The 48,185-nt window shown below is 40.0% G+C and carries 63 protein-coding genes, 1 tRNA gene and 1 pseudogene; 56 read left to right on the top strand and 9 right to left on the bottom strand.

Annotation, left to right across the window (positions count from 1 at the left end):
* Positions 1-243 (bottom strand): annotated as a pseudogene (locus BKK47_RS03075) (hypothetical protein); the annotation flags it as partial.
* A 211-nt stretch (positions 244-454) separates the two neighbouring features.
* Positions 455-1,147 (bottom strand): LexA family transcriptional regulator, encoded by a 693-nt coding sequence (locus tag BKK47_RS03070; protein ID WP_158074743.1) that lies wholly within the window; start codon positions 1,145-1,147, stop codon positions 455-457.
* A 124-nt stretch (positions 1,148-1,271) separates the two neighbouring features.
* Here BKK47_RS03070 and BKK47_RS03065 point away from each other — a divergent pair, with 124 nt between their 5' ends.
* The 7 genes from BKK47_RS03065 to BKK47_RS03035 all read left to right on the top strand — a co-directional run bounded on the left by BKK47_RS03065 (position 1,272) and on the right by BKK47_RS03035 (position 5,263).
* Positions 1,272-1,472 (top strand): YdaS family helix-turn-helix protein, encoded by a 201-nt coding sequence (locus BKK47_RS03065; protein ID WP_077493452.1) that lies wholly within the window; start codon positions 1,272-1,274, stop codon positions 1,470-1,472.
* Positions 1,473-1,521: 49 nt separating this feature from the next.
* The gene (locus tag BKK47_RS03060; protein ID WP_077493451.1) at positions 1,522-1,986 is read left to right on the top strand and encodes a phage regulatory CII family protein; all 465 of its coding nucleotides are present in this window, start codon (positions 1,522-1,524) and stop codon (positions 1,984-1,986) included.
* A gap of 81 nt (positions 1,987-2,067) precedes the next feature.
* A complete protein-coding gene (locus tag BKK47_RS03055; protein WP_077493450.1) occupies positions 2,068-2,247 on the top strand; it encodes a hypothetical protein in 180 nt (59 codons plus the stop codon).
* Between the two features lie 16 nt (positions 2,248-2,263).
* On the top strand, positions 2,264-2,512 hold the full coding sequence (locus tag BKK47_RS03050) for a helix-turn-helix domain-containing protein (RefSeq protein ID WP_077493449.1): 249 nt from the start codon (positions 2,264-2,266) through the stop codon (positions 2,510-2,512).
* A gap of 89 nt (positions 2,513-2,601) precedes the next feature.
* Complete coding sequence (locus BKK47_RS03045) at positions 2,602-3,471, top strand: hypothetical protein (protein ID WP_077493448.1); 870 nt, start codon at positions 2,602-2,604, stop codon at positions 3,469-3,471.
* Complete coding sequence (locus BKK47_RS03040) at positions 3,471-4,841, top strand: replicative DNA helicase (protein ID WP_077493447.1); 1,371 nt, start codon at positions 3,471-3,473, stop codon at positions 4,839-4,841. Before BKK47_RS03045 ends, BKK47_RS03040 begins: the two co-directional genes overlap by 1 nt.
* Positions 4,838-5,263: a recombination protein NinB gene (locus BKK47_RS03035; RefSeq protein ID WP_077493446.1), complete on the top strand. Its 426-nt coding sequence runs from the start codon at positions 4,838-4,840 to the stop codon at positions 5,261-5,263. Before BKK47_RS03040 ends, BKK47_RS03035 begins: the two co-directional genes overlap by 4 nt.
* 35 nt (positions 5,264-5,298) lie before the next feature.
* On the opposite strand, the gene BKK47_RS03030 is transcribed toward BKK47_RS03035, so the two are convergent.
* The 3 genes from BKK47_RS03030 to BKK47_RS03015 form a co-directional block, all read right to left on the bottom strand.
* The gene (locus BKK47_RS03030) at positions 5,299-5,964 is read right to left on the bottom strand and encodes a P22AR C-terminal domain-containing protein (protein ID WP_077493445.1); all 666 of its coding nucleotides are present in this window, start codon (positions 5,962-5,964) and stop codon (positions 5,299-5,301) included.
* 615 nt (positions 5,965-6,579) lie between these two features.
* A complete protein-coding gene (locus BKK47_RS03020; RefSeq protein WP_077493443.1) occupies positions 6,580-7,008 on the bottom strand; it encodes a type II toxin-antitoxin system HicB family antitoxin in 429 nt (142 codons plus the stop codon).
* Positions 7,009-7,036: 28 nt separating this feature from the next.
* A complete protein-coding gene (locus BKK47_RS03015) occupies positions 7,037-7,219 on the bottom strand; it encodes a type II toxin-antitoxin system HicA family toxin (protein WP_077493442.1) in 183 nt (60 codons plus the stop codon).
* Between the two features lie 63 nt (positions 7,220-7,282).
* On the opposite strand from BKK47_RS03015, the gene BKK47_RS03010 reads away from it, so the two are divergent.
* Positions 7,283-7,831 (top strand): recombination protein NinG, encoded by a 549-nt coding sequence (locus BKK47_RS03010; RefSeq protein ID WP_077493441.1) that lies wholly within the window; start codon positions 7,283-7,285, stop codon positions 7,829-7,831.
* On the top strand, positions 7,821-8,189 hold the full coding sequence (locus BKK47_RS03005) for an antiterminator Q family protein (protein WP_077493440.1): 369 nt from the start codon (positions 7,821-7,823) through the stop codon (positions 8,187-8,189). The genes BKK47_RS03010 and BKK47_RS03005 overlap by 11 nt, the downstream gene beginning before the upstream one ends.
* Positions 8,190-8,228: 39 nt before the next feature.
* Here BKK47_RS03005 and BKK47_RS03000 read toward each other — a convergent pair whose 3' ends face one another.
* Both BKK47_RS03000 and BKK47_RS02995 read right to left on the bottom strand, forming a co-directional pair.
* Positions 8,229-8,522, bottom strand: coding sequence for an addiction module antidote protein (locus tag BKK47_RS03000; RefSeq protein ID WP_077493439.1), 294 nt, complete (start codon positions 8,520-8,522; stop codon positions 8,229-8,231).
* Complete coding sequence (locus BKK47_RS02995; protein WP_077493438.1) at positions 8,519-8,818, bottom strand: type II toxin-antitoxin system RelE/ParE family toxin; 300 nt, start codon at positions 8,816-8,818, stop codon at positions 8,519-8,521. Before BKK47_RS02995 ends, BKK47_RS03000 begins: the two co-directional genes overlap by 4 nt.
* A gap of 233 nt (positions 8,819-9,051) precedes the next feature.
* Between BKK47_RS02995 and BKK47_RS02990 the strand changes: the two genes are divergently transcribed.
* From BKK47_RS02990 to BKK47_RS02780, 47 genes are all read left to right on the top strand, one after another.
* Positions 9,052-9,127, top strand: a tRNA-Arg gene (locus BKK47_RS02990).
* 55 nt (positions 9,128-9,182) lie between these two features.
* On the top strand, positions 9,183-9,446 hold the full coding sequence (locus BKK47_RS02985; RefSeq protein ID WP_077493437.1) for an HNH endonuclease signature motif containing protein: 264 nt from the start codon (positions 9,183-9,185) through the stop codon (positions 9,444-9,446).
* 170 nt (positions 9,447-9,616) lie between these two features.
* Positions 9,617-9,949 carry a hypothetical protein gene (locus tag BKK47_RS02980; RefSeq protein ID WP_077493436.1) on the top strand — a complete coding sequence of 111 codons (333 nt, stop codon included), beginning with the start codon at positions 9,617-9,619 and terminating at the stop codon, positions 9,947-9,949.
* 3 nt (positions 9,950-9,952) lie between these two features.
* Positions 9,953-10,432, top strand: a complete 480-nt coding sequence (locus BKK47_RS02975; protein WP_077493435.1) for a hypothetical protein — start codon at positions 9,953-9,955, stop codon at positions 10,430-10,432.
* Positions 10,389-11,930, top strand: coding sequence for a terminase large subunit (locus tag BKK47_RS02970; RefSeq protein WP_077493434.1), 1,542 nt, complete (start codon positions 10,389-10,391; stop codon positions 11,928-11,930). The genes BKK47_RS02975 and BKK47_RS02970 overlap by 44 nt, the downstream gene beginning before the upstream one ends.
* A complete protein-coding gene (locus BKK47_RS02965; protein WP_077493433.1) occupies positions 11,917-13,866 on the top strand; it encodes a hypothetical protein in 1,950 nt (649 codons plus the stop codon). Before BKK47_RS02970 ends, BKK47_RS02965 begins: the two co-directional genes overlap by 14 nt.
* Positions 13,866-14,144 carry a hypothetical protein gene (locus BKK47_RS02960; protein WP_077493432.1) on the top strand — a complete coding sequence of 93 codons (279 nt, stop codon included), beginning with the start codon at positions 13,866-13,868 and terminating at the stop codon, positions 14,142-14,144. Before BKK47_RS02965 ends, BKK47_RS02960 begins: the two co-directional genes overlap by 1 nt.
* Entirely contained in the window at positions 14,141-14,932 is a 792-nt protein-coding gene (locus BKK47_RS02955; protein WP_077493431.1) for a hypothetical protein, read from the top strand. Before BKK47_RS02960 ends, BKK47_RS02955 begins: the two co-directional genes overlap by 4 nt.
* Positions 14,932-15,171 (top strand): hypothetical protein, encoded by a 240-nt coding sequence (locus BKK47_RS02950; protein ID WP_077493430.1) that lies wholly within the window; start codon positions 14,932-14,934, stop codon positions 15,169-15,171. The genes BKK47_RS02955 and BKK47_RS02950 overlap by 1 nt, the downstream gene beginning before the upstream one ends.
* Positions 15,172-15,180: 9 nt before the next feature.
* Positions 15,181-16,170 carry a hypothetical protein gene (locus tag BKK47_RS02945; RefSeq protein WP_077493429.1) on the top strand — a complete coding sequence of 330 codons (990 nt, stop codon included), beginning with the start codon at positions 15,181-15,183 and terminating at the stop codon, positions 16,168-16,170.
* Between the two features lie 55 nt (positions 16,171-16,225).
* Positions 16,226-16,573: a hypothetical protein gene (locus BKK47_RS02940; protein WP_077493428.1), complete on the top strand. Its 348-nt coding sequence runs from the start codon at positions 16,226-16,228 to the stop codon at positions 16,571-16,573.
* Positions 16,560-17,768 (top strand): hypothetical protein, encoded by a 1,209-nt coding sequence (locus tag BKK47_RS02935; RefSeq protein ID WP_143529576.1) that lies wholly within the window; start codon positions 16,560-16,562, stop codon positions 17,766-17,768. The genes BKK47_RS02940 and BKK47_RS02935 overlap by 14 nt, the downstream gene beginning before the upstream one ends.
* A gap of 52 nt (positions 17,769-17,820) precedes the next feature.
* Entirely contained in the window at positions 17,821-18,024 is a 204-nt protein-coding gene (locus BKK47_RS02930; RefSeq protein WP_077493426.1) for a DUF7940 domain-containing protein, read from the top strand.
* A gap of 20 nt (positions 18,025-18,044) precedes the next feature.
* The gene (locus BKK47_RS02925; protein WP_077493425.1) at positions 18,045-18,482 is read left to right on the top strand and encodes a hypothetical protein; all 438 of its coding nucleotides are present in this window, start codon (positions 18,045-18,047) and stop codon (positions 18,480-18,482) included.
* A gap of 51 nt (positions 18,483-18,533) precedes the next feature.
* Entirely contained in the window at positions 18,534-18,704 is a 171-nt protein-coding gene (locus tag BKK47_RS12405) for a hypothetical protein (RefSeq protein WP_158074742.1), read from the top strand.
* Positions 18,704-18,994, top strand: a complete 291-nt coding sequence (locus BKK47_RS02920) for a hypothetical protein (protein WP_077493424.1) — start codon at positions 18,704-18,706, stop codon at positions 18,992-18,994. Before BKK47_RS12405 ends, BKK47_RS02920 begins: the two co-directional genes overlap by 1 nt.
* A 77-nt stretch (positions 18,995-19,071) precedes the next feature.
* Positions 19,072-20,082 (top strand): hypothetical protein, encoded by a 1,011-nt coding sequence (locus BKK47_RS02915; protein ID WP_077493423.1) that lies wholly within the window; start codon positions 19,072-19,074, stop codon positions 20,080-20,082.
* An 11-nt stretch (positions 20,083-20,093) separates the two neighbouring features.
* Complete coding sequence (locus BKK47_RS02910; protein ID WP_077493422.1) at positions 20,094-21,059, top strand: hypothetical protein; 966 nt, start codon at positions 20,094-20,096, stop codon at positions 21,057-21,059.
* Between the two features lie 3 nt (positions 21,060-21,062).
* Positions 21,063-21,659, top strand: coding sequence for a hypothetical protein (locus BKK47_RS02905; RefSeq protein WP_077493421.1), 597 nt, complete (start codon positions 21,063-21,065; stop codon positions 21,657-21,659).
* 50 nt (positions 21,660-21,709) lie between these two features.
* Complete coding sequence (locus tag BKK47_RS02900; RefSeq protein ID WP_077493420.1) at positions 21,710-21,916, top strand: hypothetical protein; 207 nt, start codon at positions 21,710-21,712, stop codon at positions 21,914-21,916.
* Complete coding sequence (locus tag BKK47_RS02895; protein ID WP_077493419.1) at positions 21,916-22,581, top strand: phage adaptor protein; 666 nt, start codon at positions 21,916-21,918, stop codon at positions 22,579-22,581. The genes BKK47_RS02900 and BKK47_RS02895 overlap by 1 nt, the downstream gene beginning before the upstream one ends.
* A gap of 35 nt (positions 22,582-22,616) precedes the next feature.
* Positions 22,617-23,117: a hypothetical protein gene (locus tag BKK47_RS02890; RefSeq protein ID WP_158074741.1), complete on the top strand. Its 501-nt coding sequence runs from the start codon at positions 22,617-22,619 to the stop codon at positions 23,115-23,117.
* A 279-nt stretch (positions 23,118-23,396) separates the two neighbouring features.
* Positions 23,397-23,918, top strand: coding sequence for a phage antirepressor N-terminal domain-containing protein (locus tag BKK47_RS02885; protein WP_077493417.1), 522 nt, complete (start codon positions 23,397-23,399; stop codon positions 23,916-23,918).
* Positions 23,919-23,966: 48 nt separating this feature from the next.
* Positions 23,967-24,635, top strand: a complete 669-nt coding sequence (locus BKK47_RS02880; protein WP_077493416.1) for a hypothetical protein — start codon at positions 23,967-23,969, stop codon at positions 24,633-24,635.
* Positions 24,635-24,835, top strand: a complete 201-nt coding sequence (locus BKK47_RS02875) for a hypothetical protein (protein WP_077493415.1) — start codon at positions 24,635-24,637, stop codon at positions 24,833-24,835. Before BKK47_RS02880 ends, BKK47_RS02875 begins: the two co-directional genes overlap by 1 nt.
* Positions 24,819-25,154, top strand: a complete 336-nt coding sequence (locus BKK47_RS02870) for a phage holin, lambda family (protein WP_158074740.1) — start codon at positions 24,819-24,821, stop codon at positions 25,152-25,154. Before BKK47_RS02875 ends, BKK47_RS02870 begins: the two co-directional genes overlap by 17 nt.
* Positions 25,147-25,551, top strand: coding sequence for a M15 family metallopeptidase (locus BKK47_RS02865; protein WP_077493413.1), 405 nt, complete (start codon positions 25,147-25,149; stop codon positions 25,549-25,551). The genes BKK47_RS02870 and BKK47_RS02865 overlap by 8 nt, the downstream gene beginning before the upstream one ends.
* Before the next feature lie 401 nt (positions 25,552-25,952).
* Entirely contained in the window at positions 25,953-26,126 is a 174-nt protein-coding gene (locus BKK47_RS12580; protein WP_167366168.1) for a hypothetical protein, read from the top strand.
* Between the two features lie 269 nt (positions 26,127-26,395).
* Positions 26,396-27,019 carry a KilA-N domain-containing protein gene (locus BKK47_RS02860; protein ID WP_077493412.1) on the top strand — a complete coding sequence of 208 codons (624 nt, stop codon included), beginning with the start codon at positions 26,396-26,398 and terminating at the stop codon, positions 27,017-27,019.
* A gap of 63 nt (positions 27,020-27,082) precedes the next feature.
* The gene (locus BKK47_RS02855) at positions 27,083-28,729 is read left to right on the top strand and encodes a hypothetical protein (protein WP_077493411.1); all 1,647 of its coding nucleotides are present in this window, start codon (positions 27,083-27,085) and stop codon (positions 28,727-28,729) included.
* A gap of 118 nt (positions 28,730-28,847) precedes the next feature.
* The gene (locus tag BKK47_RS12775) at positions 28,848-28,973 is read left to right on the top strand and encodes a hypothetical protein (protein ID WP_256856274.1); all 126 of its coding nucleotides are present in this window, start codon (positions 28,848-28,850) and stop codon (positions 28,971-28,973) included.
* A 2-nt stretch (positions 28,974-28,975) separates the two neighbouring features.
* On the top strand, positions 28,976-29,308 hold the full coding sequence (locus BKK47_RS02850; protein ID WP_143529575.1) for a hypothetical protein: 333 nt from the start codon (positions 28,976-28,978) through the stop codon (positions 29,306-29,308).
* 62 nt (positions 29,309-29,370) lie between these two features.
* Positions 29,371-29,625: a type II toxin-antitoxin system Phd/YefM family antitoxin gene (locus tag BKK47_RS02845; RefSeq protein ID WP_077493409.1), complete on the top strand. Its 255-nt coding sequence runs from the start codon at positions 29,371-29,373 to the stop codon at positions 29,623-29,625.
* Positions 29,622-29,909 carry a type II toxin-antitoxin system RelE family toxin gene (locus BKK47_RS02840; RefSeq protein WP_077493408.1) on the top strand — a complete coding sequence of 96 codons (288 nt, stop codon included), beginning with the start codon at positions 29,622-29,624 and terminating at the stop codon, positions 29,907-29,909. The genes BKK47_RS02845 and BKK47_RS02840 overlap by 4 nt, the downstream gene beginning before the upstream one ends.
* Positions 29,910-29,921: 12 nt before the next feature.
* Positions 29,922-30,362: a hypothetical protein gene (locus tag BKK47_RS02835; protein WP_077493407.1), complete on the top strand. Its 441-nt coding sequence runs from the start codon at positions 29,922-29,924 to the stop codon at positions 30,360-30,362.
* A gap of 63 nt (positions 30,363-30,425) precedes the next feature.
* Positions 30,426-31,241: a lysozyme gene (locus BKK47_RS02830; protein WP_158074739.1), complete on the top strand. Its 816-nt coding sequence runs from the start codon at positions 30,426-30,428 to the stop codon at positions 31,239-31,241.
* A 96-nt stretch (positions 31,242-31,337) separates the two neighbouring features.
* On the top strand, positions 31,338-31,463 hold the full coding sequence (locus BKK47_RS12770; RefSeq protein ID WP_279626156.1) for a hypothetical protein: 126 nt from the start codon (positions 31,338-31,340) through the stop codon (positions 31,461-31,463).
* Positions 31,464-31,472: 9 nt separating this feature from the next.
* Positions 31,473-32,444: a hypothetical protein gene (locus BKK47_RS02825; RefSeq protein ID WP_077493405.1), complete on the top strand. Its 972-nt coding sequence runs from the start codon at positions 31,473-31,475 to the stop codon at positions 32,442-32,444.
* Positions 32,445-32,529: 85 nt separating this feature from the next.
* On the top strand, positions 32,530-39,453 hold the full coding sequence (locus BKK47_RS02820) for a MuF-C-terminal domain-containing protein (protein ID WP_077493404.1): 6,924 nt from the start codon (positions 32,530-32,532) through the stop codon (positions 39,451-39,453).
* A 75-nt stretch (positions 39,454-39,528) separates the two neighbouring features.
* Positions 39,529-39,987 (top strand): hypothetical protein, encoded by a 459-nt coding sequence (locus tag BKK47_RS02815; RefSeq protein WP_077493403.1) that lies wholly within the window; start codon positions 39,529-39,531, stop codon positions 39,985-39,987.
* 60 nt (positions 39,988-40,047) lie between these two features.
* Positions 40,048-40,539: a hypothetical protein gene (locus BKK47_RS02810; protein ID WP_077493402.1), complete on the top strand. Its 492-nt coding sequence runs from the start codon at positions 40,048-40,050 to the stop codon at positions 40,537-40,539.
* A gap of 8 nt (positions 40,540-40,547) precedes the next feature.
* Positions 40,548-40,973 (top strand): hypothetical protein, encoded by a 426-nt coding sequence (locus BKK47_RS02805; RefSeq protein WP_143529574.1) that lies wholly within the window; start codon positions 40,548-40,550, stop codon positions 40,971-40,973.
* Positions 40,974-41,037: 64 nt separating this feature from the next.
* Positions 41,038-41,253, top strand: a complete 216-nt coding sequence (locus tag BKK47_RS02800; RefSeq protein ID WP_077493401.1) for a hypothetical protein — start codon at positions 41,038-41,040, stop codon at positions 41,251-41,253.
* 2 nt (positions 41,254-41,255) lie between these two features.
* Positions 41,256-42,137, top strand: coding sequence for a hypothetical protein (locus tag BKK47_RS02795; protein ID WP_077493400.1), 882 nt, complete (start codon positions 41,256-41,258; stop codon positions 42,135-42,137).
* Between the two features lie 96 nt (positions 42,138-42,233).
* A complete protein-coding gene (locus tag BKK47_RS02790; protein ID WP_077493399.1) occupies positions 42,234-43,244 on the top strand; it encodes an STAS-like domain-containing protein in 1,011 nt (336 codons plus the stop codon).
* Between the two features lie 69 nt (positions 43,245-43,313).
* On the top strand, positions 43,314-43,637 hold the full coding sequence (locus BKK47_RS02785) for a hypothetical protein (protein WP_077493398.1): 324 nt from the start codon (positions 43,314-43,316) through the stop codon (positions 43,635-43,637).
* A complete protein-coding gene (locus BKK47_RS02780) occupies positions 43,638-43,964 on the top strand; it encodes a hypothetical protein (RefSeq protein WP_077493397.1) in 327 nt (108 codons plus the stop codon). It abuts the gene before it with no gap.
* A 579-nt stretch (positions 43,965-44,543) separates the two neighbouring features.
* Here BKK47_RS02780 and BKK47_RS02775 read toward each other — a convergent pair.
* On the bottom strand, positions 44,544-44,987 hold the full coding sequence (locus BKK47_RS02775) for a hypothetical protein (protein WP_158074738.1): 444 nt from the start codon (positions 44,985-44,987) through the stop codon (positions 44,544-44,546).
* A gap of 722 nt (positions 44,988-45,709) precedes the next feature.
* Positions 45,710-47,986, bottom strand: a complete 2,277-nt coding sequence (gene metE / locus BKK47_RS02770; protein ID WP_077493395.1) for a 5-methyltetrahydropteroyltriglutamate--homocysteine S-methyltransferase — start codon at positions 47,984-47,986, stop codon at positions 45,710-45,712.
* Positions 47,987-48,185 lie beyond the last annotated feature (199 nt).

The following is a 48,185-nucleotide window of genomic DNA, read 5'->3' as shown; positions in this document are numbered from 1 at the left end:
TGAATTATGATAAAGCAAAAATTCTTTTTCTTGTCCATAAAATAATGTGAAATAATTACGTTCTATAATAGATTCGTCATCTTCAAGATTCAAAAGTTCTTCTTTTCCTGTAGTTTTATTTCCCTTGTGTAAAATATCTTCTCTAAATGTAGAGAAATAACCAGATATTGAATTATCAAAACTAGAATTATCAGAGAAAATGTGTATTCTTCTCGCATAATTACCTATCATTACGACAGGCATTGAGTCATCCTTAAAATAATTTACTAGTGTTCTAAAATTATAACCATTCTCTGAACAAGCAGAATAGAATCTAATATTGAAGTTGTGTTTCTTCTGGTTTGTTACCATATTTTATCCTTATGGTTAGTTTGTAATTAAATATTAAACAATATTGATAGTTTTTTATTCCTTAACACTCTGATATGTTTGAGGTAAATCAATGCTCCTACAATCACCCCACAAAATTCAACTTCTGGCTTTGGTGGACTCTCACTTTGCCGTGAATGAACATTTCAGAGGCTTCTTCTGGTTTAATATACCAAGGCTTATACACATCATCATTATCAGAAATAATGCAGTAATCTCGCCCTATTTTTTGCACACGTTTAACGAAAAGTGTGTCATCAAAGGTAAAAATATAAATACCATCACCATCAAAATATTGAATAGATATATCCACAAAGAGGAGATCGCCATTATTGAAAGTTGGAAACATAGAGTCCCCTTTCACATTAATGATTCGAATGTTTGCCGGGGTAATACCGGGGTAATATTTGTAAAACTGGTCAGGTACAAATTTTAATTGTTTTACCACTTGAACCATATCACCATTCACTGCGCCATGACCTGCACTGGCTTCAATATCTAATACATCAAGTGTTATGTTATCTTCGTCATCTTCTGTTGCTGTATAAGCAGAAATATCTGTTGAGCCCTCGAATGGTTCTCCAATCCCACTTTGTAACCATACTGGATTTACACCTAAAACCATGGAAATTTCCAACAAGTTACGAGGTTTCTTAGTTTTATCATTAATAAGATCACCTATTGCCATCACTGAAACATCAAGCTCTTCTGCAAGCTGCTTTCTTGTTTTCAGTTTTTGGCGCATTGCCCAATCAATTCGTTCACCGAGCGTACTCATCGCATACCTCTTTTTAAGTTTTTTGTTGATCCTAAAGTTTTCTTTAGCAAATGCAATAAAATAAAACTTTATTTTAATTAAAGAATAATTTAATATTTGCTTTATATTGATTAAGGAAAAGTTTATGAATAAAGCTATTGAAAAAGTAATTGAAGAATGTGGTAGCCGAGACATTTTAGCCAAAGCCTGCGGTGTAAGTAACGCTACCGTTGGCAACTGGCTAAAAGGTCAAGGAATCAACGGTAAGCATATTAAGGCAATTTCTGATGCTACCGGTGGAAAAGTTTCAACTGATGAAATTCTTCAATCCTTAACTGAAGATTAATTTACCCGATTAGATTAAAAAAATAACCATAAAAAGACAGGATTTTTTTATGAAAGAAAATAAATCGCCATTCGCTTATGTTCAACAGGCTCTACACGTTCAGCTGGCTAGTTCTCGCAATATTTCTAATTTTGCACCGACATTGGGCAAAGCTGAATCTCAATTAGCACAAGAGCTTAATCCTGATTACCCACGCAATAAATTAGGGTTTATTGACGCTATTCATCTTATTTCTCTAACTGAGTCAGTAAATATAGTGGAAATGATTGCACAAAGCGTGGATTGCACACTTATGCCAAAGCCAAAGTGCGGTAGCAATTCAACGGATTTATTGCGTGATGTAGCGAAACTTTCCGCAACGGTTGGAAAACTCTGTGGCGATACTGCGGAAGCGGTTTCAGAGGATTCTGATTTGGGCTATGAAATTTCTGCAAAAGAGCGGGATAAATTAATGGAATCTGTTGAACACCTTCTTTCTCAGTTGGTGTGTTTAAAACAGGTTTTGGGGCAATAAAAACCAAAGGATAAACAACATGAATGCAGAAGATTTCATCATCAAACATATTCGCAACCAACTGATTCAGGGGGGGCTGATATGGTTTCAGTCAATCAGGCAACCGAGATGTGCTTACAAGAATATCGATGCCGTAGCACGTTTAAACCGGACGTAATGACGTATTTGTTGGATAAGGCTAAACGGTTTATTGGCAATAAAAACCGTCGAAACAAAGCTAATTTAAACCCAATAAAAAACCACGGCGGCAACCGTGGCTAATTAGGAATATACAGACGTGAAAAATACTAATTTAAATGAGAAATCAAGTCAATCCCAAAATGCACAAATTTTAGCATTTATGCAAAACGGCGGAAAAATCACTTCACTTGAGGCGTTAAAGCTATTTGGTTGTATGCGTTTGTCCGCACGGATTTTGGATTTGCGCAATAACGGCTATCACATTTACTCAAGAATCATTAAAGACCCTAAAAGCGGTAAGCGATTCAGTCAGTATTTTATGGAGGCACGCAATGGAACGTTTTAATCAACCGGTACGAATTGATGTGCTTTTAGCTCTTTATTGGCAAAGGGTTTTATCAGTGAGATTAGCGATGTTAGACAAGGAGATTTTTGATGAAAGCCTCTGAATCATTACGTTTAATCGGTCAGCCCATAGCTTATTACAAAGGGCTGACAAAAGTGCTTGGCGGGGCTACAGCGACGATTTTATTTTCGCAATTATATTATTGGAGTGATAAAACCGATAATCCGTTAGGTGTGTATAAAACCCTTGATGAACTGATGGACGAAACAGGATTAACCGAGCGTGAATTGCGTTCTGCCCGTGAGAAATTACGTTCACTTGGGGTGGTCGTTGAGACCAATAAACGATTAGAACACCGCCTGTATTTCCGAATTGATTTTGATGTATTTGATGATTTGGTTGAGTCATTTCGGGAACAGTCAAATTGTCATTTCGCCAATGAGCAAAGTGTCATTTCCCCAAATGACAAAACGTCATTTCGGGAACAGTCAAATTGTCATTTCGTTATTGATCAAGAGAATACATACACTAGATTACATACAAATAAAACCCCTTTATCCCCTTGCGGGGAATCGGCTAACGCCGACCCTGTGGATGAAATGGATTCGCAAAACGAATTTACTACGCCTGAAGAAAAAACAAAATCCGATTCGGTTGATTATGCCGGTATAGCGAAAGCCTACAACCAAGCGGTTGAGGAATCCCAAACGCATTTATCGTTTGTGGCTAACCCTAATGCGCTCAGCGATAAACGCAAACGAGCTGTGAAAAAATTATCCACGGTGTTTAAAAAACGATTTGGTGATGGGAGTGCATCGGCAATTGGGGAATATTTTGCCGATTTCCTGAAGCAAGCCCCGCCGTTTTACTTTGGTGAAAATGACCGTGGCTGGAAAGCCGATTTTGAATATTTACTTCGTGAAAGCACGTTAGACAAAGTTTTGGAAGGGAACCTGTAATGCAAAATATCAATTACGATTTGGAATATAGCCTTGTTGGGGCATTACTGAGTGGCGGACTATCACCACAAGCCCGAGAAGTGATGAGTTGGCTTGAACCGGAAATGTTTGAGACCGTTCAGCTTGGCGCACTTTACGGCAACATTCGCAAACAAGCCCGCAAAGATGATTTGATTGATATTTTAATGCTTTCACAAGACTACGGCGAAAACTTTGCAAACTTGGTGGAAATGGCAAATCGAATCGTTTACAGCGGAAATCTCTCGGGGTATGCGAAAAAAGTTCACGCTGCTTGGATTAACCGCTCGGCACAACAGACCATGCTCAAAATGGCAAGCGAATTAGCCAATGCCCGTGAAGAAAAAGTGAACGAGATTACTCAATGCGCACTCAATCAAATTCAAAAACTCTTGGTGAGCAAAACCGAAATTAAACCGGTTGCCTTGGGTGAGTTGATGGATTCTTACGTGGACGTGCTTGAAAAACGTTCAAAAAGCGATTTCAAAGAGCGGTTACTTTTTACCGGCATTGAGGGGGTGGATAACGTACTTGGCGGAATTAATTCCACTGACATCGTTGTGGTAGCCGGTCGCCCCGGCACAGGTAAAACCGAGTTTAGCCTAACCCTTACCCGCAATATTGCAAAACACAAAGGTTCGGTGTTGTTTTTTAGCCTTGAAATGGGCAATTTCCAACTGGTCGATCGCTTGTTAAGTGCAACAGGTCAAGTTGGTGTGAAGAAATTACGCAACCCACAAGAACTTAATGAGCTTGATTATAACCGTTTAACACAAGCTATCACCGAAGTGCGCAAGCAAGAAGTTTATTTTGTCGATCGCGGTGGTTTATCTGCTGATGAAATTTGTGTGATTGCGGAAAATCATATCAACGAGAAAGGCACTCCCTCTGCGATAGTGATTGATTATTTGGGTTTAATGAATCACAAGCAAGAACGCGGAATGAACCTGACACAGGCTATCGCTAATTCAATGAGCAAGCTTAAAACGTTTGCTAAAAATTTCAATATTCCGCTGATTTTGCTTTGTCAGCTTAACCGTGATGTGGATAGCCGTGCTGTAAAACGACCGACCAATTCAGATTTGCGTGATTCCGGTGCAATTGAACAGGACGCAAGCCAAATCATCATGCTTTACCGTGAGGGCGCATACAAGGCGGATACGGACAATCCTTATTCCGAAGCCATCATCACTAAAAATCGCTTTGGTGAACTTGGTACGGCTTATATGCGATTCGAGAAAGGGCATTTTGTGGATTGCGACCAAGCGCAAGCCTATCAATTCATCAATGAAAAACCACAACAGCCGAAACCCTACGCATCAAAATCCTATGGTAAAGGAGCAATGCAATGACCGATAAACAACCATTTTTCTTGCGTAATGAGCAAGTGCGGTCAAATTGCATTGAGTTTATCAGGGATTTACCAACAGACGAGAAAAAGCCGTTAGTGGTGAAGGTGCAGCCAATGACACGTACACAGGCACAAAATGCCAAGTTACATGCGATGTTGGGTGATATTAGCAAACAATGCGAGTTTCAAGGGAAAAAACGGGATATTGATACTTGGAAGATGATTATGGTGTCGGCGCATCGAATTGCGACAGGTGGAAAAGCAGAAATGGCAATCGGGCTTGAGGGCGAGGTGATAAATCTGCGTGAATCTACGGCACAGATGGGCGTGAAACGGCTCGCAAGTTTGATTGAATATGTCACCGCTTGGGGCGTGCAAAACGGTGTGAAGTTTAACGACAGATGGGGATTTTGGGGAAGATAAAACCGCACCGAAGTGCGGTTGATTTCGAGGGGGTTTTAGAATTTGCCGAGTTGCCGTTTTGGGCGAAGCACATCATTATCCTGAATAGTGGGCAAGACCCGATTCCAGTTTTCATGTTGCCACATTCCGGTTTTAAATTCGGCAGTGAGTTTTTGAATGATGGGTTGATGACGGCGGAGCATTGAACCATATTCGCTAACAATGCTACTGGCTTGTGCGGCGAACTTGGATTGAATGTTTTCCAGTGCCGGCAAAATATAACTCGTGAACTCAACGCATTTAAATAAGGCGAACCAATCCCACGCCATACATTGGAGTTCATACTCTGAGTGTTCAAATGGGAATTTGTGTTCAGGATTAGGCAAAGCGAGTTGTTTCGGTGGCTCAATTTGGTTGAGGAACGCTCTGAGGACGACAAGGTGAAAAGCAGGGCTTACCCATGCAGCGTAGGCGATAACGAGTTCTTTGCAAGCCCAAGTACCTTGTAATGCTGGATTACGACCACCACGAACTGTTTTTATAGCGATCATAGAATTTGCAGATCGCTCAATTTCAGCAATGAGTTCTTTGGTTTGTTGGTTACGAATAAAAAAATTAGGTTGGTAGTTTTTTTCAGATCCACTAATACGATGAAGATCGTTTAAAGAATAAAGATTATCAAGGGTACGGATTGAAGTGTTGAGAATAGTTAGATTTGACATAGTTACGTTTCCTTTCGAATGGAATGGTGGTTAGGTGGTTCGAAAACCGTAGTAACTAGACGGCGTGTGGTATTGGTTATTCCCACACCCACCTAACCATAGATTGAAATGTATCTTGTTTTTGTACCATTAAATTTTGCGGTAAAAAGAAAGAGTAATCACAAATTTTAGATACAAAAAAATCACATTAACGCAGTGAAATAGCGAGTTACTAAAAAATCAACGGGGTTTCGACTCCACCGTTGGAAGAAATCCTACTCTCAACGGGAAAGTTTGTCAAGGGAACGAATTGAAGTGTTGAGAATAGTTAGATTTGACATAGTTACGTTTCCTTTTGAGAGAAATCCCGATAATTCGGGCGATCGAGTGGTTCAGAAACCGTGAAAAGTCGGCTGGGCATATTCCCCGAAGGTATTGTATTAGCCGCCCACTCGATCATAGATTGTAAATTACCTTTTTGTACAAAAATTGTGGGAAAGAGAAAAGAGATCACAAATTTTAGATACAAAAAAACCGCAAAGGATTTCGGTTGCGGATTACCGCTTTTCATAAGGTTCTGACACCTTGAAACAAATCCTACCCTTAACAGTTGGGGTTGTCAAGGGTAGGGAAAGGTTATTGGCGTAACTCTTTTTGCGAGGCAATCGCTAAAAAGTGGCTACGGTCTTTGTATATGGGGTTACTTGCGACACGGCTATCAATGCGTTTGATGAGATATTCCGGCAAGCTGATGTTAATGCGCTGGCGTTTTCCTTGATAAGGGGAAATATCCACATCAAGCAAGAGCCAAGTATCGCAATAATTAAACTCTTCTAGGCTTTGGTAGTGTTTGTAGCCTTTGTCTTGAAGTTGGCTGATGTCGTCCCCGCCTTCAAACATCATTTCTAAGATGGAATGAATGGCATCTGTGGCTTGCGTTGGGATTTCTTCAAGGGTATCTGCTGCACTTACGCAAGCGTATTTTTCCGTAAACAAGACGGGGACGGCAATACCGTAGGCTTCATTTTTGTTTGTAGGGGTTTCAATGCCGATAGTAAATAACATAATCGCTCCTTTAGTCAGCTTGGCAGAGCTAAAGCCCTGCCAATTTTTTGATGGATCTCAATGTGCCGATTGGGACATGTTGCTTGGGGTGCGGAACAGGAAACGTCTTTCCTGTGATGGGCGATTTCCATATTTGATGATCGCCTTTACCGTGCCGAACAAAAGTGCAACCTGCATTTTTGAGTTCCTTGATTAAGTCGCTGGATCGCATGCTTCCTCCTTATCGTCTTAATCGGGGTTTATTATACACACGCATACACAAAAAACAAGGGGTTTGATGAAAGAATATAAATGCAAAAAGTGCGGTCAGTTTTTCGTGCGGTTTCAAACCACACAAAAAGTCTGTTCGCCTAAATGTGCGATAGAACTTGCTCGAGATAACGCACAAAAAGCACGAGAGAAAGCCGAAAAGAAAAAGCTAAAGGAACGTAAAGCAAGATTGAAAAGCCGTTCAGAATGGCTGAAAGAGGCACAATCGGTATTTAATAAATTCATCCGCCTGCGTGATAAAGACGAACCCTGTATCAGTTGTGGTCGCTATCATCAAGGACAATGGCACGCCGGGCATTATCGCAGCGTGGGGGCTTGCCCTGAATTGCGGTTTTGTGAGTTGAATGTCCATAAACAATGCCAACCGTGCAATAACCATAAAAGCGGCAATGTGATTGAGTATCGGATTAATTTGGTAAGAAAAATCGGGGTGGATAAAGTGGAATGGCTAGAACGCCAAGACCACGATTTTAAGAAATACACAGTCGAAGATTGCAAAGAAATTATTCAGTATTACAAAGAAAAGGTTAAGGTGGTAAATAATGGCTTATAGTGTGGAACGCGTGATTGAAAAATGGGGAAATATTTGGGGGAGAACAAGAATAGGTACGGAATATCCAAATACAACGATATCAATACCGGTATTACCTAAACCACGGAAAGCATACGTTAAGTTTCTTACAGACGATGAATGCCTCCTTATAGAACAGCAAATTATGAATCTTCATGCTGACAATCTTCTACAGTATCAAATTTTGATGGCGTTGTATGTTCAGAAAGCAAAAGAGCGGGATATTTGCAATGCGCTTGGTATATCTCCTGCGAGAATGTATCGTGAACGGGCACAAGGAGTCCGATTTTTAAAAGGTGCTTTTACTGGAGCGAAGATTAAATTTATGTTTTTGGGGTAAGAAAGCGAAAGTGCGGTTAATTTTGACCGCACTTTTTGTTTAAGCGAAACTCGATTGTTGAACTTGGAATTTGAGGTTTAGTGCTTTCATAACTTTCATCACGGTAGCAAAAGTTGGGTTACCTGAACCGGATAATGCTTTATAAAGCCCTTCACGGCTGATTCCTGCATCACGGGCAATTTGGCTCATATTACGTGCTCGGGCAATATCTCCAAGCGCAGATAAAATAAGTTCAACATTGTCTTCTTGTAAAATTTCGTTGAGATAAAGCTGAATTTCCTCTTCGGAAGTGAGATGTTCTGCAATATCAAAATCTTTTAATTGTTCTGTCATAATCCTAATTCCTCTGCAAGTTGTTTTGCTTTCTTGATATCTTGTTCTTGTGTGGATTTGTCTCCGCCACATAGTAAAAATACTAAAACACCGTTTTGATTTTTCAGATAAATTCGATAACCTTGTCCCTCATCTATGCGTAATTCAAAAATGCCATCATTTACACTTTTGATATCGCCAAAGTTTCCAAACTGTAAGCGTTTGATTCGCGCATTAATTTTGGCTTTAGCTCGAATATTTTTTAATTTAGCCAACCAGTTATCAAAAGTTAAAGTGGTTTTAATCTGGATTGTCATTGAGGAATCCTTATCAATTTATTCAAGGCTATTTTAGATAATCTTATTTTGAGTGTCAATTATAGTTCACATTTTTAAACACCAAATATCTTTTGATTTTGTTAATAACCACTTGACGACTTGCAAGTGAAAGTATATGATTCACACTATAGTGCGGTTTTTGCACGTAAGCAACGCACAAATGAATTTAGTAGCCCTGATTGAATACAGTCGGGGTTTTTTAATATATATTTACTCTGTTAGCTCAACAGGATAGAGCAATGACCTCCTAAGTCATCGATACCGGTTCGATTCCGGTACAGAGTGCCATAAATCTGATACGGCCCTAAGCAGAAATGCTTGGGGCTTTTTTATTGGATGTTTTATGGCAAAGAAGAAATCAATCAAGCCTGATCGTGACCGTGATTATAAGAAAGAGTATCGAACCTATCACGGAACACCGGAGCAGATTGCCAATCGTGCGGCTCGTAATAAGGCAAGAAGAACGATGGAAAAAGAAATGGGTAAATCTGCGTTAAAGGGGAAAGAGGTAGATCACAAAAAGCCATTAAGCAAAGGTGGTTCGAATTCTCGCAGTAATTTGCAGGTATTATCAAAAACGGCTAATCGCAAGAAAGGCAATAAATAGCAAGGATTGGCAGGGAGCAGGCAGTTAAGTTGGTTATTTGACATAAGAGCCTAGCCGACCTTGCTATCCACTATACAAAAACCGACTGCAAATGACCGCAGTTTGTTTTAGGCGGCTTAACGGTCGCCTTTTTTGTTTCTCTATGACAGAAAGCATAAAAAGGATAATCAATGTTAAATTGTTATTTTACTTATAGTTATGATGGAAAAGAACAGCAATTAGCAATTCTTGCTGAAACGGTAAAAGAAGCCAAAGACAAAGCGAAGTCCATTAGTGGTAATTTAATTTATCTTGGCTATGACGAGATAGAGAAAGACCTATTCGAAGGGAAAGAGATTGCATGGATTTGTGCCAAAGATACAAAAGAATTGCCGTTTCCATTTAAGCAGCTTAAACAGGCAGCTTTATTTTTCGCTTATGGTACAAACTGCCAATGCTGTTTAGGCTACCGCATTATGGGTGGCTTAGTGCTTGGTGGATTGATTGGATATTTGTTGGGGTAAGGAATGGCGAAATCAAATCACGACTGGGCAAAAATAAAAGTGGAATTTATTAAATCTACTTTATCTATTCGTGATTTTGCTGAGGCTTTTAATATTCCATTAGGCACGCTTTCACGGAAAGTTACGAAAGAGAAATGGACAGATGAACGATCACAAGTAGATCACAAGGTGATCACAAAATCAATTGAAAAAACAATTGAAGATCGTGTTGATGAACTTACTCAATTTGAAAATAAAAACTTAAAAGCTATCGCTTATGCTCAAGATGAAGTCTTAAAAATGTTGAGTGTCTGTGAGAAACCCAGCGAGATTAAATCTCTTACGGGGGCTTTACTGGATTTACAGAAAGGCTATCGCCTTGCATTAGGAGCAAGCACTGAAAATCAAGCAACAACAGAGGGTTTTAATCGAGAGGAATGGTTAAGGAAATTAGGTGAATATGAGCAACAAGACAGACAGCGAAATAATTCAACGACTGAGTAATATTTACCGAATTGATTTTCAGCGGTTTGCCGCCGATTGTTTAATGATTCGCCCTAAAAATGGTGGATTGATTCCTTTCCATTTTAATTCTGTGCAGTTAGATTTATTGAATAAATTTTATGAACAAATGCAAATTAATGGGCGAGTTCGTTTTATTGTTCTAAAAGCTAGACAGATGGGGATATCAACTTTCATTGAGGCCCTAATTTACTGGTGGACAGTTCATCATACAGGTACAAAATCATTAGTACTTACGCATTTAGATGACGCTACTAAAGAGCTGTTTGAAATGACTAGGAGGTATAACGAAAAAACTCCTTTACCATTTAAAACATCGGCTAAGAGAGATAGTGTTAATGAGTTGGTGTTTCAAGGGATTGATTGTGCAATCAAAACTGCTACTGCCGGAAGTAAAAATGTGGGACACGGTTCAACAATACAGTGTTTGCATTGGTCCGAAGTTTCTCGTAGTAATAACCAAGCGGATATGACGGCTGGTGTAATGCAGACAGTACCAAGTGGCGAAGGCTCAATGATTTTTCTGGAGAGTACGGCAAATGGTTCCGGTGAGTACTTTCATGAAACTTGGCAAGCGGCTATTCGTGGTGAGAGCGAATTTATTCCAGTTTTTTACCCTTGGACTGCGATGGAAGAGTATCGAACAGATAGTGCCGGTTTTGAATTTAGCAAGGAAGAGCGGGAATATCAGCAACTTTACGGCATTGATGACGAACAGTTAGCTTGGCGACAAGCCAAAATGCGACAGTTTAAAGGCTCACCTGAAGAAAAGCTCGCATTATTCCAAGAGCAATATCCTATCACTCCTGAAGAGGCATTCCGTTCAAGCGGTAATTCTTTTATCAGTAAAAAAGCGGTTGCGGAAGCAAGAAAAGCCACATTAGAGCCTTATGGCGCTATTGTGTGTGGTGTCGATCCTGCTGCCGGTGGTAAAGACAGTACGGCGATTGTAATTCGTCAAGGCTGTAAAGTGTTGAAAGCGTGGCGATTTAAGCACCCTGATTTAATGGCAGTGGTGGGGCGTTGTGTGGATGTGTTGCACGAATATAAAATCGATATGATGTTTATTGATGCCGTTGGGTTAGGTTTAGGTATTCACGCACGTTTAGTCGAGCTTGGTTATCAAGATCGAGTGGTTGATGTAAAAGCCAGTCGCCGAGCAGATGAACCCGATGCTTATGTGAATAAGCGGGCTGAGATGTGGGACAGAATGGCACAATGGTTTGATGCCGGGGCGGATATCCCTGATAACGATATTTTTGAAAGTGATTTGTTGTCGTTGTCGGCAGAATATGACAGCTCTCGAAGATTGAAAATGCAAAGTAAAAAAGAGTTAGCGCATTCACCTGATTTGGCGGATGCGCTTTCTTTTACCTTTGCGATGAATTATGTGATGCCTAAATCTGAGCAGCCTGAAGAATATGAGGGCTTGCGCAAAGCACCAACTTATGGGGGAAGTATGCTAAATGGCAACATTTAATAATGAACAAATTAAAATGCCCGATGATGACGAGGAATTAGAGGCGGTTCAGGATTCGTTGGCGGAAAAAGTGATGGAATGTTTTAGGCAAGCAAAAAGCTATCGTTCATCACTGCAGATACAGGGTAAAACGGTTGATGATTGGATTAGACGGTTAGATGATGCTTACCATAAGATTCATGACTATGAGGAATTAGTTAGCCGTAAAAATATGCGGTCTTATTTTGGTTTGATACAGATAAAAATCAATATGGTCGCCAGTTATATGCGTTCTAAATATGCCAGTCCAACCAATCCTCCGTTTAATATTACACCGACACCGATTGTAGAGTTGCCTGAAAATAAAAAAGATCAGGGGCTTGAGCGGGTAAAGGCTGCATTATTAAATAGAATGATCGAAAGCGGACTACCGCCTGAAGCCTTATTAGGTGATGATGGTTTTTTATTACCTAAAATAGCGAAGTTTATTGAAGATCAAAGCAAAGAAGCAAAGGCATTGCTACGGCAAGAAGAATTGCAAATTGCAAGTGATGCTACGGCTAAGATGATTACTTTAATCAAAGATCAGTTAGTCGAAAACAATTTCTCTCAAACATTAAGCGAATCGTTATTTGATATTGCATTAATGCCGGTAATGGTGATTGGTTATGATAATCAAGCTGTGGTGGATTATCAGTGGCAGAAAAACAAGTATGTGAAGAAAACGGTTATTCGACCTACATTTCGACGTATCAATCCTATTAATGCTTTTTTTGCCCCGGATGCGACAAGTGCACAGGACGGTTCATTCTTTATTGAATTAACCAAGCGAACTAAAGCTCAGTTATCGTCTTTTTTGGGTAAAGAAGAATTGGGTTATGACGATGAAGCCTTGAGAGAGGTGATTAACAACGGCGATTCTCATTGGCTTGGATTAGATACTGACAATAAAGGTGTACTGGACTATATGTTAGTTGATGACGAAATCCATACCTTACGTTGTCAGATGTTAATTCAAGGGAAAGACTTGATTGATTATGGTGTATCATCAATCAAAGAAAGCGAAGCAGATGACTATTTTAACGCCGATATTGAAGTCTGTGATGGTCGTGTGATCCGTTGTCAAATTGTTGCACACCCGAAAGGTGAACGCACTTATTTTAGTGCAAGCTACAAACGCATTGCCGGTGGAGCCTATGGCGTGTCGGTGGGAATGATGATTTATGACCGCCAACAATCCATTAACCGTACACAATATTCAATGTTACTGAATGCGATGTATGCAGCCGGGCCAATGATTGAAGTGGATGTGGATAAATTTAGTGATCCGTCACAAATTACCTTTGAGCCATTTAGTCGGGTGAATTCTAATCCTACTAAGGAAAATAATGGTCGGGGAATTACCCAACATACGGTGCCGATGACTTTTCCGCAATTATTCAATTTTATGACCAATGAAATCAGACTTGCCGATGATGAGTGCGGATTGCCGTCGTTCCTAAATGGTAACGCAGGGCTACAAGGTGCAGGGCAAACCTTAGGTGGTTTGGCAATGATGACCGATAACGCCGTGCTTGGGTTGGAAGATTGCGCCTTTAATATTGATGAGTATTTTATTCGCCCGGCGATTACCTTGATTTATGCCCATAATTTATTGGGGAATGATGACAGCGTAAAAGCCGATGCGAAGATTACACCAACCGGTCTTTTGGGCTTAAAGACGGAGTTGAACAAAGCGAAAGAACTTGCCGGGCTTGTACCACAAGCGAGTCAATTCGCACAACAAGGACTTGTGCCACGAGAAATGATTTCCGATATGGTACGAGATTATTTTAAATCAGCAGGGATTGATACTGATCGCTATATGCCAAGTAACGGCGTTCAGTCTGATCTCAATAACGCTCAAATGGCAAGCCAAACGAGCGGATTAGACGGACGGAGTTTAAGGATGATGTAATGAAAATTGATTTTGATGAAGTCAAACAAGGTGATCAGGTTTGGCACGATCGCTACGGCTATGGCATTGTACAGCGTGTTCAATCCGGTACTTGTGATGTGAAATTTAATGAGTCCACTAAAGTGCTGACCTTTACTGAAGGCGGTTACTCCGGTGGACTTAAAGTTTTATGGTGGCAAAGACCTATCGCCTTTATACCTCGTAAAGGACAGGATTACAGCAAATTTCACGATTTAGTTGCGGTGCTGTTTGAAAATTTATATGGAGAGAACCAATGAAAAGTTGCGATCCAAATGTACTTACTGTGATTTCTCCTGATGTGGTAGATGTGCAGGGCTTTGCGGTGAGCAGTGCGGTACGGGTAACTGCCTATGGTCTAATCAATGAAGAGACGATTACATTCAAACGTGTGCATTATTGCAGTACGCAACCCCACTTTGAGCGTAATGGTTGCAGTTTGATTACGCCGACCAAAGGTGAACTCAGTTCTGCGATTGAATATCAAATTGGTACTTGCACACCAAGTCTTACCCCTGAGCGAAATAGCTTAATTATTCCCTACGCAGGCAATTACATTCCGGTTGTGAATGGAAACCCAACAGATTTAATCGTGGAAGTGGAAGCGATTAATTTGCGTGATTTTAGTGATAAAGAGCTTGGTATTGAACCTTGCGGGTTTTGTTTAGATAAAACATGGGAAACCACAGGGGCGGAACGTTGTAATCAGCATTTTGTTGAGCAAGAAGAAATTTCTCATTGTGGAAATATTCGTTGGACACGTACTAAAAAACGTTGCGGATATTATGCCGGTGTACCTATTCCTATCGTATTAGATGAGGGGGATTGTTGTGGTTCACAGTTTATGGGGTATTTATTTCACCCTGACGAAACAAGAGATCCTGATGCAACAGTTGAAATTACAGATTGTGAAGGCAAGCTACATGGCTATGCTTATCCACAAGCCGGTGACGGTCATACGTTACCCATTGAAGAATGTGATGGAAATATTATTGGCTATGCTGTCAATAATTCCGCAACGGCCCCACAACAATTGGAGTGTAAATAATGGCAAGCAAACCTATTTACCAAGAAAAATTGACACAACTTGGTTGCTGTAGTAGCGGTTCAAGCGGTGATGTATCGAAACAATTAACCGAACTACAGAAAAAAATTGAAGAGCAATCTAAGCAGATTGAAGCCTTGCAAAAGGCTTTATCTGAAAAGATTGATAAATCAAGCCTGATAACGGTGCACTCACTAGAAGATGAAGCGTTATTCAAGGCATTCCCATTAGACAATGAATAAGGAAAAACGATGTCAGAAATTAAAATCCGTGTATCTACACACGACAATGATACAACAGACATTGACTTGTCTCGTAATGGATCAAAGTTAAAGGTTTCATTAGGCGATAAAAAGGCTGAAATTGATATTGCTGAGTTTATTCCGGCAATGATGGCAGATCGTTTCTTGGCAGATGCAACCTACGACGCAAACACCAAAGAAATTGTTTTAACTACCCGCAAAGAGGGCGAAGATGACAAAGAGTTTCATGTGCCGATTGGCGATATTTTTAAAGATAACGCTAAATCAATTGTACAAATGTATTCATTAAAAGCTGATTCGACTGGACGAAAACAACAAGCGGTTCCTTTTGAAATACCTGAAGAGTTAGTGGGTAAGCCTGTATTTATTACAATGCATAGACTTAGTACTTATAGTGATGGTGTAACACGATTACAACAGAATACTCATAATAAGAACTTCACATTGGCATTATCAGTAGAAGATGTAAAACACATTGCTGATAAATTAGAGACAGGACTATTAGTTAAAGGTGAAAATTACGAACATAAAACTATTGTTATTTATACGCCGGTAGATGTGAAAGAAATTGACGTAGAATATGTACCAACCCCCGCTAGCGTTACATTAGAAGAAACGGCAAGCGGTATTCACTTTACTTTAGCCGGTGTTAATGAAGATGAATTTGGAACATTTAATGCGGATAATCAGTTTCCATTAAGTAACATTAATTACAATAATCAATTAACTGATGCCAGTTTAACAGCTACGGAAGTTACTCCTTACGGTACAGGTTACATTGCTAAATACGTATCAACGAATACTTTAATGAGTTTTGCAAATAGCATTACTCTTGTATTTGAAATTACTAATAGATTTGGCAGTGACACTATTTCATTAACACTGCCTATGGTCAGTGAAAATGGCGGGTTCCGCACGTTTAAAGTTGAAGCTGAAACTTTCGATGAGTTGAGAGAAAAATACAAAACGCCGGAATAAGTAACGACATATAAGCAATCGCCCCTAATTAGGGGCTTTTTTATAGGAGAAAAATATGGCATTTGTAACTTGTAGCCAATTTAAGACTTCGCAAGAAGAACAAGATAAAAAAGCTATTTCTGCCGAAGACTCGCTACTAGATAAATCTAGTGGTGAAGGTGGCGGAAAGGTAACTGCTGAAAAAATTAAAGAAGCCATTGCCGGTAATGTTGAGGTTGCTGTTAAAGATAAATCAGGCATCAAAGGAAATGGTACAAAAAAATCTCCTTTAGCACTCAATCTTGGAAGTTCAATAAAGGTGAGTGATGAGGGTAAGATTGAAATTATCGCAGATAAGGTCGCTAATATTCGATTAGTCGATGCAAGCGGCACTCGTGTGCTAGGTAGAATTGTGGGGGTATAAAATGGCGGAAATTCATAAAAAAGCAGATGGAAAAGAAACCGCTAATGGTGATATTCCGGTTGTCGCACCAATTAACATAGGGAAAGGCATTAAGTGGAATGAAAGTACAAGGCAATATGATGTTTCTATTGCTGAAAATCAGCCAATTCACGTTAATGATAATGGTGATCTTGAAGTACGGGTAAGCAATCTAGAAGATAACTTGTTACGAGTTATTGACGGTAAACTCTACTATGGGACAAAACCACGAGCAGAACTGGCTAATCTTTATGTTGATGCAGAGAATGGTGTAGATCAAGACCCGCTAAAAGTAAAAGGTGCCGGTACTCGAGCTAACCCTTTACGTACATTTAAATATGCGGCTACTTTAGCTGAAAAAGGTACTTCACGAAATATTTGGTTAAAAGAAAACCAAGACCATGATGTTTTTCAATCACAATACTTTGCTATTAAGACTGGTAGTTTAGGTATTCTTCCATATGGTGAAACAACAGATCGCCTTAATGAAAAGGAACATGGTAATTTCTTTTTAATGGCTGCTGCTTTAATTAAGAGCGGAGAAGAACCTCGTTTAGTATTTAAAGGGGCTAACAAACTACCGTATTCAGATTCGGTTCAAGAGTTTGATCGTTTACAGGTAGCATCTATTTATACAGAACATAACTTGGTTTTGACATTTCAAGGTGTGCGACTGGTAAACGACTTAGGGTTTAATTTCAACGTTTCCGTTCGCAAACAAAATAATGTTGCCGGTGGTATTCGTGATGTAAATACTGATCCGTGGCGTATAAATATGGGGCAAAATAGTCGTTTGAATTTTATCAATGCACGTTGTACTACTATTGGTAAACCTAATATTACAGGTGACGTAGCAGAAACGAATGACTTAATGCGACAAGGTAACTTGAGAGAAAAAGATGCTCGTGGTTTGTATTTAATGAGTTTCTTCTATGGCTATGGGCTAGATATATCTATACGTAATTTAGCGTTAGATGCAGCCGAATGTTACTTATATGGCACTCACGGTTGGACTAATGTATATGGTTCCGATACCACGGTGAACAATCAAGGTACACCTAATATCACAGATGTAACTAAGCGTATCTACAATACTCGCTTCGACAAACTCGCAGAGGGTGTAGAACAAATTGTTGTGCCTACCACTACGATACCGACTTCATACTGGAAATTTTGATTTTTTATAACCCGTGCGGCTGTAATAAGTTGCATAAACAACAGGAGATAAAATGAGATTTTTCAATTTCAAAGATCTCGCTAAATCTTGGTCTGTTCAAGTGCTAACAGCAACAACAGCACTTGCAACAATTGATTTCTCTACAACTTGGATTGATAACATTATTCCAGAGCAACATAAACCATTAGTTTATGCTGTTCTTGGTGCTATCGGTTTAATTGTTCGAGCAATCAAACAACCAAGTTTATCGAAATAACCAAACGAAACAGGTGGTGTATGGGCAATATCAAAACCCACAGCCACATCAAAACCTCACAAACTCAATCAAATATTAAACCACGTTTCACGCTCAATGAGCTTTTCCCTATATCAACGAATATTGAAGTCCGCAAATATCCAAAACGGGTAATTGCATGGGGGCTTATTGGCGATGAAACCGTATCAGTACATATTGCAAGGGTACAGTCATTAGGTAATCCAAACTGGACATTAACGGATGATTGTTGCCCTTGTCCGATTGAACCAAGTGCGGTAGCGAATGTGCAACATATGCCGTATAAAAAATGTAAGCAAGAAGTGGTACTCACCGCAGATGATCCGACATTACATATTGATGATGCCGGTACTTATTACTTTGAATATCACGGCACAAATCAGGTGATTATCGATCACTATGACGACCCGGTAATCCCTAAAAACAGATTATGCGACTGAGACTTGTAAAAGTGCGGTCGTTTTTTTTATCAAAAAATAAGGAGAAAGCGAATGAGCTATACCCCATTAAAAGGACGTGAAAACGTTAAAAAGCTAAATGAAGGTAATAATGGCGTCCGTTATACGGATTCTACGGCAAAAGTCGCCGGTATTATTAACGGTGGCATGATGCCTTCTGCCAGCAAAGGTAGCAAGCGTGGCTGTAGTAGCTGTGGCAAATAATGAAATTGGCTGATTTACCGTTATGGGTGCAAATGTGTTCGCCTACCGGCTCTCAAGAAGAACTGACCGAACTGCGCATTAGCCTATCACATAACGAACAAATTAAATCGGAGTTGGAACGTTTCTTGCACGCCCAATGGTGCGTGTTAAACAGCAAGGCAAGAAAAGAGTTAGATGAAGATATTCGTAGGGAATATCAGCAAGCTGCTCATGCTGTCGCTGAAATTACAGGAATGATTTTTAGCCCCGATAGACCTAAACCGACAACGGGAACACTACCGACAGTGTAGTGTTTAACGCTCAATATAAGCGGTAAGTTCTGCAAAGACTTGCCGCTTTTTTATTTCCACTCTTTAAGGAAAGACACATGGAACAAAATACTCAACCAAAATATGGCAAACATATTCCGACCTATTTACAAGCAGATTTAACCAAAGCACATCAAGCAAAAGTCGGGGCGTCTGAAACGGACGAAACGCAAAAAAATGATGAGGTGGAGGCTGAACAGAAATCGGACACTCAATTAACCGATACCACGACAGAGGCATCACAACCGCAAGACGAACCACAGCCTAAACAAGAGCAGACTGTGCCTCATTCGACATCCGAACAGGATATTGCGAAAACAGATAATGATGTGAATGCGTGGAAAGGTCGGCTGAAAAAGGAACAGGCTGAACGTCAAAACTTGAATGCACGACTTATTGAAGAAGCAGAAGCAAGAGAACGTGCTGAAAGACGAGTGCGTGAGCTTGAATCTGCACAACATCAGCAAACAAATCAACCGGCTACAACAGCACAATCAGACCCTAACGGCTTATCTGATACAGAGTTACAAGAGTTGAGAATGTTTAATCCTGAGTTGTATGTCAAGGTGAAAAATGCTCAAGAAGCCTCAAAAGCACAATCAATAGTCACCACGCCAACCACTGCCGATACGCAATCAACAACGAACACACAAGCCCAAACTCAGACAGCTCAACCGAGCATGACTGAGCGTGATCGCATTTGGTATGCCGAAGTGCAACGTGAAATTCCTGAAGTTCAAGGATTACTTGGCGATTCTAAATTCGTGGAATTTGCACAGGGTAAAACGGATTGGACGGGGGCGAGTGGCTTAGATCTGATTCAAAAAGCGGGAGCAAGTAAAGATGTTCGCTTAATTCCGGTTATTCGCAATTTATTGGATGAGTACAAACAATCGCAAGTATCTACGCCTGCAACTGTGACTGTCGCACCACAAAAAACGGCCACGGTAAAAGCAAAGGTAAATACTCCTAAAGAAATGACTGAAAAAGATGAGGCTCACGCAGAAATGTTGGCCCGACAGGGAAAAACAAAAGAACTGCGTGCGTTTTTAACTCAATTTAAAAAATAGAAGGATTTTTTATGGCTAAAAATATGCGTGCTGCCGACTTAGGCGGTGCAACAGAAGGGTTGTATATTCCTGATTATGCCACGCAGATTGTGATTTCTGAAATGCACAACTGTTCAGCATTATCACGCATCGTCAATCCAAAACACAATATTGTTGAATTAGGCTTAAACTGTGCGCCGGTGGCCCACTACACCATCATGGATAATATTGAGGTGGGGGATTTCACCGACGGTGCTTGGAACGGTGAAACTTGGGAGCCTGACAATCCATTCCGTAGCGGTGAAATTCGCTTATGCCAAAGCGTACCGCTTAAAAAGAAATTCTCCCGTGAAGAAGCTACATTAATGTGCCACAACTGGGAAACATTCCAAGATGGTTATGAAACAGCGGTTGGGCGTGCATTGCGTGATTTAACCGAGCGTTACGGTTTTGCGGTATTAGTGGCTTCTGCTCATCCGCTTTCTCGTGGTGTGCGTGCAGGTGCATTAAGTGGCAATATTAACTTAGGAGATACGGAAAACCCATTAGTCATCAGCAAGGGGGGCGATATTCGTGCAATGGATGTATTGCAGTCAATGGAACAAACTTTGCAAGAAAATGGCGTAACCTGTGGTGGCAATGCGCTGAAAATTGTGGCAAGCCCGGCATTTTATTCTCGCATTCGTGGGGAACAGTCAAGCCTTGGTGCAGGTTGCTGCCTACCGGATAACCCGATTGTCACCGGTATGGTTCACCCAATGTTGGGAATGGAAGTGTATTCCTCTTTACATATGCCACGCTATCGCCGTGCCGATGGCAAAGTGGTGGAATATGTATTAATGGTCGATCCTGAAAACATTGCCGCACCAAGCCGTTTAGACTACCTCGAATGGCAAACCGTATTGAACGACATTTACTTAGTGGGTAACTATCGCTTTGATGTGGCAGCATTAAGTAACAAATCAATCGCCGTTGCAGCGATTGTCGTGGAGGGGTAATTTATGGCAATTTATAATTTATACCGTGGCGGTTATGTCGTTGAATTTGGTAAGCCTTGCCGTCAATGTGACGCATTGGATGAAGATCAGCTACCAATTAAAGTACAACCGGATAATCGTGTGGACGGTGCTTATGGCAATCGTGACAAAGTAGAATGGAAAAGCTTAATGCGTTTACTATTCCAACGTTACGGCAAAGCGGTGGAAGATTTGGAAGTAGGCGACAAACTACGTGTGTTCTTAAATCCGAATCACGCCGATGTGAAATCCATTTTCATTGATTTTCGTGAACCGGTCTTAGGTTTCCAGTTTGATTTAACCACAGTCAATGGCACAGATCTGACCGGTAAAGTTCGCAAAGCAACCTATGCTGAAAATGGTGGTGTTGATACCACGGAAACCGCAGAGGCTTTCGATACGGCAGAAACAGCTCAAGTAGGAAAACGTACACAATGGGTTATTCAACCCGTTGACGGCTACAATGCTAAAGTCGATGTAATCGAGCTTGAAATCAAAGCCTTGCCGAAAGACAAAGCAAGTTTAAATAACTTAGTGATGTTACTTGCCCGCCGCTTTGAACAAGAAGGCTATATGATGTAACCCAATGCCCCGGTCAATGTACCGGGGTTTTTCTTTTAAAGGAACAGACAATGACACAACCTCAAAAACAAGTATTTGTTTCAGCCATTAACGGTGCAAAATTTGATGTGCAAAACGCTTTAACCGCAAGCCTTCTTTCCAAGAATGAAAAGAAAGAAATTGTTCACCTTCACCGTAGTATTTCCGCAAAAGCAGGAAGCGTTAGACAAGGTAAAGGCAAATCCACAACAGACGATAACGAACAGGAAATTAGCTAATGAACACCGCAGATTTTATTCTGCGTGTTCGGTTCGATTACAACGATGTTGATGCAGATCGCATTGAAGATCCGCTTATTTTGGATTATCTCAATGAGGCTATGGCAGAAATGTTCAAACTTAATCCGTCTCGGTTCATAAAAACGGTCGTGGCGAAACTGGACGATAGCGATCTGCAGCAACCCTGTTGTTGTGATTTGCTTTATTCGGTGGATGCGATTACTGATGCACATGGCAATTTTATTGCGGAACTAAAGGACGTCGATGATGCCGCTCAGAGCGCATTTGGTAAGCGCAATTGTTCTAATCGAAAAACGGATGCACGCAGTTACAGCAAGGTAGCCAATACGGACAATCAATTCACGGTAAAACCACCTGTCAGCCCGAATGAAACGGTCTATGCCAGAATGACTTGTGCGGTAAAACCGACTCAAATAAAAGCAGGAGATGAGCTTGATGAAATCGTTACGGAAAACTATGCGGCATTGGTGGATTATGTGCTATATCGCTTATTTGGGGCGGAGACGGAAAGTATGAGTTCCCAGCAGAAATCAGCACTGCATTATAAGCAGTTCTTAAATGGGATTGCAATGCAAACTCAGGCTAGAAGGGCATTTTCACATATTCAGCAACAACAAGGTTATCAGCGGAGTAATCCATCGTGAATGTAGAAAATAGTAAGGCAACATCACTCCATTTGGTGTTGTACTATTTGTTAGCGGATGGCAAGCCGGTAACACTTGAGCAAATGGGCGTAAATCAGGCTGTTCAAACATTAGTTACCACAAATGGTAAGTTAGGAAAATTGAACCAAGAAAGCCTACATTCTGCATTTATTAGGCAAATTTTAAATGGAGAAAGGTTAAATTTCAAAAACGGTTATCGCCTAATGGAAGAGCGTGAAGTATGGCAAATCAATAATCCGTTGTGGGCGATAGGCGGTGTGGTCATTAGTGGTTCATTTGATGGCGAAGTTATTCAGCAAAGGGGAAATTACTTCCTTGTTGGGCAAGTTAATTATGCTCTGAGCGATGAATTTTCAAAACCCTTAGACCTGACTAATACAGGGTATTCTCTCTTGCAGACAGAATTTGGCACACCATTTTCGATAACTGGGAGCTGGACAGAGCCTGTAAATATTATGATCAGCAAACAGCAATATGAAAAGGTGAAAACCTTATTGAATAGCCCTACTCCATAGAAAGAAAAATACAGGTAGAAGGAATTCAAAAAAGAACAATAAACCACCTAAAGCAAAGAGAGATTTTAACGTTAAGGGGCGATTACGGCTGAAAATCTTGAAATAACCGATTAAACCAAATAAAGACATAAAAAGCGTAATATACACAATTTTTATGATGATAAAAATCATCAGCAGTTTCTCCAGTGTTATGGGGCTTTTGTCTTTTTATTTAACCACATAAAACCCGATCAGAAAAGGTCGGGTTTTTTATTATCCAAAAATTTAATAGGAGGAATAATGAAGACATTAAAAGCAAAATTCTTAGGCTTGGATATTTTAGTGATTAATCACGAAAATAAGCCTTACGTACCGATGAAACAAATTGCCGAGAATATCGGTTTAGTTTGGCACGCACAATTTGAACGTTTACAGCGTAATGAAGTGTTATCCCAAGGTATTCGTGTAATACGAATACCTTCAAATGGTGGTGAACAAGATGCGGTTTGTTTGCCTCTCTATTATCTCAATGGGTGGTTGTTTGGCGTAAATCCATCTCGTGTTAAACCTGAAATTAAAGACAAGCTCATTGAATACCAAAAAGATTGTTATGAAGTACTATGGGATTATTGGACTCTGGGTGTTGCCAAATGGGAAGATATTCGTCAACAACGTGAAGAGTTAGAAGAAAACGAAAGTGAGTCTAAAAAACGTGGTAGTGAAGCGGGGAGAGCATTACAAAAGCGAAAAAAGGAAAAGCACGCCTATGAAGAAGTTAGGCAGCGATTAACCCAAATGGAACAACTTGATTTTGCATTTTAAACCGATCGCACTTTCGCAAGATTGTGCGGTTTTTTATGGAGAAAATATATGTCATGCGGTTGTATCAAACCTAAATGTAACAGCACCAATCCCGTCATTTTTACCTGCGACAATGACGGACGGGACGTAGAGTTTATCGGTTTAGATGCGTTCTTACCTCGAGTAACGCTTGTGGCAAAAGGCGTGCCGGATGATGTGGCATTGGAATATTTACGTCAATCAGCACAAATCTTAGCTCGAGATAGTCGATTGTTGAAACGTGAACTTCGTTTAGATGTGCAAGCCGGTGTGCGTGACTATTATTTGGATAATGGCGATCATGAACAGGTGCATTATGTCGATAAAGTGGCACTAAAGAGCGGTCAAATTTCACCGTTTTTTTGCAAAGAGGGTTTTGATTTTGAACCAAACGACAAAATCATTCTGCATAACACACCAAAAGCCGACAAAGAAAATCAGCTTTATATTCGTTATTTCGCGATGCCGACACAAAGTGCCTGTGAAGTGGATAAACTTTTATTCGACCGCTATCACGATGTTGTCGTGAATGGAGCATTAGCGAATTTGTTGTTAATGCGACAGTACAATTTTGCCGATCCGCAGATGGCGATGTTCTACGACACACGTTTTAAACAAGGCATTGCACAGGCAAAAATTGATGTCATGCAACGTTTTGAAACGGGCGGACATTCTATTGCATATAAAGGGAGGATTTAATGACCTGTAAAGTGATTGAAAAATGCAAAAAGTGTCAATGCTGCAAAAACAAAGATGAAGGGCTTGCAAGTCAAATTAGCGTGCCACGTCCAACCGAACGAGTGATTGAGCGTGAAATTGTAGAACTGGCAACCCGTTGTGAAGATTGTGGCTGTTCCGACTATAAGCCCAATGGGGTGGAGTATGAAAATGCCAACTAAAGATCCAAATTTATGGGCGATGATTGCCGCCTATATTCAAGCAAACCTCAACGCCATTCATAGTTTTATGATGGCGTTTTTTATTGCTATTTTCCGCATTTGCTATATCGGCAAAGAGCGCAAGAAAACCAGAGTGATTGTTGAAAGTATTCTCTGCGGTTTAATTGCTGTCGCAAGTGAATCGGTACTTGAGTATTTAGCACTGCCACCAAAGCTATCCGTTGCTATCGGCGCAATCGTGGCGTTACTGGGTATTGATAAAGTGCGGGCAATGGCGCTTCGCTACTCAATTCAAGCTAAGGGGAGAAATAATGGGTAAGTTTCGATTTAGCCAACGAAGTTTGGATAATCTCAAAGGTGTTCATTCAGATTTAGTTAAAGTAGTTCGCAGAGCGTTGGAAATTTCCGAAATCGATTTTACTGTGATTGAGGGATTGCGTAGTAAAGCTAAACAAAAGCGTTTATTTGCACAAGGTGCAACCAAAACAATGAACAGCCGTCATTTAACCGGACACGCTGTTGATATTGTCCCTTATCCGCTGGATTGGAATGATTTAGAGAAATTTGGAAAGCTTTCAAAAGCGATGTTCCAAGCTTCTAAAGAATTAAAAATTCCTATTCGTTGGGGCGGTGATTGGAATCGCAACGGCAGAAGTGATGACGAAAAGTTCTATGATGGCCCACATTTTGAATTACTGAAAGCGGTTTATCCGTAAACCCCAATCCAAAAAATCGGGGTTGCAGTCAATGACTTGCATGACATTTTCTTTAAAGTACTTTAAAAGAAATTCAGGGACTAAATTGTGAAAATACTTCTCACAACGTGCTAGTGCTGAAGTCTTTCCTCTCTTCACACAAAATCAACGTTGCAATAATAAAGCAACGTAATCGGAAAAAACAAAACCCGATTGCGACCAACAATCGGGTTTTTCTTTACCCATTGATACAGAATGAGTAATAAATTATGAATGCTATATTAAAAACTATTCTCTCAATAATCAAGGGAGTTACAACAATGAATGAAAAATTATCAAATTGGCGGTTCTTTGGCATATGGGTTATTTTCTTTCTATTTGCTCTTGCTTCTGTTATTAATGCGATCAAATGGTGGTAAACAATGAGTAAAGAAGGCTCAAATAGGAAAATGCTAGAAGTCATTGACCGCTCTCACAAAGCACGAGCTTTTGCTTATTTATTCCTTATTTTCGTTTTTATTATTGCGTTGCTATGGGTATCGCCAAACTTTTTAAAGGCGTTATCAGATTTTATCTTGACCTTACGCCAAAGCTAAAGTAGTATCTCGCCCAAGGTGTCGAAACCTTAACGGCGGAAATCCGCACCCGAAAGCATAGCGGTTTTTTTATGCGTAAAATTCGTGATCTCTTTTCTCTCTTCCAACGAATTTTGATTGTGCATACCTAAAATTCAATCTATGCCGAGAGGGTGAGGAATACAATACCCGAAAGGGGAATAACTCCAGCCTACCGTTAGGCTTTCGAACCTCTTGGCTCCCTATTTATTTAGGGAAATCTTAATTTCGAAAATTAACGGAGTGTCGTTATGACAAACTTATCTATTTTAAATCAATCAATTCGTACTTTAGACAATCTCTATTCCTTAAATGATCTTCACTTGGCAAGCGGAAATGATCCAAAGCATCGTCCAAGTTTATTTGCTCGTAATGAACAAACCAAAGAATTAGCAAAAGAGATTGAAAATGAGCGAAGCACAAAAACGATCTTCGCTATTAAAACTATTCGTGGTGGCAAAGATATTTCTATTCAAGGAACTTGGGCTTGCGAAGAACTTGTCTTAAGCTACGCAATGTGGATTAGCCCGAAATTTCATTTAGTTGTGTTACGGGCATTTTTAGCAATGCACCGGAATGAACCGAAACAGCTTGCTTTGCCAGAACCGGACTATCATTTTGACAATATTACCCAAAGCGAAGAGGCATTAGCCCTTTTTATCAAGATGTATAGTTTCTGCTTCCAAGCGCACGAAATGCAAGAAAAACTACGGAAGACAAACATTCCCGGTCAAATGGAAAATGAAATTGGTGGGCAGTATCTCCACAATTTCAAATATCCACTTGAACAGACGATGACGAAAGCCAAACAGTTTATTCAATCCAACACGGAACGATTGGCATTAGTCAAAGCCTTTTACCAATTACTTAATTAAAAAACTAACCAAAACCGACCGCACTTTCGCAAGATTGTGCGGTTTTTTCATTTAAGGAAACCTATGCCTTCAATCAAACTCACTCAATTTGGTGGCATTGCCCCACGGCAACGCCCGAACAATCTACATCAAGCAATGGCTCAGGTTGCCGAAGATGTGGATTTATCTCGTGGTACATTGCGGCCGTGGCGAACGGATAAGAAAGTCTCGGGTAAAACAGGCAACTCAATCTTTGTAGATAAATGTTGTTTTCTAGCAAGTGATAACTGCCAAGCCTCGTTTTCCCGCATTGATACAGATTGTTGTTTTATCGTAGCGAGTGGTGTTAAAGATTATCCCGTTATTCAGCGTAAAGATAATGCCTGCAATGATAAGTGGAACAGATTGGGTTTTCCGGTTGAACTTAACGCACCCAATGCCCAATTCTTGGGAACATTGAGCCAAGATTTTAACCAAGAGCTACGGCAATACATTTACACGCTTGTTGATGAATTTGGTTTTGAAAGTGCGCCAAGTTTACCGAGTGATCCGATTTATGTGCATAACGATCAATCGGTGGTGATCAGCGGACTGCCCACATCTTTTCCGACTTATTCTATCGAAAAAGTGCGGTTGTATTGTGCCGTTACTCAACTTGATTATGGTGAGCAAGTCAAAGATCAAAATGCCGAAGCCCATTTCTTATTGGTTGATGAGGTGAGTTTTGGGATAGGCAGTTATGTTCATCAGGCCCATACGGTTTATGGTGAAGAATGTCTAACGGAAGAATATGAACCGCCACACGAATGTATGACCGATTTACAGTATTGTGGTAACGGTCAGCTTGGTGGATTAGTGGGAACGGAGCTTTGGCTGTCAGAACCGTTAAAGCCCCACGCTTTCCCCGAAGCCTATCGCTATGGGCGCTTTAACGGCAAGCCGATCCGCTTTCTTTGTGGTGAGCGAGCAGGGTATATCTTAACGGACGAATACCCAGTCGTGATTGAAATGGAAAGTCCTTGCCAATCACAAGGTTGCCGTTCTATCACGCAGTTAGAAGAACCGCTGCCCATTATCTCGTATCAATCCGCTTGCCTTTATAACGGTGCTTGTTTTTATGCGACTAAAGACGGGTTAGTGATGCTTGCCGGCAATCAAGCAAAGGTGATGACGACCGCACTTTATACAAAAGACCAATGGCAAGCTCTTGCCCCTTGGCAGATGATTGGTGTGGTGCATGATGGTTATTATTTTGGTTTTACCGATCGCATTTCTATCCGCTTTAAAGTCCCTGATTCGATTTACGAAGACGTGCAAATTGAACAATTAACCACACTGAGCATTAAACCTAAAGCTGTCTATCGTAGCGATCAAGATGAATTGTTCTTTGCGACTGATGATGGAATTTATCAATGGAATGCCGGGGATAATTGGAAAACCTTTAGATGGCGTGGTCGTTTACATAATCTACCACAATATATGGCAATGACGGCATATAAGGTGGTGCAGGATTATGAACCTAATTATGTTAAGCACATTGGCTATAAACGGCATCGTAGTGAAATGGTGCAAGATACGGTTGTACTGGGCGATAAAACCGTTATTGACAGCCGTCCACACCGCCTTAAAGCCGGTTATGCCACATTATTCTTTGATGTGGAAATCACAGGAAAAGGCGAAGTGTGGGAGTATCACATTGCAACCAGTGTGGCGGAATTAGGAACAGAGTAACATACAAAAAATAAAGCCGAGGTATTTGCAGTATCTCGGCTTTTTTCATTCCGGTTAAGCTAGATTTAAAAGGAATAAACTTTGAATGGATTTTAACATATTTAATGAGGTGCGCAAAATGCTAGAAATCATCGATAAATCCGATAAAGCACGGAAATTTGCTTATTGCGTTGTTATCTTAGCCTTTATCTTCGGCATGGTATGGGCATTGCCTAATTTAATTACGGCAATTAAATGGTGGTAAAAATGAAATACCAAACAGAACGAATTGAAGATATTGCTCAGTCCCAAACCTTACTGGCTGAGCTTTTTAGTTATGTCGGTGAGCATTACGATCAAAACGCTCAACTACGCCCGGAATGGCAGCATTTTTTCCAAGTGTGGGCAGGGCAAACGCCATACACAAAAATCAAAGTATTTACGGCAAGGGAGGAAGGGAAAATCCAAGGCTGTGTGATGGTGTTGGTGATTGAAAATCCACTCTTTATTACAAAGCCATTTATCCAACGTTTTATTGACTTAACTCAAGGTGATAAAGACTTTGATGATTATGTGAAGATTGTGCTGGATAGTTTGTAAATTTAATTGACAAAACCTAAATAAAGAGCGATAAATAGTACTCTAAAAGAGGAGCGTTATTTATGCCAAGTATTATTTTAACCAATACCGTAGCAAGTATTACCGAACTAAAAACCAATCCCATGGCAACATTCAATGCGGCAGGAGGAGAGGCGATTGCCATTTTAAATCGCAATGAACCTGCATTTTATTGCGTTCCACCCCATATTTACGAATATTTAATAGAGTTGGCAGAAGATGCCGAACTTGCGAAGATTGTGGAAGAAAGACAGCAAGAAAAAAGCTATGCGGTTGATTTAGAGGATCTGCTCAAATGATTTACACAATCGAATTTATTCCCTCTTCTGAAAAAGAGTTTCGTAAATTGGATTTAGATTTACGAAAACAATTTGTAGAAAAATTGCGAGAGCGAGCGGAAAACCCTCGCATTGAAAGTGCAAAATTGAGGGGAATGAAGGATTGCTATAAAATCAAGTTGCGTAGTTCGGGCTATCGATTGGTTTATCAAGTCATTGATGAACGCATTGTGGTAAAAGTGATTGCGGTGGGTAAACGAGATCGGAATAGTGTTTATGAAAAGGCACAATCAAGGTTAGCCTAAGTGAGGTAAAAAATGAAACGAATTTTAACCGCTCTTTTATTTAGTTTATTAGGTTGTTCGGTGGCGGATGCGGAAATAACCGAAAAACAAACAGCAAATTATATTATTAAAGGAAATAATATTACGATGTGCTATTTCCCTGAAATTTGGTCTGCAAGCTCTCAGGAAGAACGAACAAAAATACTTCAGAATTGGGTTGATGATCCTGATAAATCACACTTGGCTTTGATTTATGATTCTCTCTATTATCCTTTACTTGTGGATAGTTTTGGTGAGGAAAATGCCGAGAGAGTAATGAAGAGGGAATTAGATTTAAGTCCCTATTTAGCCAAAATTTCAACTGAGAAAAAAAATAAAACGACAGTAAAAACGAATAAAGATTGCCAAGCGTTATGGGAAGAGGTTAAACATTTAATAACAACTTACCATTATTACGAGGTTTCTGCTGAGTAAATGCATTAAAAATCAAAAAACGCTTACATCGCAATATGTAAGCGTTTTTTTATGGAGACAAATATGAGTGGAATGACAATAAGCCAGCAAGGCATTAATGAATTAATTGGTTCAGAGAGTTTAAGGTTAAAAGCTTATCAAGATCAGGGAAAAGTTTGGACAATTGGTTATGGACATACAGGGCATATTAACGGTGTTCCTATTGGTGCTGGGATGACGATTACAAAGGACCAAGCGGATACAATTTTAAGAGGAAAATTAAAAGAGTTTGAAAATGCGGTGAATAGTAGTGTAAAAGTTCCTCTATCTCAAAACCAATTTGATGCACTCGTTAGTCTTGCTTATAACATCGGTGGGGGGGCTTTTAGCCGATCTAATATTCCAAAATACTTAAATAGTGGTGATTTTCAAAAGGCAGCGGATACTATTCTAGAATTTAATAAATCCCGTCAAAATGGGGAACCAAGACCCAGTTTTAATAAAGGGCTATTTAATCGCAGAGTGAGAGAACGTGAAATGTTTTTAGGTGGGCAAAAGGTTGATGCTCCAATGCCTGAAAATCAGTTTCCTCTTTATGATAATTTGAATATTGAACCAAAACCTTTAAGCCAGCCGTCAATACCAGTAAATCTAGGAGAACAACTAGCCAGTGCATTTACACCCCCAACAACAAATAACGGGTTTGAAAATTACTTCAACCCAATGAACAGTGAATTTGAGGCATTAAATCAGTTCGAGCCGGAACAACCTAAAATCAGTAACCGGCAAAAATATCAGCAACAATTAGCTGACGCTTTTGGTATTGCACCACAGGTAGGAAATGGATTGCCGGATTATATTGGTGATATGGTGAGAAGTATTTACGACCAAACGGCATAGTTTAAACGAACAAAAAACAAACCCCGAAAGCGGCAAACTTTCGGGGTTTTTTCATTCCAACTTCCCATAAAAGAAGGAATAAAATTGAGAGGCAATATGAGTGAACAAGGTGCAGATAAAGCAGGAAAGGATATTTCTTTCGGCATTAAGTTTTTCTTTTGCAGTGGAGGACTTGCCATTTTTATTATGGCATTAGCCTTTTCTTACTACTTAATTAAATAAGGAAACACAATGGCAATCTCAGACATTAACAAAGCAATGGCACTTTACGCCCAACCGACAGAGTTCGATCAAAATGCGTGGAAAACGGCATTTGATATTGCAAATAACTTTGCAACCACATCCGAAAACCACCGAAAGAACCGTGAGAATTTAGCGACAGAAGATTGGCGAACAGCGTTTGAAAATAATAAATTTGAAACCGGTATTGGCAAAAATAACGTGGAATTAGCCGATTTACAGCGACTATATAATAACGCGCTAAAAACCGATCCGAGTGAAATCCAAAGCCAAATTGCTCTGAACATGCATAACACCACGCAACATGATATCGGGAATAAGGCGTTGTTGGGACAGGATGAGCTACTTAAACTGAGGGCACAATTTGGCAAACCCGGTGAAAGCCAAATGGAGTTTTATAACAGATTGCCGGAGGAAGTGAGAAAAACAGTATCGCCTTATGCCTACTACAATCTTGACAATGCCGCAGCACAAGATCGGGCAAAAAAGGATGCGCTTATGCAAGGCGTTTTACAGTCGGCTGAAAAAGTAACTATCGACCCGATAACGGGTGAAAAAATGAGAACAGGTCAATACGATTCAAATTTGCTTGATTTTGAATTAAATAAACTGATTATTTCCGGTAATGCGAGTAGGGAAGAAGCGGAGGCACTCAGAAAGAAAGTGATGCCTGTTGATCTTGCGGCTTATACGATACCAAAACTGGATTTATCTGTGCCTTTTGGGCAATTGCCTATTCCGCAGCAGGTAACATTTCCTTATAGACTTGATACACAGCCTCCGCAAGTAGCAGCACAATCCACAGTACCGATAACGGTAGAACCAACGGCTTTACCGGAAAAACAAAATGGAATAATGATGAATGGACGATTTATTCCATCGGAGGGGCAATCTAAAAACTTAAGTGATCTTTTTAGTTGGCTTGAAATAGAGAAAGCTAAGGCAAGAGGTCAGCATTGGTAATTAATATCAAGTAAAACTTAACCAAAACCGACCGCACTTTCGCAAGATTGTGCGGTTTTTTTATATCCGAAATAAAGGAAATGCTATGCCGAAATTTGATACCCAACTTCAAAAACAACTTCAAGAATATTTTGCTCCCTTGTCGAGTGGATTTAGCAATATGCTTTCCCCAAAAGAAGTGGCGGAACTCCAAAAAGCCTATGGCTTTGAACAACCTAAACCACGCCAATTATCAGAGCGTGATCGTGCCGCTCGTTTAGAAGCATTTAATACCAATTTGGCAACAGAATCAGCCGAAATGGGAAAAGCGTTCATCAACAACACCGCAAATTTACCGGCAGAAGAACGCTATCGTGCTTGGGAGCAAGCACAAGAAGCACTGAAAAGACAGTATGCCCATTTAACGGAAGAGCAACAACAAACTGCTTTGTCGGCATTTAACGAACACGCTGATGTGTTCCGCCTTGCTGACGAAGAGGCTGGCTTTTTCAGCCGTGCAGGTGATGCACTTTCCTACATTCCGACAACATTCACAAAACTTGGGGAACAAGTAACTGGCTTAGTTGCGCCGGAGAGTGATGCAAGAAAATGGTTTAAGGAAGCAACAGACGAGGTAGAAAACTGGCGAAGTGATGAAGCCAAAATGCGTGCATTACGTTCTGCCGATGCGATGGCAAAAGCGAAAGCCAATGGCGAGTTAGGTTTTACTCAATTCTTTTCCAATGCCGTAGAAAACCCATTAGAAACCATTGGGCAGTTTACCGAAAGTGCTTTACCAACCATTGGGGCGGCAGTCGTTGGTACAGCCGCCGCACCGGTAACAGGTGGTGCAAGTTTAGCCTTGCCTTTTGTTGTAGGTGGTGTGCAAGGAGCAGGGGAAACCCGTAATGAGATTTACGATCACCTTATGGCAATGCCTGAAAGCCAATTACAGCAAAGCCCTCAATATCAGGCGTTACTTTCCCAAGGTTTAACGCCCCAACAGGCACGCTCACAACTGGCGGGTTCATTGATTGAACACGGTGGGGAAGTGTTGGCAACCGGTTTAAGCAGTGCGGCATTAAGCCAATTAGGGGGATTAGCCCGTATTGGTCAAGTTGGAAAAGGTGTGTTGGGTTCAACGGCAGGAAAATTTGCCTCTGAATTGATTACTGAACCTACTGATGAAGTATTTCAACAGTTTATGGGCAATAAAGCGATCAATGATATTGATCCCACCCATTCACTCAGCGATGGCTTAGGTGAAGCGGCAGCAGGCGGTTTATTATTTGGTGCGGCAGGCGGGGCGATTGCGGCGGCAGATAATGCTTATCGCAAGCCAAGTGAAGAACAAATACAAGCGAATAGCGATCAGGCTGTCGATGATATAGCAAACAACACCCAACCCGAACCTCAACCAACACAGCCAAAATCACCGGTAAACGGCAATGTGTTAGAAAGTGTATTGGCAGGTTATCAGTCTGATGAAGCACGTTTTAACGAACTTTATAGCGATCTGAAATCCGATATTGAAGACGGTAAATTACAACAACGTTTAAACGAAGGCGATCGGGAATATGCCGATTTAGCCCGGGCTTATCTTGAGCAAACGGGGCAATTACAGTCGGAAAGTGCGGTTGAAAATGAGCAAGTTTTTGCAGATACCGAGGTTAAGACGACTGAACCGGAGCAGGAAACTACCCAACCTGTATTTGATGAAGATCGTTTGGAACAATATCGTCAAGCATCTCAGGATATAGTGTCAGCTTATCAACGTGGTGATATTACGGAAAGAGAAGTAAATTCCCGTTATGCCGAGATAATTCAGCGTTACCCTGAACACCAACAACTCGCACAAGAGTTATATCGCAGACAGCAAGAAGATCAAGAACAGCAAGTGCTTTACTCTCGTTCACCAATGAAATCGGTTGAAGCCAATATTGCACGGGGTCGTGAGCGCATGACACAGGCAATCTTGGATAAAGCGGATGTGAAACGGGGAATGTATAACGGTGAGTTTGGTTGGGTTGATTTTGTTTGGGGGGATGATGGTTTAACGAAACCGTTTAACAAAAAAGGAGAACCTGTTGGCAAAGGGATTGCTCATATTATTGAAGCCCGTATGCGTAAAGATGGTATGAGTTATGCTCAGGCAGCGAGAATGCTAATAGATAATATTGTTGAAGCGATTGCGAAAGGAAAGGCTGGAAAAGTTTGGTCTAGTCCAAATGGAAAAGATCTAAGCGTACAAATCGATCACAACGGGTATCGTGTTGCATTAGCAAAAAGAAAAGGAAGTAACTCTTGGATTATTACGGGGTTTAAGTTACATCAAACAGGTGTAAACGGAGTAGGTGGAGATACTTCCGCTACTACGCACGTTAAGCCTACACTTACGCGTCAAAACGTGGGAGCTGTTGATGTGTTTGAAGATGCGAATAGAAAGGGATATGACAAGTCTATTCCTACTATTACCAGCCCTACACTTCCCCGTGCTGATAAAGGGGCTCCAAACGTGGCTTCTGATTCAGGACAGTTCGCTAATCCTAACGGCTTGTCAAATGACACCGCCCTTGAACTCGGGCGACCGACTAACATTAGCCAACTGAACGATACGCACGCTCACTCACAAAGAGGCAGGGGCGTGGTTGCAGAGAACGGTGATAATTTAGCCAATTCTGCACAGGTTGTCAATCAAATCGCCCAAGATCAACAAACCCTATCACGCCTTTTAGGCGATGAAACCGCCTCACATATTCAGGTGGTTGATCGCAATACGGAAATCCCTTCCGGCAAAGACGTGAAAAAATTAATATCTGATGGTGTGGAAGGTTGGTTTGAAATCTCAACGAAAAAACTTTATCTCATCAGCGATAACATTACGGCAGATGAAACACTAAGTCGTGATGAACGCTTGGCTTGGGTAGCTTGGCACGAATTGGCGCATGCCGGTGTGCGGGTGAAATATGGTGATGCCCTGACCCGTATCTTAGCAAGTGCGGCAGAAAATGTTGTGGTAAAAGTCATGGCCCGAAAAATCCAACAAGATCGTGGCGATATTTCTTACCCTGTTGCAGTGGAAGAAGCCTTGGTAGAAATCTATGCGGCATTTGAAACCGGAAACTGGGCGGCATTAGAAAACCGTTATAAAACCAAAATTCACGAAAGCTATAAGCAAGGTAAAAATAGCGTTGCCGATCATCTTACGAAAATTGCCAACTATATTCGTAAATTGATGAATTTAATTTTCCGCAGCCCTAAATTTACCGAAAAAATGACGACCTCAGATGTGTTTAACACCTTGTCAGGTATCAAAGAGGGGATTAATACGATTTCCACTTCTCAGCAAGATCAGGTAATGCAAGATGATGTTCGTTACAGCTTGAATGAAAATGCCGATTCTGATTTTGCGAAAGCGGTTGATGATTTGGTTAGTGGTGAACAAGCAGAAACAAAAATTATCCATGTTGGTACAACTCCTGATGTATTAAAAATGCTAGGGCTTCCAGATACCGATGTGATTATTCACGCTAAAACGCTTTCTAAAGTTATGTTTGATAAGCATGCGGTAGAACCAACAGTATTAAAAGCTATTCCCGCTCAAATTAATAATCCTGTTGCAGTGATGAGATCAAGTACACAACAAAATGGTTATGTTGTTTTGACGGAACTCACTGAAAGAGTAAATGGGGTGGATAAGCCTATTGTGGCAGCATTGCATTTAAAACAAACTCAACAAGGTATTGAGTTGATTAATATTGCAAGCGTATATGGTAGAAATCATTCACAAATCCAACGTGGATTAGAGAATGATTTACTGTATTGGAATAAAGAAAAAGGAGCTGAATTCTTAAATAACTTCACGCTTCAATTGCGTTCTTCGTCATTGGAAAACAGCTCCGAAAAAGGGACTGATATTGTAGATACCTTTGGGCTTCAATTGCCCGCATATGTATCACAAGAACAGTCCATTGGGAGTGATGTTAAAACAGAAACCGATCTAAGTCAATATCAATCTGAGCAATCGGGTAATGATATTCGTTATTCCCGTAAACCTTCTGTATTGGAACAAATTGAAAGTGGGGAAATTCATCGTAGTGAAGATGAAACCACGCTCCGCAGTTTGTTAAGCGAAAAAGAGTTTAGCAAAGCGTGGGAATATTTTAAGGTGAAAGCGGATACTGCATTGGCAGATCAAACCCGTCCTGTTGCCGAATGGTTAAAGAACCTTGAACAAAGCGGTTTAATCACCCATGCCGAACAGGTGAGTATCGTTCATCAAATGAATCGCACAGACGGGGTGAAAAATGCGGCGAATGCTCGAATGATGCAAAAGTATTTGCAGCCGTTGATGAAAAATATCAATGCGTTAGCGAAGAAGCATAATATGTCGGTTGAGCAGGCTAAATTCTATGCGGAATATTGGCTTTCTGCCCGTTATTCTATTGAAAAAAATAACGAGTATTTAGCCAATGAGAAACAGAAAATAGAGGAGGCATTGCAGGCGATTGAAGAGGCAAAAAATGCCGGTGATGGAGAGGCACTTGCTCAAGCAACCCGAGAGCATAGACGTGCTGAACGTCAATATCGCTACCGTAAAGCTGATGTGGAAAGTCAAGTTTGGGGCAGAGATAAACAGGGTAATCAGTTGTATCAACCGAAAGTCGGCACGGCAGGTGGTTGGTCAATCCCTCATGCTCAAACAATTATGCGTAATATTGAAGCCAAAATTCCGGCTAAAGAAATTGAGATTGCAACCAAACCTTTGTTTGAGGCAATTGAGGAAAATTTAGCAATGAATCTTGCAAGCGGTCGTATTACGAGGGAGCAGTATCACAAATATCGTCAAAATAAACATTATGTTCCACTGACCGGAGACAATGAAATCGATCTTGAAAAAGAGAACGATTATATTGGTGGGGCGGGACGTAAAGCGAAAAATGTCAGCAAGGATAAAGCGGCAAAAGGACGTTCAAATTCTGAGGCGGAAGGCGCAATTGATGCAACATGGCGAATGTTGGATAAAACCATCACCAATGCTGCATGGCAGCCGTTTAAAAATTCGATTGATGAATTGTATGAAACGGCTAAAGAAAATGCGCTTAAAGAGGGGCATTCGGAAAGAGAAGCTCAAAAATTAGCTGAGGAGGCAACAGGTATCACCAAGCAACTGATGAAAGGCACAACACGCACAAGCGATGATGTATTGATTCGGAAATACGGCGATAACTATTATGAGTATAAACTTCCGGATAATGTAATGAAGGCATTAAACAGCTCTCAAACCGTCAGTCCGCTTGGCGATTTATGGGGTTTTCGCCAAATCAAAACCTTAACAGGTTGGTTTGCTCGTGGGGTAACCCAATTGAAACCGATGTTTGCCCTGAAAAATATGGTTCGGGATAGCTGGGAGAAATCTATTTTACTGACAACCCGAGAAATCTTAGGCAGTAATGGTAAAGATTTAGATCAGAAAGCGAAAAACAAGATTGGTCGTGATATGACAAAACTTGTTTGGGGCGCGCATTTGGGGCGGAATGGCATTTATAAAGCGACAGCGAAATTTGCGAAAGAGGGCGGAACAGCAAATTTAGACGATAGAAAAGATGCACAAGGCAATTATCTCAATAAAGAGCAGGGCTATTTAAAAGAGATGATCGACAGCGGGGCATTATCAACTTATTCCGCAATGCTTGCCAGAACCCGCAAAGACTTGGATAAGGAGTTTAAGCAATATGGTAATCCGACATTGGCCACAAAAGCGATGCGTCTAGCGGAAATGTGGAACACCACATTTGATACGGTATCGTCTTTAGCATCTTATATGGCATTACGGGAAAACGGTATTTCTCCGGCGCAAGCCAGTGGTTTAGTACTTGGGTTAATGGATTTCCGTAAACAAGGTTCATTTACTAAACATTTTAAAGGCTTTTATGCGTTCTTAAATCCGGCTATTCAAGGAGGTAAAAATAACTTGATGTTTATACGCACTCGCCGTGGTCAAGTTTATTTAGCCTCTCGTGTTCTGATGGGGATGATGGTTTATCAACTACTCTCAGCTCTCGCCGGTGATGATGACGAGGCGGGTGGAAAAATGGATAGCAAAGGAGATTTAAGCCGTGAAATTCGTATCCCTACCCCATTAGGAGATATTCGAGTTCCGGTTGGTTATGGTGCGCCGCAAATGGCATGGAATATGGCGGTAAATATGATGCGTTATTTCAACGGGCAGATTCATTTATCTGATGCTGTGGGTAATATTGTGGCGCATAATGCAAAAAGCTTAATGCCGGTTAGTCCGAATGAAACCAGTGTAACCAAAGATCCGTTTGCGAAAATTGCGAACACCCTTACACCGACTATCTTCAAACCGTTTGTAGAGTTGGCAACCGACCGTAATGCCTTTGGTAATAAAATTACGCCAAACTGGGTGAATGAAAAGGAATTGCATGCTACCCAATCAAAATCCAACACTGCCCCATTTTGGGAAGATGTGGCGAAAACAATGTATGATGTTTTTGGTATGGATGCCCATCCGGAAAGCTATCAGCATCTTATCAATGCTTATAAAGGCTTTTTAGGTTCTGCCGGTGATTTAGCGACTGCGCTCATTGAGAATCCTAATCGTGTTGCTCAAGGAAAACCAATGAGTATCCCTTTGTTTAATGACTTTTTTGCATTAAAAGGCGAAAGTCGGGTTGGTACGTTATATTATGAAAGCAAAGCTGAGATGGAAAATTTGGCAAAAGCTTACAAATATGAGCAGGAGCATCACCCTGAGAATGTAAAAACTTGGCTAACACCGGAGCGAAAACGCTTACTGGCATTAAACGAAGAAGCGAATAAAGCAATCGGCGTGGTACGCAAGGTTAAAGCGAATGCGACAAAAGGGTTAGAAAAGAAACAGATTTCTCAAGGGGAATATGATAAACGGTTGGCACTTTACTACAAAAAAGTGGACGAAGTGCAACGCCGAATATTATTTAAGTACCGCACTCTTGAGAAATTGAACACTAAGAAAACTCACTAAAAAACGACCGCACTTTAGGGTGCGGTTGTGATTTTATGACGGCAGTGTAAAATTCACTCAAAAATAGGAGGGAAAATGATTGATTACCAAACCTTATGTAAACAAGGTCAGGCTTTTCAACAAACCAAATTAACCCATAAGGAAATATTAAAACGTGAAATCCAATTATTTGCCGATACGCTTGCAAGGCAACTTGGATTAGTGGATAAATATTACAAAGCGAATATCACTGATGACGTGGCAACAACGCCTTATGTACAAACCAATATTCATTCATTTGTGGAAGATGGCTTTGAATTACCTAAAGTCAATTTTGATCTTGGTGTAACCTTAGAGGATGCCCCTGAAATTTATCCTAAAACCACTCATTTTATTAAGATAAAGGCAACTTTTGCTCAGTCGGATAGATTGCTCTTTGAGTTTCTCGTTATTCCCAAAGTCGCCTATTCAGTTAATTTACAGGAAGATGAAGAATATCGATACAGTAAGTTAACAGAGAGTTATATTCAGTTGCTGATGAAGAGTTTGTCTTAATGGTTTAAAGCTGATCGCCCTTAGTGTTATAATGTAGAATAGCAAAAATAGGGAGGAATTATGGCTTCATTAGGATTAGTTAGTATGGCAATAGCTTCAGCGATTGCGGGTGTGCCTCAGCCACACTATAACACGCAATATTCTGAAGTTAAGCATATTGTCTCTGTGCCTGAAGAAGCGACTGAAGCGGAAATTCAGGAGCTAACCGAACGTATTTTTATGGCAGAAAAAAACTTATCTGGTTTTTATCAACTTGCTAAGACACGCCTTTCAATTTTTGAGGGTTTTGCAGAAGGTGAATTAATGAGCTTATTTAAGGAATCAGCAAGGCTGTTGTTTTCAACTAAACAATATGCTGAAGAGGGTTCACTCATGTTTGAGTATTTAACAAGGTTTGAAGATTCACTAAATAAACTTACTAAACTCTTTCATTCCTATGAATATAAAAAAGAAGCTGACCTAGTGTTATTGCCAAGAGTAAATAGCCCTATTGTTGCGAGCTTTGACAAGAACTCTTCGGACGAAGAGCTCCGTCAATTTATTTTTGGGTAGCTTGAAAGATGAAGGTTAATTTTTCCGAGGCATTTAGATCCGGGACGGCAAATAATCGACAATTTGTGGATATGCCGTTTTTGTCAAAGGCGCAGAAAAATTTGATTTTTGTTTTTGCTCGAGATGTGATGCTAGATAAAGCGCTAGTTGGTAAAAATAAACCTTCTTGGCTGGATGATAATTTAGATGAAATTCCCAATACAGAAAATTATCAGGCAAACCATTTTTGGCATTATCATTGTGGTGAGTTCGATCCTGGTGCAAAAGTTCGGAGATTAACTTATCAGCTTCAGCTTAATTTGGAAGGATTAACATCCGCAGCAGTTCTTCATTATCGAAAAGTTTCTCAGGAAGAAATTACAATTGTAGGATTTTCTCCGATTCATATTCCGTTTCCAAAGGAAGATGATCCTGACAATCCTCTATTTGATTAAATTTTTTCACAAAACCGCTTGTAGCAATACAGGCGGTTTTTTCTTACCCACAAACAGGAGAACTATGGCAAATCAATTTGAGCCTATCATCAACGAATTAAAAGACAAATCCGATAAAGACAGTAGCAAAGACCTGCTTTATCAAGAATACAAAAAATACACCGCACCGCAACTGATGGCATTACGAGATGAATATGTCAAAGAGCTAATTCATCAAATGATGGAATATAAAGAAAAAGCGGAGTATCTCTATCTACATTACTTAAATGAGGAGTTTTAATTATGGGCGATACCCCATATACACACGATCAAATAATGGAACTGTTTGATACGAAAGAAAGTGATTGTGACAAAGTTAAGAGTGATATAAAAGCGCTTCCCGATGATAACAAATTAACAAATGCTTCGGCTAAAGCAAGAGCGTTAGCAATGGCAGATTATGCTTGTAAGTATTTTGAAGCAGTTCAACAAAATGCCCGAGCCAATATGATTATTGCTCTAATACAACAAGCCGCCTCATTTTATTTTGCCGACAAACAACACGATGTCGCAAAACAGGCACAAAATCGTTTTGATGAAATCTGGAACAATCAGAAAGACAAATCGGATAAGTTTTTCAATCATTGGTACGACAATTCACGCCCGATTGAAATCCGAATGTTAAACGAAGCGTCAGCACGTGAGCAAGCAGGCTATCAAGTCGATTATGAAACGGCAAAAAATAGAGCAGTGGCTCAGGCTCGCAGTGAGTTTTCACGGGCAAGAGATAAAGTGCAACGGGAAAGCAATATCCACTGTGTAGGCGCAACCCGCACGGCATTACGCCAACTGCAAGTGGCAGAGGCAAAAGCCGTGGTGTTAGCTACTAACCAAGCTATTCGTTTTGAAGAAGAACGCAAACATCAACGTGAAAGCCAGTATCGGGAAGAAATGTACAAATGGAATGCGATGTTCCAAGGACGGATTGCGGACAGTCTTAACTCATTACGCACAGCCCAACAAGCCGCCGCTGCCGCAAGCCAAATCAATCCTTATGAGGGCTGGTCTCAATCGGTTGCCGGTTTAAGTAATATTGGCGGATACCTTGGCACAATGCGAACGGCAGAATTTGGGGCATTGAATTCACACAACATACCGGCATTTGCCAATAACTTGTGGGGATAATTTTTACCTGTTATTCAAGCTAATAAATAAAATGTTACATTATAAATTGCTTTATGTTACTATTTCATCGTATTTAGGTTACTTATAAAGGATTTTATGAACGATATTTTATGTAAATTACTTGAAGTTGTAAAACATAATCCAACACAAACGGCAGAAGCAATTGCTGAAAAACTTTCAATTACTCGCCAAAGTGCATCAAGAAAATTAAAAGGTTGGGTTGAGGATAATTTATTAACCGTTTCAGGACGTGGGCGTTCTACCCGTTATGAATTAGTTGAAAAGGTAGATACTTTTACTTTTAGTTTAAGCAATGAACTTGATGAGTTTCAGGTTTACACTCAAACGTTAGATTCAAAATTAAATGGATTGAGTAAAAATGTGCTTGAGATCTTCCAGTACGGATTTACAGAGATGTTCAATAATGCCATTGACCATTCAAATGGAACGGAAATTGTTGTTGAAATTCGCCAAACGCCTATTTCAACTTTTGTGAGCATTACCGATAATGGATTAGGTATTTTTGAAAAAATACAAAAAGCCTTTGATCTCATTGATATTCGTCAATCTATTTTTGAGTTATCAAAGGGAAAACTTACCACGGATAAGAAAAATCATAGTGGGGAAGGAATTTTCTTTTCATCTAAGATTTTTGATTTCTTCTGTATAAATTCAAAAGGCTGGGCATTTGTACATGATGCAGGTGTCATTGATGTTATGTATGAACATGATATTGAATACATTGAGGGAACAAAGGTAATGTTTGAATTATTACATTCATCAACCAAACGAACAAAAGATGTATTTGATCAGTTTGCAATGCCGGATGAATATGCTTTTGCAACAACAGTTGTTCCCGTTAATTTAGCAAAACACGAGGGGGAATTTTTAATGTCTCGTTCACAGGCAAAAAGGTTAGTTGCCCGCTTTGAGCATTTCCAAAAGGTTATTTTAGATTTTCAAGGTGTAACAAGTATAGGACAAGGGTTTGCTGACCAGCTTTTCCGTGTTTATCAAAACGATCACCCAAATGTTCAACTCTTTGTTATTAATGCCACGAATGATATTAAGGACATGATCCAACGAACAGGTTACCAAATTAAGTAAATAAATAAATCATAAACCAACCGCACTTTCACAAGATTGTGCGGTTTTTTCATTTAACAAGGAGCAAAAATGCGACCAATACATATCAACAAAAAAGTGGCAAAAACCACCTTTCAAATTGACAACTGTGGTAACGCAACCGAAGCCACGATTGAAATTACTCGTGTGGGAGGTAGCGATACTATCGTTTATCCGTCTTTAGAAATGACGGCAGACAGCGTAACCTTTATGTGGGACGATGCACTTTATAAAGCACGATCAGGGCGTTATCAAGGCATTATCCGAATTGAAGGCTGTCAGCCTTTCTGCGTACCGTTACATCTTGGCTGTAAATGCAATATTGGAAACAGTGAAAACGGTTATTTTACTTCTTCAGAATGTTTGGGGTGCTAAATGAAATATCAATTTTTAAACGGCTTTAATGCAAGCCTAACAGAAAAGCTGAATGCAACAGACGGCTTATTGCCTATCATCAACGCAAAAGAACTGGCTGAAAAGCTCGGCGAAAATCACACTTACCTAGTCATCAATGATGGCACAGGTGCAGAAATTGTGAAGGCTTATGCTTTTGGAAATGAAGTAAAAATTGAACGGGGTAAAGACGGAACAGAAGCCAAAACATTCCCTACCGGCTCCTGTGTGAAATGGGAGTTTACCGAATCTGCATTTAACGATCTTGGTTGCCCAAGTGAAGAAAAGGGTGATTGTTGCTGTGAATAAATGAAGGAAAGTATAGGACAAAAGTACGGTAGTTTTGCCGTAACTCATGCGATTAATTTGATATAATCACTTTACTGCTGAATAAGTAGCTTAGAAAAATGTATTTTTCATTTCATATTGACTGCCGAATAGGCAGAAAAAAGCGAGGTTAACGCCTCGCTTTTTGTTCTGGCCCGTGGGAATTTTTTCAATGGATACAAATTTATGAAAACACAAGTTACGCCAAAATTACGCCAATCAAACAATTAATGCTTTTAAATCAAAGATAAAAGAAACAGACCCTAGGCACCAAACAGAATTTTAAACATAGAAAGCCGCTTTAATAGCGGCTTTTTTTTGCCTAAAAATCTTTTATTTTCATTGAGTTGAGACTAAAAAAGGGGAACTTAGAGTTTTTAAGTTGTCTATTTTTTCTATTGAACTCACTGAACAACTTAGCCGTAATTTAAATATTCCTCAAGGCCAGCTGATTATTCATGATTATTCAAGCAGTGAGCTATTCAAACAATCTCAAAAGGGGCGTAATGCCCCTTTTTTAACCAGTAAGTAGATATAACACTTTTCTCTAGGGAAAATAAATCAATCCATAATTGATTTATTTTTAATCGTTACTTTACAAGGTTTAATATTATTCACGCAGGGATAAATGAAAAAGTTACTATTATTATCCCCTATGTCTTGAATTAAAATAAGGGTGTCATGGCTTTTCCCTAAAATGTAATAATCCTCTTCAAATAATGTAATTTGAGCATAAGTTTTGGGGAAAATCTGAGCATAATAACCAATCATAAAAGCTGATAAAGCAAAGTAAAAATACACTATAGTCAGTGCAGTGAGTAAGTGTACTTTCTGATTTTTAATATCATTAAAAATTTTTTGGATACTGATATTATAACTATGTTTTTTGCAAAGAATAGATATAGCTATTGCCCCAAGTAAATAAACAGAAATGATGGCATAGTCATTTTTATGTGTAACCAGTGATAACTGAACTAATAATGGAGTAAATACAATACTTAACACAACAAACGTTCGAATAGATGCAACTGTTGTACTTGAGAATACTTGCTTCGCACTCTTAATAATAATCCAGCCTATAAAGTTATGAATATAATCATTGAAACGAATAATATATACCAAGCGCTCTAGCAATGTTATTTATACCAACTTCTACGAATTCCCAAGGATAATTATAGTAGTAAAATTTAGCCCATCCATATATGTAGACCACTGACCAACCTAAAAAGGAGATATAAGCAAGAAAAACAGAAGAGTTAATGATAATGCTTGAATTTGTTTTCATTTAAAAATGGAGTTGTATGTAAAAAAGCTCAAGAATCTACATAACTTCATCCATATTGTCAATTTTTAATAATTTTGTTTTACAACTACAACTGTCCTTTCCCAAAGTGCGGTTAAATTATCTTGAGTTTCTCAAAGACTTGCCAACAGGCGATAAAACTCCATTAGTGGTGAAAGTGCAACTGATGACAGATACCCCTGAGCAAAATTCTCGTTGCTATTCGGTCATCTCAACAATAATTGAGTTATTTTTTGAGTCAAAGTTTTTCAGCGATCTTATGGTAAGAAAGGCCGTCTTCATCATAAAGACGGCGAATTTTAGGAGAGTTTCTAAAAGCATGCCAGGTTTATTCCCTGTTTAAATAACAAGGCGTTTATCAAAAGACATAGTGGCTCACTTTCTGTGATCTTACCACATCAACCTGATACATTTGGCATGATGGTTAACATACTAATTCCTTACGTATTTTTCTCGTTACATCTACCATCACCTTTAATTGCTCAATGGTTTCTTTCCAGCCTCGAGTTTTTAGTCCGCAGTCCGGGTTGACCCATAAACGTTCTTTTGGCACGACTTGTAATGCTTTACGTAATAAATGTTCAACTTCATCATCAGTTGGAACGCGTGGGCTATGAATGTCATACACTCCAGGGCCTATGTCATTTGGATATTTGAAATCAGCGAAGGCGGTGAGGAGTTCCATATCAGAACGAGAAGTCTCGATAGTGATAACATCGGCATCTAAATTTGCAATAGCCGGTAAAATATCATTAAATTCGGAATAACACATATGGGTATGAATTTGCGTGTCGTCTTTACAACCCATTGTGCTTAAACGGAATGCTTCACCGGCCCATTGTAAATAAGCATCCCAGTCTGCCCGTTTAAGCGGTAAACCTTCACGGATTGCAGGTTCATCAATTTGAATCACTTTAATTCCGGCTTTTTCTAAATCCAATACTTCATCAGAAAGTGCGACGGAAATTTGTTTACAGACTGTCGAACGCGGAATATCGTTGCGAACAAAAGACCACTGTAAAATAGTGACAGGGCCTGTAAGCATACCTTTCATTACTTTTTTCGTTAGACTTTGTGCATATTGAGACCAACGTACTGTCATTGGTTCAGGACGAACGACATCACCGTAAATCACTGGTGGTTTTACACAACGGGATCCATAACTTTGCACCCAACCGAATTTAGTGAAGGCAAAACCCTCTAATAATTCGCCAAAGTACTCCACCATATCGTTACGTTCTGCCTCGCCGTGAACCAATACATCTAAATCTAATTTTTCTTGCTCACGTACAACCAATTCAATTTCTTTTTTCATTGCCGCTTCGTAATCCGCCAAACTTAAATCACCTTTTTTAAAGGCTGCACGGGCTAAGCGGATTTCTTTAGTCTGCGGGAAAGATCCTATGGTAGTAGTCGGGAGTAGTGGCAAATTTAACCACGCATTTTGTAATTTAATTCTTTCTGCAAACGGTGATTTGCGTTGATCGGCACCTTTTGGCAAGTTTGCTAAACGTTCAGCAACTTCAGAGCGATGAATATCTTTTGAGTTAGCACGCTCATCGGCAGCAGCTTGGCTGGCATCAATTTCCCCTTGAACAGCTTGACGACCTTGTTCAAGTGCGGTCTTAATGACACGTAATTCTTGAATTTTTTGTAAACAGAAAGAAAGCCAGTTATAAAGTTCAGGTTTGTTTTCCTGTAATTGGGTTTCTATTGATAAATCATAAGGCGTATGGAGTAGGGAACAGCTTGGAGCAATCCATAAACGATCGCCTAATTTAGCTTTTAGCGGTTCCACAACGTCTAACACTTGGTTTAAATTTGCCCGCCAAATGTTACGACCATCAATGATACCTACAGATAAAATTTTGTCATAATCAACAAAGGTCGAAAGTTGCTCTGGGGCTCGCACCAAGTCAATATGTAAACCTGCAACAGGCAAAGATTTTAATAAATCAGCGTGTTCCGCCACGGAACCAAAATAAGTCGCTAATAATAATTTTGTTTCCACTTGTGTGGTTAATATGGTGTAGACCTCTTTATATGCAGTAACCCATTGTGCAGGTAAATCGACAGTTAAGGCTGGCTCATCAATTTGAATATATTCCACACCTTCTGCCGCCAACGCATTTAGAAGCTCCACATAAACAGGGAGAAGTTTCGGAAGTAAATCAAAACGATTAAATGCCTCACCTTTTTCTTTGCCTAACCATAAGAAAGTTAATGGCCCGACAAGGGTGGGTTTGGCATTTAATCCTAGGGCTTTGGCTTCACGAATTTGTTGAATGTAATGCGCAGGGTTTGCTTTAAATTGGGTATCTAAGTGGAATTCGGGTACAAGATAATGATAGTTCGTATCAAACCATTTGGTCATTTCGATAGCAAATTGTTCTTTATTTCCACGTGCCAATTGGAAATATTGATCAAGAGTAAGATTTTGACTATCAAAACCAAAACGGGTAGGAATAGCACCAGTTGCCACTTGTAAATCTAAAATATGGTCGTAGAAAGTGAAATCTGCTACGGCAATGTAATCCGCATTTGCATCCGCTTGGTGCTTCCAGTTGATTTCACGTAATGCTTTGGTAATGTCTAATAAGTCTTGCTCAGCAATTTCTCCACGCCAATAGCGTTCTTGTGCAAACTTAAGTTCACGTTTTGCACCAACACGTGGAAAACCGGATAAATGAAATGTTGTCATAATAAGTTCCTCATCTATGATGTTGTGGGTGGTTTAGACGGCTAAACGTCCGAATGAAGATAGAATGAGGTATTTCTTTCCATTATGCAAACTCATTATTTTCAATAGATTTATGAATTATTTTAATAATCCTGTGTGATAAAAACGAAAACTCCACGCCATTGAATTTTTATTAAATGTATTACATCGACATATTAGC

Origin of the sequence: Rodentibacter mrazii (genome assembly GCF_001998825.1) — a bacterium.
Taxonomy (GTDB): Bacteria; Pseudomonadota; Gammaproteobacteria; order Enterobacterales; family Pasteurellaceae; genus Rodentibacter; species Rodentibacter mrazii.
Note: the sequence above shows the minus strand (reverse complement) of the source record. Positions and strands in the feature narration are given on the sequence as shown.

Excerpts from the sequence above, each read along its gene's own strand:
- BKK47_RS02980 (WP_077493436.1), top strand. The coding sequence starts at position 9,617 with ATGTTAAATTGTTATTTTACTTATAGTTATGATGGAAAAGAACAGCAA.
- BKK47_RS02790 (WP_077493399.1), top strand. The coding sequence starts at position 42,234 with ATGAACGATATTTTATGTAAATTACTTGAAGTTGTAAAACATAATCCA.
- BKK47_RS02815 (WP_077493403.1), top strand. The coding sequence starts at position 39,529 with ATGATTGATTACCAAACCTTATGTAAACAAGGTCAGGCTTTTCAACAA.
- BKK47_RS03070 (WP_158074743.1), bottom strand. The coding sequence starts at position 1,147 with ATGAGTACGCTCGGTGAACGAATTGATTGGGCAATGCGCCAAAAACTG.
- BKK47_RS02945 (WP_077493429.1), top strand. The coding sequence starts at position 15,181 with ATGTCAGAAATTAAAATCCGTGTATCTACACACGACAATGATACAACA.
- BKK47_RS12405 (WP_158074742.1), top strand. The coding sequence starts at position 18,534 with ATGAGCTATACCCCATTAAAAGGACGTGAAAACGTTAAAAAGCTAAAT.
- BKK47_RS02810 (WP_077493402.1), top strand. The coding sequence starts at position 40,048 with ATGGCTTCATTAGGATTAGTTAGTATGGCAATAGCTTCAGCGATTGCG.
- BKK47_RS02825 (WP_077493405.1), top strand. The coding sequence starts at position 31,473 with ATGGCAATCTCAGACATTAACAAAGCAATGGCACTTTACGCCCAACCG.
- BKK47_RS02940 (WP_077493428.1), top strand. The coding sequence starts at position 16,226 with ATGGCATTTGTAACTTGTAGCCAATTTAAGACTTCGCAAGAAGAACAA.
- BKK47_RS03005 (WP_077493440.1), top strand. The coding sequence starts at position 7,821 with ATGGCTTATAGTGTGGAACGCGTGATTGAAAAATGGGGAAATATTTGG.
- BKK47_RS02995 (WP_077493438.1), bottom strand. The coding sequence starts at position 8,818 with ATGACAATCCAGATTAAAACCACTTTAACTTTTGATAACTGGTTGGCT.
- BKK47_RS02910 (WP_077493422.1), top strand. The coding sequence starts at position 20,094 with ATGGCTAAAAATATGCGTGCTGCCGACTTAGGCGGTGCAACAGAAGGG.
- BKK47_RS12770 (WP_279626156.1), top strand. The coding sequence starts at position 31,338 with ATGAGTGAACAAGGTGCAGATAAAGCAGGAAAGGATATTTCTTTCGGC.
- BKK47_RS02880 (WP_077493416.1), top strand. The coding sequence starts at position 23,967 with ATGTCATGCGGTTGTATCAAACCTAAATGTAACAGCACCAATCCCGTC.
- BKK47_RS03060 (WP_077493451.1), top strand. The coding sequence starts at position 1,522 with ATGAAAGAAAATAAATCGCCATTCGCTTATGTTCAACAGGCTCTACAC.
- BKK47_RS02820 (WP_077493404.1), top strand. The coding sequence starts at position 32,530 with ATGCCGAAATTTGATACCCAACTTCAAAAACAACTTCAAGAATATTTT.
- BKK47_RS03055 (WP_077493450.1), top strand. The coding sequence starts at position 2,068 with ATGGTTTCAGTCAATCAGGCAACCGAGATGTGCTTACAAGAATATCGA.
- metE (WP_077493395.1), bottom strand. The coding sequence starts at position 47,986 with ATGACAACATTTCATTTATCCGGTTTTCCACGTGTTGGTGCAAAACGT.
- BKK47_RS02785 (WP_077493398.1), top strand. The coding sequence starts at position 43,314 with ATGCGACCAATACATATCAACAAAAAAGTGGCAAAAACCACCTTTCAA.
- BKK47_RS02955 (WP_077493431.1), top strand. The coding sequence starts at position 14,141 with ATGAAAAGTTGCGATCCAAATGTACTTACTGTGATTTCTCCTGATGTG.
- BKK47_RS02885 (WP_077493417.1), top strand. The coding sequence starts at position 23,397 with ATGAAGACATTAAAAGCAAAATTCTTAGGCTTGGATATTTTAGTGATT.
- BKK47_RS02865 (WP_077493413.1), top strand. The coding sequence starts at position 25,147 with ATGGGTAAGTTTCGATTTAGCCAACGAAGTTTGGATAATCTCAAAGGT.
- BKK47_RS12580 (WP_167366168.1), top strand. The coding sequence starts at position 25,953 with ATGAGTAAAGAAGGCTCAAATAGGAAAATGCTAGAAGTCATTGACCGC.
- BKK47_RS02870 (WP_158074740.1), top strand. The coding sequence starts at position 24,819 with ATGAAAATGCCAACTAAAGATCCAAATTTATGGGCGATGATTGCCGCC.
- BKK47_RS03065 (WP_077493452.1), top strand. The coding sequence starts at position 1,272 with ATGAATAAAGCTATTGAAAAAGTAATTGAAGAATGTGGTAGCCGAGAC.
- BKK47_RS02950 (WP_077493430.1), top strand. The coding sequence starts at position 14,932 with ATGGCAAGCAAACCTATTTACCAAGAAAAATTGACACAACTTGGTTGC.
- BKK47_RS02850 (WP_143529575.1), top strand. The coding sequence starts at position 28,976 with ATGAAATACCAAACAGAACGAATTGAAGATATTGCTCAGTCCCAAACC.
- BKK47_RS03035 (WP_077493446.1), top strand. The coding sequence starts at position 4,838 with ATGACCGATAAACAACCATTTTTCTTGCGTAATGAGCAAGTGCGGTCA.
- BKK47_RS02795 (WP_077493400.1), top strand. The coding sequence starts at position 41,256 with ATGGGCGATACCCCATATACACACGATCAAATAATGGAACTGTTTGAT.
- BKK47_RS02800 (WP_077493401.1), top strand. The coding sequence starts at position 41,038 with ATGGCAAATCAATTTGAGCCTATCATCAACGAATTAAAAGACAAATCC.
- BKK47_RS03040 (WP_077493447.1), top strand. The coding sequence starts at position 3,471 with ATGCAAAATATCAATTACGATTTGGAATATAGCCTTGTTGGGGCATTA.
- BKK47_RS03020 (WP_077493443.1), bottom strand. The coding sequence starts at position 7,008 with ATGTTATTTACTATCGGCATTGAAACCCCTACAAACAAAAATGAAGCC.
- BKK47_RS02805 (WP_143529574.1), top strand. The coding sequence starts at position 40,548 with ATGAAGGTTAATTTTTCCGAGGCATTTAGATCCGGGACGGCAAATAAT.
- BKK47_RS02900 (WP_077493420.1), top strand. The coding sequence starts at position 21,710 with ATGACACAACCTCAAAAACAAGTATTTGTTTCAGCCATTAACGGTGCA.
- BKK47_RS02920 (WP_077493424.1), top strand. The coding sequence starts at position 18,704 with ATGAAATTGGCTGATTTACCGTTATGGGTGCAAATGTGTTCGCCTACC.
- BKK47_RS03030 (WP_077493445.1), bottom strand. The coding sequence starts at position 5,964 with ATGTCAAATCTAACTATTCTCAACACTTCAATCCGTACCCTTGATAAT.
- BKK47_RS02875 (WP_077493415.1), top strand. The coding sequence starts at position 24,635 with ATGACCTGTAAAGTGATTGAAAAATGCAAAAAGTGTCAATGCTGCAAA.
- BKK47_RS02835 (WP_077493407.1), top strand. The coding sequence starts at position 29,922 with ATGAAACGAATTTTAACCGCTCTTTTATTTAGTTTATTAGGTTGTTCG.
- BKK47_RS02930 (WP_077493426.1), top strand. The coding sequence starts at position 17,821 with ATGAGATTTTTCAATTTCAAAGATCTCGCTAAATCTTGGTCTGTTCAA.
- BKK47_RS02860 (WP_077493412.1), top strand. The coding sequence starts at position 26,396 with ATGACAAACTTATCTATTTTAAATCAATCAATTCGTACTTTAGACAAT.
- BKK47_RS03015 (WP_077493442.1), bottom strand. The coding sequence starts at position 7,219 with ATGCGATCCAGCGACTTAATCAAGGAACTCAAAAATGCAGGTTGCACT.
- BKK47_RS02905 (WP_077493421.1), top strand. The coding sequence starts at position 21,063 with ATGGCAATTTATAATTTATACCGTGGCGGTTATGTCGTTGAATTTGGT.
- BKK47_RS02830 (WP_158074739.1), top strand. The coding sequence starts at position 30,426 with ATGAGTGGAATGACAATAAGCCAGCAAGGCATTAATGAATTAATTGGT.
- BKK47_RS02970 (WP_077493434.1), top strand. The coding sequence starts at position 10,389 with ATGAGCAACAAGACAGACAGCGAAATAATTCAACGACTGAGTAATATT.
- BKK47_RS02895 (WP_077493419.1), top strand. The coding sequence starts at position 21,916 with ATGAACACCGCAGATTTTATTCTGCGTGTTCGGTTCGATTACAACGAT.
- BKK47_RS02925 (WP_077493425.1), top strand. The coding sequence starts at position 18,045 with ATGGGCAATATCAAAACCCACAGCCACATCAAAACCTCACAAACTCAA.
- BKK47_RS02915 (WP_077493423.1), top strand. The coding sequence starts at position 19,072 with ATGGAACAAAATACTCAACCAAAATATGGCAAACATATTCCGACCTAT.
- BKK47_RS03000 (WP_077493439.1), bottom strand. The coding sequence starts at position 8,522 with ATGACAGAACAATTAAAAGATTTTGATATTGCAGAACATCTCACTTCC.
- BKK47_RS02855 (WP_077493411.1), top strand. The coding sequence starts at position 27,083 with ATGCCTTCAATCAAACTCACTCAATTTGGTGGCATTGCCCCACGGCAA.
- BKK47_RS02965 (WP_077493433.1), top strand. The coding sequence starts at position 11,917 with ATGGCAACATTTAATAATGAACAAATTAAAATGCCCGATGATGACGAG.
- BKK47_RS02985 (WP_077493437.1), top strand. The coding sequence starts at position 9,183 with ATGGCAAAGAAGAAATCAATCAAGCCTGATCGTGACCGTGATTATAAG.
- BKK47_RS03045 (WP_077493448.1), top strand. The coding sequence starts at position 2,602 with ATGAAAGCCTCTGAATCATTACGTTTAATCGGTCAGCCCATAGCTTAT.
- BKK47_RS02975 (WP_077493435.1), top strand. The coding sequence starts at position 9,953 with ATGGCGAAATCAAATCACGACTGGGCAAAAATAAAAGTGGAATTTATT.
- BKK47_RS02840 (WP_077493408.1), top strand. The coding sequence starts at position 29,622 with ATGATTTACACAATCGAATTTATTCCCTCTTCTGAAAAAGAGTTTCGT.
- BKK47_RS12775 (WP_256856274.1), top strand. The coding sequence starts at position 28,848 with ATGCTAGAAATCATCGATAAATCCGATAAAGCACGGAAATTTGCTTAT.
- BKK47_RS02960 (WP_077493432.1), top strand. The coding sequence starts at position 13,866 with ATGAAAATTGATTTTGATGAAGTCAAACAAGGTGATCAGGTTTGGCAC.
- BKK47_RS02845 (WP_077493409.1), top strand. The coding sequence starts at position 29,371 with ATGCCAAGTATTATTTTAACCAATACCGTAGCAAGTATTACCGAACTA.
- BKK47_RS02780 (WP_077493397.1), top strand. The coding sequence starts at position 43,638 with ATGAAATATCAATTTTTAAACGGCTTTAATGCAAGCCTAACAGAAAAG.